General features: G+C 66.2%; 52 protein-coding genes (1 of these 52 running past the window's edge). 16 read left to right on the top strand and 36 right to left on the bottom strand.

Annotation, left to right across the window (positions count from 1 at the left end; translation table 11 throughout):
• Positions 1-139 carry the 5' portion of a PaaI family thioesterase gene (locus MF6396_RS22360; protein ID WP_052504261.1) on the bottom strand. Its footprint begins 248 nt before the window's first position, so the window shows 139 of its 387 coding nt (coding positions 1-139); it begins with the start codon at positions 137-139; its stop codon lies beyond the left edge, outside the window.
• Positions 136-2451: a Tex family protein gene (locus tag MF6396_RS22355; protein ID WP_058541685.1), complete on the bottom strand. Its 2316-nt coding sequence runs from the start codon at positions 2449-2451 to the stop codon at positions 136-138. The genes MF6396_RS22360 and MF6396_RS22355 overlap by 4 nt, the downstream gene beginning before the upstream one ends.
• Positions 2452-2693: 242 nt before the next feature.
• Between MF6396_RS22355 and ompR the strand changes: the two genes are divergently transcribed.
• Both ompR and MF6396_RS22345 read left to right on the top strand, forming a co-directional pair.
• Positions 2694-3434, top strand: a complete 741-nt coding sequence (ompR, locus tag MF6396_RS22350; RefSeq protein ID WP_043861620.1) for an osmolarity response regulator transcription factor OmpR — start codon at positions 2694-2696, stop codon at positions 3432-3434.
• 124 nt (positions 3435-3558) lie between these two features.
• On the top strand, positions 3559-4872 hold the full coding sequence (locus tag MF6396_RS22345; protein ID WP_043861621.1) for an ATP-binding protein: 1314 nt from the start codon (positions 3559-3561) through the stop codon (positions 4870-4872).
• A gap of 12 nt (positions 4873-4884) precedes the next feature.
• Here the strand turns inward: MF6396_RS22345 and rimK are convergent, their stop codons facing one another.
• Together rimK and rimB are read right to left on the bottom strand one after the other, a co-directional pair.
• Positions 4885-5790: a 30S ribosomal protein S6--L-glutamate ligase gene (rimK, locus tag MF6396_RS22340; protein WP_043861622.1), complete on the bottom strand. Its 906-nt coding sequence runs from the start codon at positions 5788-5790 to the stop codon at positions 4885-4887.
• Positions 5787-6269, bottom strand: coding sequence for a retropepsin-like aspartic endopeptidase RimB (rimB, locus tag MF6396_RS22335; protein ID WP_054915912.1), 483 nt, complete (start codon positions 6267-6269; stop codon positions 5787-5789). Before rimB ends, rimK begins: the two co-directional genes overlap by 4 nt.
• A 109-nt stretch (positions 6270-6378) precedes the next feature.
• Here rimB and MF6396_RS22330 point away from each other — a divergent pair, with 109 nt between their 5' ends.
• Complete coding sequence (locus MF6396_RS22330; protein ID WP_043861624.1) at positions 6379-6780, top strand: RNA-binding S4 domain-containing protein; 402 nt, start codon at positions 6379-6381, stop codon at positions 6778-6780.
• Here the strand turns inward: MF6396_RS22330 and MF6396_RS22325 are convergent.
• The gene (locus MF6396_RS22325) at positions 6777-7580 is read right to left on the bottom strand and encodes a phosphatase PAP2 family protein (protein ID WP_078481608.1); all 804 of its coding nucleotides are present in this window, start codon (positions 7578-7580) and stop codon (positions 6777-6779) included. The genes MF6396_RS22330 and MF6396_RS22325 overlap by 4 nt on opposite strands.
• Positions 7581-7685: 105 nt before the next feature.
• Here MF6396_RS22325 and hslO point away from each other — a divergent pair, with 105 nt between their 5' ends.
• Both hslO and MF6396_RS22315 read left to right on the top strand, forming a co-directional pair.
• Complete coding sequence (gene hslO, locus MF6396_RS22320; protein ID WP_043861626.1) at positions 7686-8588, top strand: Hsp33 family molecular chaperone HslO; 903 nt, start codon at positions 7686-7688, stop codon at positions 8586-8588.
• A gap of 179 nt (positions 8589-8767) precedes the next feature.
• Entirely contained in the window at positions 8768-10309 is a 1542-nt protein-coding gene (locus MF6396_RS22315) for a phosphoenolpyruvate carboxykinase (RefSeq protein ID WP_078481607.1), read from the top strand.
• 348 nt (positions 10310-10657) lie between these two features.
• Here the strand turns inward: MF6396_RS22315 and MF6396_RS28705 are convergent, their stop codons facing one another.
• The gene (locus tag MF6396_RS28705) at positions 10658-10795 is read right to left on the bottom strand and encodes a hypothetical protein (protein ID WP_161493044.1); all 138 of its coding nucleotides are present in this window, start codon (positions 10793-10795) and stop codon (positions 10658-10660) included.
• Here MF6396_RS28705 and MF6396_RS22310 point away from each other — a divergent pair.
• Positions 10794-11222, top strand: a complete 429-nt coding sequence (locus MF6396_RS22310) for an acyl-CoA thioesterase (RefSeq protein ID WP_078481606.1) — start codon at positions 10794-10796, stop codon at positions 11220-11222. The two genes, MF6396_RS28705 and MF6396_RS22310, sit on opposite strands and share 2 nt — an antisense overlap.
• A gap of 12 nt (positions 11223-11234) precedes the next feature.
• Here the strand turns inward: MF6396_RS22310 and MF6396_RS22305 are convergent, their stop codons facing one another.
• From MF6396_RS22305 to MF6396_RS22245, 13 genes are all read right to left on the bottom strand, one after another.
• Entirely contained in the window at positions 11235-11891 is a 657-nt protein-coding gene (locus MF6396_RS22305) for a response regulator (protein ID WP_043861630.1), read from the bottom strand.
• Positions 11892-11930: 39 nt separating this feature from the next.
• Complete coding sequence (locus MF6396_RS22300) at positions 11931-12998, bottom strand: protein-glutamate methylesterase/protein-glutamine glutaminase (protein WP_054915916.1); 1068 nt, start codon at positions 12996-12998, stop codon at positions 11931-11933.
• Positions 12995-13807, bottom strand: a complete 813-nt coding sequence (locus MF6396_RS22295; RefSeq protein ID WP_043861632.1) for a CheR family methyltransferase — start codon at positions 13805-13807, stop codon at positions 12995-12997. The genes MF6396_RS22300 and MF6396_RS22295 overlap by 4 nt, the downstream gene beginning before the upstream one ends.
• Positions 13808-14320, bottom strand: a complete 513-nt coding sequence (locus tag MF6396_RS22290; protein WP_043861633.1) for a chemotaxis protein CheW — start codon at positions 14318-14320, stop codon at positions 13808-13810.
• A 13-nt stretch (positions 14321-14333) separates the two neighbouring features.
• Complete coding sequence (locus MF6396_RS22285; protein ID WP_043861634.1) at positions 14334-15956, bottom strand: methyl-accepting chemotaxis protein; 1623 nt, start codon at positions 15954-15956, stop codon at positions 14334-14336.
• A 2-nt stretch (positions 15957-15958) separates the two neighbouring features.
• Positions 15959-17977 carry a chemotaxis protein CheA gene (locus MF6396_RS22280; protein WP_078481605.1) on the bottom strand — a complete coding sequence of 673 codons (2019 nt, stop codon included), beginning with the start codon at positions 17975-17977 and terminating at the stop codon, positions 15959-15961.
• Positions 17978-17979: 2 nt separating this feature from the next.
• A complete protein-coding gene (locus MF6396_RS22275; RefSeq protein ID WP_078481604.1) occupies positions 17980-18306 on the bottom strand; it encodes an STAS domain-containing protein in 327 nt (108 codons plus the stop codon).
• A 5-nt stretch (positions 18307-18311) separates the two neighbouring features.
• The gene (locus MF6396_RS22270) at positions 18312-18677 is read right to left on the bottom strand and encodes a response regulator (RefSeq protein ID WP_078481603.1); all 366 of its coding nucleotides are present in this window, start codon (positions 18675-18677) and stop codon (positions 18312-18314) included.
• Positions 18678-18694: 17 nt separating this feature from the next.
• Positions 18695-19765: a methyl-accepting chemotaxis protein gene (locus tag MF6396_RS22265; protein WP_238596463.1), complete on the bottom strand. Its 1071-nt coding sequence runs from the start codon at positions 19763-19765 to the stop codon at positions 18695-18697.
• A 331-nt stretch (positions 19766-20096) separates the two neighbouring features.
• Entirely contained in the window at positions 20097-20576 is a 480-nt protein-coding gene (locus tag MF6396_RS22260; protein ID WP_043861639.1) for a glycine zipper domain-containing protein, read from the bottom strand.
• A gap of 304 nt (positions 20577-20880) precedes the next feature.
• Complete coding sequence (locus MF6396_RS22255) at positions 20881-23217, bottom strand: FdhF/YdeP family oxidoreductase (protein WP_054915919.1); 2337 nt, start codon at positions 23215-23217, stop codon at positions 20881-20883.
• A complete protein-coding gene (fdhD, locus tag MF6396_RS22250; protein ID WP_054915920.1) occupies positions 23214-24050 on the bottom strand; it encodes a formate dehydrogenase accessory sulfurtransferase FdhD in 837 nt (278 codons plus the stop codon). The genes MF6396_RS22255 and fdhD overlap by 4 nt, the downstream gene beginning before the upstream one ends.
• A 94-nt stretch (positions 24051-24144) precedes the next feature.
• Complete coding sequence (locus tag MF6396_RS22245; protein WP_054915921.1) at positions 24145-25032, bottom strand: LysR family transcriptional regulator; 888 nt, start codon at positions 25030-25032, stop codon at positions 24145-24147.
• Between the two features lie 84 nt (positions 25033-25116).
• Between MF6396_RS22245 and lysM the strand changes: the two genes are divergently transcribed.
• Complete coding sequence (lysM, locus tag MF6396_RS22240) at positions 25117-25557, top strand: peptidoglycan-binding protein LysM (protein ID WP_078481601.1); 441 nt, start codon at positions 25117-25119, stop codon at positions 25555-25557.
• A gap of 83 nt (positions 25558-25640) precedes the next feature.
• Here lysM and yrfG read toward each other — a convergent pair whose 3' ends face one another.
• A complete protein-coding gene (yrfG, locus tag MF6396_RS22235; RefSeq protein ID WP_043861644.1) occupies positions 25641-26303 on the bottom strand; it encodes a GMP/IMP nucleotidase in 663 nt (220 codons plus the stop codon).
• A 73-nt stretch (positions 26304-26376) separates the two neighbouring features.
• Between yrfG and nudE the strand changes: the two genes are divergently transcribed.
• Together nudE and cysQ are read left to right on the top strand one after the other, a co-directional pair.
• Entirely contained in the window at positions 26377-26943 is a 567-nt protein-coding gene (gene nudE, locus MF6396_RS22230; protein WP_043861645.1) for an ADP compounds hydrolase NudE, read from the top strand.
• Positions 26940-27767 carry a 3'(2'),5'-bisphosphate nucleotidase CysQ gene (cysQ, locus tag MF6396_RS22225; RefSeq protein ID WP_078481599.1) on the top strand — a complete coding sequence of 276 codons (828 nt, stop codon included), beginning with the start codon at positions 26940-26942 and terminating at the stop codon, positions 27765-27767. Before nudE ends, cysQ begins: the two co-directional genes overlap by 4 nt.
• Here cysQ and MF6396_RS22220 read toward each other — a convergent pair.
• The 11 genes from MF6396_RS22220 to MF6396_RS22170 all read right to left on the bottom strand — a co-directional run bounded on the left by MF6396_RS22220 (position 27756) and on the right by MF6396_RS22170 (position 38256).
• The gene (locus MF6396_RS22220; protein WP_043861647.1) at positions 27756-28208 is read right to left on the bottom strand and encodes a YiiD C-terminal domain-containing protein; all 453 of its coding nucleotides are present in this window, start codon (positions 28206-28208) and stop codon (positions 27756-27758) included. The genes cysQ and MF6396_RS22220 overlap by 12 nt on opposite strands.
• Positions 28208-29620 (bottom strand): sigma-54-dependent transcriptional regulator, encoded by a 1413-nt coding sequence (locus MF6396_RS22215; RefSeq protein WP_043861648.1) that lies wholly within the window; start codon positions 29618-29620, stop codon positions 28208-28210. Before MF6396_RS22215 ends, MF6396_RS22220 begins: the two co-directional genes overlap by 1 nt.
• A complete protein-coding gene (locus MF6396_RS22210) occupies positions 29617-31431 on the bottom strand; it encodes a sensor histidine kinase (protein WP_078481598.1) in 1815 nt (604 codons plus the stop codon). Before MF6396_RS22210 ends, MF6396_RS22215 begins: the two co-directional genes overlap by 4 nt.
• A gap of 144 nt (positions 31432-31575) precedes the next feature.
• Complete coding sequence (gene rfbD, locus MF6396_RS22205) at positions 31576-32436, bottom strand: dTDP-4-dehydrorhamnose reductase (RefSeq protein WP_054915923.1); 861 nt, start codon at positions 32434-32436, stop codon at positions 31576-31578.
• Positions 32433-32978: a dTDP-4-dehydrorhamnose 3,5-epimerase gene (gene rfbC / locus MF6396_RS22200; RefSeq protein ID WP_043861650.1), complete on the bottom strand. Its 546-nt coding sequence runs from the start codon at positions 32976-32978 to the stop codon at positions 32433-32435. Before rfbC ends, rfbD begins: the two co-directional genes overlap by 4 nt.
• Positions 32969-33850 (bottom strand): glucose-1-phosphate thymidylyltransferase RfbA, encoded by an 882-nt coding sequence (gene rfbA, locus MF6396_RS22195; protein ID WP_078481596.1) that lies wholly within the window; start codon positions 33848-33850, stop codon positions 32969-32971. Before rfbA ends, rfbC begins: the two co-directional genes overlap by 10 nt.
• A complete protein-coding gene (rfbB, locus tag MF6396_RS22190; protein ID WP_078481595.1) occupies positions 33847-34929 on the bottom strand; it encodes a dTDP-glucose 4,6-dehydratase in 1083 nt (360 codons plus the stop codon). The genes rfbA and rfbB overlap by 4 nt, the downstream gene beginning before the upstream one ends.
• A gap of 124 nt (positions 34930-35053) precedes the next feature.
• The gene (locus tag MF6396_RS22185; RefSeq protein WP_043861653.1) at positions 35054-35731 is read right to left on the bottom strand and encodes a metallophosphoesterase family protein; all 678 of its coding nucleotides are present in this window, start codon (positions 35729-35731) and stop codon (positions 35054-35056) included.
• Positions 35712-36689, bottom strand: a complete 978-nt coding sequence (locus MF6396_RS22180) for an ATP-grasp domain-containing protein (RefSeq protein ID WP_054915926.1) — start codon at positions 36687-36689, stop codon at positions 35712-35714. The genes MF6396_RS22185 and MF6396_RS22180 overlap by 20 nt, the downstream gene beginning before the upstream one ends.
• A complete protein-coding gene (locus MF6396_RS22175; RefSeq protein WP_161493043.1) occupies positions 36686-37570 on the bottom strand; it encodes an NAD-dependent epimerase/dehydratase family protein in 885 nt (294 codons plus the stop codon). The genes MF6396_RS22180 and MF6396_RS22175 overlap by 4 nt, the downstream gene beginning before the upstream one ends.
• On the bottom strand, positions 37567-38256 hold the full coding sequence (locus tag MF6396_RS22170; RefSeq protein ID WP_078481593.1) for a WbqC family protein: 690 nt from the start codon (positions 38254-38256) through the stop codon (positions 37567-37569). The genes MF6396_RS22175 and MF6396_RS22170 overlap by 4 nt, the downstream gene beginning before the upstream one ends.
• Before the next feature lie 134 nt (positions 38257-38390).
• On the opposite strand from MF6396_RS22170, the gene MF6396_RS22165 reads away from it, so the two are divergent.
• The 4 genes from MF6396_RS22165 to MF6396_RS22150 all read left to right on the top strand — a co-directional run bounded on the left by MF6396_RS22165 (position 38391) and on the right by MF6396_RS22150 (position 43847).
• Positions 38391-41276, top strand: coding sequence for an aminotransferase (locus MF6396_RS22165; RefSeq protein ID WP_078481592.1), 2886 nt, complete (start codon positions 38391-38393; stop codon positions 41274-41276).
• A 198-nt stretch (positions 41277-41474) separates the two neighbouring features.
• Positions 41475-42353, top strand: a complete 879-nt coding sequence (gene aguB, locus MF6396_RS22160; RefSeq protein ID WP_043861659.1) for an N-carbamoylputrescine amidase — start codon at positions 41475-41477, stop codon at positions 42351-42353.
• A 2-nt stretch (positions 42354-42355) separates the two neighbouring features.
• On the top strand, positions 42356-43462 hold the full coding sequence (gene aguA, locus MF6396_RS22155; protein ID WP_078481590.1) for an agmatine deiminase: 1107 nt from the start codon (positions 42356-42358) through the stop codon (positions 43460-43462).
• A 184-nt stretch (positions 43463-43646) separates the two neighbouring features.
• Complete coding sequence (locus tag MF6396_RS22150) at positions 43647-43847, top strand: hypothetical protein (RefSeq protein ID WP_078481589.1); 201 nt, start codon at positions 43647-43649, stop codon at positions 43845-43847.
• A gap of 92 nt (positions 43848-43939) precedes the next feature.
• Here the strand turns inward: MF6396_RS22150 and MF6396_RS22145 are convergent, their stop codons facing one another.
• Positions 43940-46030, bottom strand: a complete 2091-nt coding sequence (locus MF6396_RS22145; RefSeq protein ID WP_078481587.1) for a TonB-dependent receptor — start codon at positions 46028-46030, stop codon at positions 43940-43942.
• Between the two features lie 395 nt (positions 46031-46425).
• Between MF6396_RS22145 and MF6396_RS22140 the strand changes: the two genes are divergently transcribed.
• On the top strand, positions 46426-47715 hold the full coding sequence (locus MF6396_RS22140; protein WP_043861662.1) for an OprD family porin: 1290 nt from the start codon (positions 46426-46428) through the stop codon (positions 47713-47715).
• A 27-nt stretch (positions 47716-47742) separates the two neighbouring features.
• On the opposite strand, the gene MF6396_RS22135 is transcribed toward MF6396_RS22140, so the two are convergent.
• Positions 47743-49410, bottom strand: coding sequence for an FMN-binding glutamate synthase family protein (locus MF6396_RS22135; RefSeq protein ID WP_078481585.1), 1668 nt, complete (start codon positions 49408-49410; stop codon positions 47743-47745).
• A gap of 114 nt (positions 49411-49524) precedes the next feature.
• Positions 49525-50415, bottom strand: a complete 891-nt coding sequence (locus MF6396_RS22130) for a LysR family transcriptional regulator (protein WP_078481583.1) — start codon at positions 50413-50415, stop codon at positions 49525-49527.
• A 97-nt stretch (positions 50416-50512) separates the two neighbouring features.
• On the opposite strand from MF6396_RS22130, the gene MF6396_RS22125 reads away from it, so the two are divergent.
• Positions 50513-51685, top strand: coding sequence for an MFS transporter (locus MF6396_RS22125; RefSeq protein WP_078481582.1), 1173 nt, complete (start codon positions 50513-50515; stop codon positions 51683-51685).
• A 127-nt stretch (positions 51686-51812) separates the two neighbouring features.
• Complete coding sequence (locus tag MF6396_RS22120; RefSeq protein WP_078481580.1) at positions 51813-52991, top strand: MFS transporter; 1179 nt, start codon at positions 51813-51815, stop codon at positions 52989-52991.
• Here MF6396_RS22120 and MF6396_RS22115 read toward each other — a convergent pair.
• Both MF6396_RS22115 and MF6396_RS22110 read right to left on the bottom strand, forming a co-directional pair.
• The gene (locus tag MF6396_RS22115; RefSeq protein WP_078481578.1) at positions 52985-54139 is read right to left on the bottom strand and encodes a lysozyme inhibitor LprI family protein; all 1155 of its coding nucleotides are present in this window, start codon (positions 54137-54139) and stop codon (positions 52985-52987) included. The two genes, MF6396_RS22120 and MF6396_RS22115, sit on opposite strands and share 7 nt — an antisense overlap.
• A 10-nt stretch (positions 54140-54149) precedes the next feature.
• Positions 54150-55346, bottom strand: a complete 1197-nt coding sequence (locus MF6396_RS22110) for a lysozyme inhibitor LprI family protein (RefSeq protein WP_153046107.1) — start codon at positions 55344-55346, stop codon at positions 54150-54152.
• Between the last annotated feature and the right edge of the window lie 75 nt (positions 55347-55421).

The raw sequence follows: 55421 nt of genomic DNA, 5'->3' as shown, positions 1-55421 counted from the left end.
GCAGCTTGCCGCCGCGGTTGCGCAGGTGCGGCTCAAGGGCCAGGGCCACCTCGGCAACGCCCTGGTCGAGGCGTTGCAGGCGACAGCCGAGCAGTTGGCTGAATGCGCTGCGCACCTGCTCTTCGGGCAGGTCGGTCACTTCTTCTTCAACTGCTTGGCGTTGGCGAACAGCGAGGCCATGGCGTTGTTGGCCGGGGCCGGGGTCTCCTTGGCGCGTGCCGGCTGCTGCTGGCGCGGTGCCGAGCCCGGGCGGCTGCCGCGGGCGCCGTCGATTTTCTCGCCTGGGGTGTCGCCCATGCGCATCGACAGGCCCACGCGTTTGCGCGGAATGTCCACTTCCATGACCTTGACCTTGACCACGTCGCCGGCCTTGACCGCTTCACGCGGGTCCTTGATGAACTTCTCCGACAGCGCCGAGATGTGCACCAGGCCGTCCTGGTGCACGCCGATGTCGACGAAGGCACCGAAGTTGGTCACGTTGGTGACCACGCCTTCGAGGATCATGCCCAGTTGCAGGTCCTTGAGGTCTTCGACGCCTTCCTGGAACTCGGCGGTCTTGAACTCGGGGCGCGGGTCGCGGCCGGGCTTGTCCAGCTCTTGCAGGATGTCGGTGACGGTCGGCAGGCCGAAGGTTTCGTCGGTGAATTTTTTCGGGTCCAGGCGCTTGAGAAAGCCGCTGTCGCCGATCAGCGAGCGGATGTCGCGGTCGGTGTCGGCGGCGATGCGCTGTACCAGCGGGTAGGCTTCAGGGTGCACCGCCGAGGCGTCCAGCGGGTTGTCGCCGTTCATCACGCGCAAGAAGCCTGCGGCCTGCTCGAAGGTCTTCTCGCCCAGGCGGCTGACCTTTTTCAGCGCGGCGCGGGTCTTGAAGGCACCGTTGGCATCGCGGTGTGCCACGATGTTCTGCGCCAGGGTGCTGTTGAGGCCCGAGATGCGTGCCAGCAGCGCCACCGAGGCGGTGTTGACGTCCACGCCCACGGCGTTCACGCAGTCCTCGACCACCGCATCCAGGCCACGGGCCAGCTTGAGTTGCGACACGTCGTGCTGGTACTGGCCCACACCGATGGATTTGGGGTCGATCTTGACCAGTTCGGCCAGCGGGTCCTGCAGGCGACGGGCAATCGACACCGCGCCGCGGATCGACACGTCCAGGTCGGGGAATTCCTTGGCCGCCAGCTCGGAGGCCGAATACACCGAGGCGCCGGCTTCGGAGACCATGATCTTGGTCATCTTCAAGGCTGGGTATTTCTTGATCAGCTCGGCGGCCAGCTTGTCGGTTTCACGGCTGGCGGTGCCGTTGCCGATGGCGATCAGCTCGACCTTGTGCCTGGCGCACAGGGCGGCGAGCACGGCGATGGTCTGGTCCCACTGGTTCTTGGGTACGTGCGGGTACACCGTGGCGGTGTCGAGCAGTTTGCCGGTGGCATCCACCACCGCCACCTTGCAGCCGGTGCGCAGGCCCGGGTCCAGGCCCAGGGTGGTGCGCGGGCCGGCCGGGGCGGCCAGCAGCAGGTCATGCAGGTTGTGGGCGAACACGTTGATCGCCTCGCTCTCGGCGTTGTCGCGCAGCTCGCCGAACAGGTCGGTTTCCAGGTGCGTGTAGAGCTTGACCTTCCAGGTCCAGCGCACCACTTCGCCCAGCCACTTGTCGGCTGGGCGGTTCTGGTTTTTCACGCCGAAGTGCTCGCCGATCATCATTTCGCAGGGGTGCAGGGTGCCGGGCAGCTCTTCGCCGACCTTGAGGCTGGCCGACAGCACGCCTTCGTTGCGCCCGCGGAAGATCGCCAGGGCGCGGTGCGAGGGCGCGCTCTTGAGCGGCTCGTCGTGTTCGAAGTAGTCGCGAAACTTTGCCCCTTCCTCTTCCTTGCCGGCCACCAGGCGAGCGCTGAGCACCGATTCCTGCTTGAGGAAGTTGCGCAGCTTGGCCAGCAGGCTGGCGTCTTCGGCGAAGCGCTCCATGAGGATGTACTTGGCGCCTTCGAGGGCCGCCTTGACGTCGGCCACGCCTTTTTCGGCGTCGACGAAGCGCGCCGCTTCGGTTTCCGGGTTCAGCTGCGGGTCGTTGAACAGGCCGTCGGCCAGCTCGCCCAGGCCGGCTTCCAGGGCGATCTGGCCCTTGGTGCGGCGCTTCTGCTTGTACGGCAGATAAAGGTCTTCGAGGCGGGTCTTGGTGTCGGCCAGCTTGATCTCGCGGGCCAGCTCCGGGGTCAGCTTGCCCTGCTCCTCGATGCTGGCCAGGATGCTGGCGCGGCGGTCGTCGAGTTCGCGCAGGTAGCGCAGGCGCTCTTCCAGGTTGCGCAGTTGGGTGTCGTCCAGGCTGCCGGTCACTTCTTTACGGTAACGGGCGATAAAGGGCACCGTGGAGCCTTCATCAAGTAGAGCCACGGCCGCTTCGACCTGTTGCGGGCGGACACCGAGTTCCTCGGCGATGCGGCTGTTGATGCTGTCCATAAAACCACCTGACAATTCGTGAATGCAAAGGCCGCAGGCCGGCGCCACGGGGCGCGCTCGAGCAGGGCGACGCTGGATCAAAGCGGCGCATTATACCCAGCGTTCCGGGCTTGCGGGGATCGCGGCGCGCCAGCCTGTCGGGGCATGCCGCTGGCGACTTGGGAAAAATCTGCTAACAATGCACACGGCACGCTCAAATGGCGCCTAAGCCATAATGCCCGCCGAGATTAAAGGAGCTACCCATGAGCAGCACTGCACAACCCGCCGAAGGCGAGAAAATCCTCATCGTCGATGACGACCCGGGCCTGAGCAGCCTGCTGGAGCGTTTCTTCACCAGCAAGGGCTACCGTGCCCGTGCCGTACCCAACACCGAACAGATGGACCGCCTGCTGGCGCGTGAAGTGTTCAACCTGATCGTGCTCGACCTGATGCTCCCCGGCGAAGACGGCCTGACCGCCTGCAAGCGCCTGCGCGGGGCAAACAACCAGGTGCCGATCATCATGCTCACCGCCAAGGGTGACGAGCTCAGCCGCATCAAGGGCCTGGAACTGGGCGCCGATGACTACCTGGCCAAGCCGTTCAACCCCGACGAACTGATGGCGCGGGTCAAGGCCGTGCTGCGTCGTCAGGCCCCGGTGGTACCGGGCGCACCAGGCAGCGAGGACGAAACCGTCACCTTCGGCGACTACGCGCTGTCGCTGGCCACCCGCGAACTCAAGCGCGGCGACGAAGTGCACATGCTCACCACCGGCGAATTCGCGGTGCTCAAGGCGCTGGTGATGCATGCCCGCGAGCCGCTGACCCGCGACAAGCTGATGAACCTGGCGCGCGGTCGCGAGTGGGACGCCCTGGAGCGCTCCATCGATGTGCAGATCTCGCGTTTGCGCCGCATGATCGAACCCGACCCTTCCAAGCCACGCTATATCCAGACCGTCTGGGGTGTGGGCTATGTCTTCGTGCCGGATGGCAATGCCGGCAAGTGAAGCCTTGTACAGGAGCAGGTCAGCATAGGCAGGGCGCCCCTCGGGTTGCCCTGTTTTTGCCTGTGCCGAAATCCGCAACGCCTGCGAGCCGCGCTCGCTCCTGCCAACCGTGTAGCCGTCGCCCATGAAAACGCCATTGTGGTTCCCCCAAAGCTTCTTCGCCCGCACGCTGTGGCTGGTGCTGGCCGTGGTGCTGTTCTCCAAGGCACTGACGCTGGTGTACCTGCTGATGAACGAGGACGTGCTGGTGGACCGCCAGTACAGCCACGGCGTCGCACTGACGCTGCGCGCCTACTGGGCGGCCGATGAGGAAAACCGCGAGAAGATTGCCGAAGCCGCCGGCTTGAAGCGGGTGGTCGGCACCGGTGTGCCCGAGGGTGAGCAGCACTGGCCCTACAGCGAGATCTACCAGCGCCAGATGCAGGCCGAACTGGGCGAGGACACCGAGGTGCGCCTGCGCATCCATGCGCCGCCGGCGCTGTGGGTACAGGCCCCGAGCCTGGGCGATGGCTGGCTGAAGGTGCCGCTGTACCCGCACCCGTTGCGCGGCCAGAAGATCTGGAACGTGCTGGGCTGGTTCCTGGCCATCGGCCTGTTGTCCACGGCTTCGGCCTGGATCTTCGTGCGCCAGCTCAACCAGCCGCTCAAGCGCCTGGTGTTCGCCGCCCGGCAACTGGGCCAGGGGCGCAGCGTGCGCCTGCCGATCAGCGACACGCCCAGCGAGATGACCGAGGTCTACCGGGCCTTCAACCAGATGGCAGAGGATGTCGAGCAGGCGGGGCGCGAGCGTGAGCTGATGCTGGCCGGGGTGTCCCATGACCTGCGCACGCCGCTGACGCGCCTGCGCCTGTCGCTGTCGCTGCTGGCCAACGAAAGCGACCTGACCGACGACATGGTGCGCGACATCGAGGACATGGACGCGATTCTCGACCAGTTCCTGGCGTTCATCCGCGATGGCCGCGACGAGCCGGTCGAGGAGGTGGACCTCAGCGACCTGGTACGCGAGGTGGTCGCGCCGTTCAACCAGCCCGAAGAGCAGGTGCGGCTGTGCCTGGAGCCGATACCGCCGTTTCCGCTGCGCCGGGTTTCGATCAAGCGCCTGCTCAACAACCTGATCGGCAATGCGCTGCATCACGCCGGGCAGGGCGTGGAAGTGGCGGCCTATGTCTCGGGTGACACCAGCGCGCCCTACGTGGTGCTGAGCGTGCTCGACCGCGGCGCCGGCATCGATCCGGGTGAGCTGGAGGCGATCTTCAATCCGTTCATTCGCGGTGATCGCGCCCGCAGCGGCAAGGGCACCGGCCTGGGCCTGGCTATCGTCAAGCGCATTGCCGCCCAGCACGGCGGCAATGTGGAGCTGCGCAACCGTTCCGGTGGCGGCATCGAGGCGCGGGTACGCTTGCCCCTGGGCCTGCTGCTGCCACGCGACGCGGTCTAGGGACGCAAGGGCTCAGCCCTTGCCCTTGGTGCGGGTCAGGTTCGGCCCGCCGTTCTTCTCCAGGTGTTCGATGATCATCCCGGCCACGTCCTTGCCGGTGGTGACCTCGATGCCTTCCAGGCCCGGCGAGGAGTTGACCTCCATCACCAGCGGGCCGTGATTGGAGCGCAGGATATCCACGCCGGCCACGCTCAGGCCCATGACCTTGGCAGCGCGGATGGCGGTCATGCGTTCTTCCGGGGTGACCTTGATCAGGCTGGCGGTGCCGCCCCGGTGCAGGTTGGAACGGAACTCGCCGGGCTTGGCCTGGCGCTTCATCGAGGCGATCACCTTGTCGCCCACCACAAAGCAGCGAATGTCGGCGCCACCGGCCTCCTTGATGTACTCCTGCACCATGATGTTCTGCTTCAGGCCCATGAAGGCCTCGATCACCGACTCGGCCGCCTTGGTGGTTTCGCACAGCACCACGCCGATGCCCTGGGTGCCCTCGAGCACCTTGATCACCAGGGGGGCGCCGTTGACCATCTGGATCAGGTCGGGGATGTCGTCGGGCGAATGGGCAAAGCCGGTGACCGGCAGGCCGATGCCACGGCGCGACAGCAGCTGCAGCGAGCGCAGCTTGTCCCGCGAGCGGGCGATGGCCACCGATTCGTTGAGCGGGAACACGCCCATCATCTCGAACTGGCGCAGCACCGCGCAGCCATAGAACGTCACCGACGCGCCGATGCGCGGGATGACGGCGTCGAACCCTTCCAGCGGCTTGCCGCGATAGTGGATCTGCGGCTTGTGGCTGGCGATGTTCATGTAGGCGCGCAGGGTATCGATCACAACCATTTCATGGCCTCGTTGCGTACCGGCTTCGACCAGACGACGAGTGGAATACAGACGCGGGTTCCGCGACAGCACAGCGATCTTCATGCAACACCTGTGGAGGGGGTAATGGTGGCCGGAGAGGCCGGCTTGTCCTGTACGTATTTGAGGCCCGGGTTGACCACCAGCTGGCCGTGTACCAGGGCCTTGGAGCCGAGCAGCAGGCGATAGCGCATGGCCTTGCGGCAGGCCAGGGTGAACTCCACTTCCCACACCCGGTCGCCGAGCGCCAGGGGCGTGCGGATCACGTAGCGGGTCTGGGCATGGCCATTGGAGCTCTTGATGGTCTTCATCGTCACCAGCGGCGCTTCGCAGCGCCGGTGACGCAGTTGTACCACCGAACCCAGGTGCGCGTTGAAGCGGACCCAGGTTTCACCATCGCGTTCGAAGGTTTCCACTTCGGTGGCGTGCAGGCTGGAGGTGCTGGCGCCGGTGTCGATCTTGGCGCGCAGGCCTGCCACGCCGAGGTCGGGCAAGGCCACCCACTCGCGCAGGCCGATCACGCTCAAATGGTCAAATGTCTTCAAGATGCACAACCTGGGTAAAAGTCGGTGAACTGTAAGCACGCCGCGTATTTTTTGCATCCGCCAGTTACGGTAGTACAGTTCCATGAAACAAATGAATCGGGGAAATGCCATGGCACAAAAGCCGGAAGAGGACGACAAGGTTCGCCTGGACAAATGGTTGTGGGCGGCGCGCTTCTACAAGACCCGCGCCCTGGCCAAGGCGGCGATCGAGAGCGGCAAGGTGCATTGTCGGGGCGAGCGTTGCAAGCCGGGCAAGGAGCCGCGGGTGGGTGACGAGTTCGTGCTGCGTACCGGTTTCGACGAGCGTACCGTGGTGGTCACGGCGCTGTCGGTGGTGCGCCGCGGCGCACCCGAGGCACAGGCGCTGTACGAGGAGACCGCACAGAGCCTGGCACGCCGCGAGCAGGCCGCGGCGCTGCGCAAGGCCGGCGCCCTTGGGGTAAGCACCGACGGGCGGCCCACCAAGAAGCAGCGCCGCCAGCTACATCAGTTGCACGACAGCGCCGGTTAGCCCCGCGCGCCGATCACGCTCAGGCGGCCGAGCAGCGGCAGCCGTGCCAGCCAACCGAACAAGGGCGCGGTGACACGCATCAGGCCGGCGCTGGTCCGGGCAGCAAACGGCGTATAGTAACTCCAGCCCAGCGCCAGGATGGCCATGCCCAGGCCGCCGATATAGTCGTCCTGGCCCCAGTGGGCACCCGCCACCAGGCGTGGCAGCATGAACAGCACCGCCAGTGCCCAGATCAGCACATGCTGCATCAGGCGGCGGCTGAACAGGCTCATGAACAGTGCCCACAGCAGCAGCACCGAGGCGTGGTCGCCGGGGAAGCTCTGGCTGGAACGGTCCTTGAGCTCCCAGCGCGCTTCGAGCGCCGGGTAGTAGTCGCTGAGCATGATGGCGTCACTGAACACCATCGACGGGCTATGGTGCTGCCAGCCCATCAGGCGTACCAGCTTGGAGAAAAGGGCGCGGATCACCACCAGCACCAGCAGGGTCACCAGGAAGCCGAAAAAAGCCCGGCGCACCTCGACGGCCTTGAATACCCAGTCGCCGCGAATCAGCAGCATCAGCATGATGAGCCCGACCACGATGTCGAACGGGCGCAGGCTGCCCAGGGTCCAGATGCTGCGCCACAGGGTGTTGTCGGCCAGTGGGCGATTGAGGGCGTGGAACAGCCATTCGTCGAGCGCCATGCAAAGGGCCTGGCCAACGGGCCATAACCAGAAACACAGTAGTGCAACGGGAATCAACGTAGCCAGACACAGGGGGCCCCAAGCCCACCTGGCTTGGAACAGGGGTGGATTGTCCATAAACTACCTCTTTTACAGCGCTATCGTTCGCACCATTCTGGTGCTCTAAACGGGGCTTTATAGGCCCTTGAAATTATTTTGTCATCTTTCAGAAAGCCAGAAACCATGTCCGATTTGCCAGATACCGACTTCACCCAACGCTTCATCTTCGACGAGCGCGACGTACGCGGCGAACTGGTTTCGCTCGAGCGCAGCTACGCCGAAGTCCTGGCCAAGCACCCCTACCCGCAGCCGGTGGCGCAACTGCTCGGTGAGCTGATGGCCGCGGCGGCGCTGCTGGTGGGCGCGCTCAAGTTCGACGGCCTGCTGATCCTGCAGGCACGCTCCGAAGGGCCGATCCCGCTGCTGATGATCGAGTGCTCCAGCGAGCGCGACATCCGTGGCCTGGCGCGCTACCACGCCGAGCAGATCGCCCCCGATGCCACCCTGGGCGACCTGATGCCCGATGGCCAGCTGGCGCTGACCATCGACCCGGCGCAGGGCCAGCGCTACCAGGGCATTGTCGACCTGGATGGCGAGAACCTCTCGGAGTGCTTCACCAACTACTTCGTGATGTCCCAGCAGGTGGGCACGCGCTTCTGGCTCAACGCCGATGGCCAGCGCGCCCGCGGCCTGCTGCTGCAGCAGTTGCCGGCCGACCGCCAGAAGGACGAGGACGACCGCGAAGACAGCTGGAAGCACGTCACGGCCCTGGCCAACACGCTGAAGGCCGAAGAGCAACTGGGCCTGGACAACGAGACCGTGCTGCACCGTCTGTACCACGAGGATGCCGTGCGCCTGTTCGATATCCAGCCGCTGCAGTTCCGCTGCAGTTGCTCGCGTGAGCGCTCGGGCAACGCGCTGGTGAGCCTCGGCCAGGACGATGCCCTGGCCCTGGCGGCCGAGCATGGCGGGGCGATCGAAATCGACTGCCAGTTCTGCAACCAGCGCTACCTGTTCGATGAAACCGAAATCGCACAATTGTTCGCCGGCGGGGGTGTTGACGCACCGTCAGATACTCGTCACTAAAACGTTTAAGCTCAGGTAAATCTCCTGTCGAACGCCGGAAACACGCCGTTCTGACAGGAGGGCCCTACTTTTTTTGGGCGTTTCTGGCATAATCCCGCCACTTTTTTCGCTGTAGTAGTTTTAAAAGCTCTACTACAAAACGTTCGGAGCACTCGGCCGCAGGCCGGATGGGGAATCTCATGACGCAAGCCAACAACACCGTGTACACCGACCTGAGCGTCGATGAACTGGTAAAAGAAGCGCTGAACCGCGGTGAAGGCGAGCTGGCCGATACGGGCGCGCTGGTCGTGAAAACTGGTCACCGTACCGGTCGTTCGCCGGTCGACCGTTTCATCGTCGACGAGCCGTCCACCTCGTCTGCCATCGCCTGGGGCCCGATCAACCGCAAGTTCCCGGCCGACAAGTTCGATGCCCTGTGGGACCGCGTCGAGGCGTTCAACAACGCCCAGGATCATTTCGTTTCCCACGTGCACGTAGGTGCGGCTGCCGAGCACTACCTGCCGGTACGCATGACCACCCAGACTGCCTGGCAGAACCTGTTCGGCCGTTGCCTGTTCATCAACCCGGCGCAGTACAACCCGGCCGGTCGTGATGAGTGGCAAGTGCTCAATGTCGCCAACTTCGAATGCGTGCCCGAGCGTGACGGCACCAACTCCGACGGTTGCGTGATCCTCAACTTCGCCCAGAAGAAGGTACTGATCGCTGGCATGCGTTACGCCGGCGAGATGAAGAAAGCCATGTTCTCGGTGCAGAACTTCCTGCTGCCGGCTGCCGACGTGCTGCCGATGCACTGCGCCGCCAACATCGGCGAAGCAGGCGACGTGACCCTGTTCTTCGGCCTGTCGGGCACCGGCAAGACCACCCTGTCGGCCGACGAAAGCCGTTACCTGATCGGTGACGACGAGCACGGCTGGGGCGAGGGCGTGGTGTTCAACATCGAAGGCGGTTGCTATGCCAAGTGCATCGACCTGTCGGAGAAGAACGAGCCGGTCATCTGGAAAGCCATCAAGCATGGCGCCGTGCTGGAAAACGTCGTCATCGACGACGCCAAGCACGCTGACTACTCCGATGTCAGCCTGACCCAGAACAGCCGTGCGGCCTATCCGCTCGAGCACGTTGCCAAGCGTTCCGAGAAGAACCTGGGTGGCGAGCCCAACGCAGTGATCTTCCTGACCTGCGACCTGACCGGCGTACTGCCACCAGTATCGATCCTCAGCGAAGAGCAGGCGGCCTACCACTTCCTGTCCGGTTACACCGCGCTGGTGGGCTCCACCGAAATGGGTTCGGGCAGCGGCATCAAGTCGACCTTCTCCACCTGCTTCGGCGCGCCGTTCTTCCCGCGTCCGGCTGGCGAATACGCTGAACTGCTGATCAAGCGTATCCGTGGTTTCGGTTCCAAGGTGTACCTGGTCAACACCGGCTGGACCGGTGGTGGCTACGGTGTGGGCAAGCGCTTCAACATCCCGACCACCCGTGCGGTGATCGCGGCCATCCAGAGCGGCGCACTGGTCGGTGCTGAAACCCAGCACCTTGACATCATCAACCTGGACGTGCCGAAACTGGTACCGGGTGTTGAAACCGTACTGCTCAACCCGCGCAACACCTGGGCTGACAGCGCTGCCTACGACGAAGCGGCCAAGGGCCTGGCTTCGCTGTTCATCGAGAACTTCAAGAAGTTCGACGTTTCCGACGCCATCAAGGCAGCGGGTCCGCAACTGTAAGTTGCTGCTCGCCAGCTGAGAAAAAGCCGCCCGAATGGGCGGCTTTTTCGTTTGTACCAGCAATGAAGGTTTGCAGCGCTTATCTGTCAGGCCATGGTGCGTTGCAGCAGATGTAGGAGCCGGCCTTGCCGGCGAAGCGCCGCGGGCGGCGCTCAATACCCAGTGCGCTAGAAATGCATTGCCGGGCACATAGGCGCCACCGAGATCCTCGGCCGGACCTAATTGAAGGAGATCACAGCTACTTGCCTTGAAAGTGCATCAGGGTGCTGAAAGCGCATGCCTTGATTTCACCAGTGCACTCCAGACCGAGCGCCGCCCGCGCGGCGCATCGCGGGGCAAGGCCCGCTCCTACATCTGCTGCAACGCACCACGGCCTGATAGATCGGCGTTGTCAGCCTTGTTGGCTCGACAGCAGATCGCTGTGAGCAGTTGAATCACAAGTGTGGGAAGCTTCTCTACCTTTTCCGCCCGGTACAGGCCACCCATGACCCACCTCCCCGAACGCCACCACTACCCCCACGTCCACCCCCTGCCGACCCGCTGGCAGGACAACGACGTCAACGGCCACATCGCCAGCGCCACGGTCTACGCCTTCTTCGACAGCGCCGTGCAGGCCTACCTGATCGAGCATGCCGGGCTCGACCCGCAGGATGGCGAGGTGGTGGGGTTCGTGGTCAGTTCGGGGTGCGACTTCTTCGCCTCGGCCGCCTTCCCCGAATGCCTGGAAGTCGGCCTGCGCGCGGTGCGGGTGGCCGGCAGTTCGGTGGAATACCAACTGGCCCTGTTCAAGGTCGGTGAAGCTCAGCCCTGCGCCGCCGGGCGCATGGTGCAGGTGTTCGTCGAGCGTGCCACCGGCCAGCCCGCCAGCTTGCCGACGGCCCTGCAAGGCGCCCTGGTAGCCCTGCAAGGCTGAAACCCGGCGCGGTCAGTCGTTGATGCGGATGATGCCTTCGCGCACCGCAAACAGCACCAGGCCCGGTATGTCGTGTATCTGCAGGCGGTGCATGATCTGCGAGCGGTGCGCCTCCACCGTCTTCACGCTCAGGCCCAGGCCATCGGCAATCGAGCGGGTCGACTCGCCTCGTGCAATCAGGCGCAGGATCTCCAGCTGGCGGGTGGTCAGTTGCATGGTGCTGCTGCCGGCATGGCGCTTGCGGCTGTGCTTGACCGCCTGCCCGATCACCAGCGGCAACACCGCCGACGACAGGTACTGGCCGCCGTTCTTCAACGCCTGCAACGCCAGCTCCAGTTCCAGCACGGTGGCGGTCTTGAGCAGAAAGCCGTGGGCACCCTGCTGCAGGCACTTCATCACGAACTCCAGCTCCGAGCGCGCCGACAGCATCAGCACCATGCTTGCCGGCACGCGCAGGCACAGCTCGCGCAGGATCTCTTCGCTCTCCAGCGCATCCAGCGCCATGTCCAGCATGATGATGTCCGGCTTGAGCTGTTCGGCGAGCTCGACGGCGCTCACGCCGTCACCGGTTTCACCCACCACTGCGTAATCTTGTTTTTGTTCGAGCAGCGCGCGCAGCCCCGCTCTGAACAGGGGCGACTCGTCTGCAAGGAGTATTCGGCAAAGCATAGGTAGGCCTGTGTCGCAAGGTAAGGGGCGGTGTATGGCTCAGCTGGCACGTGGGTTGTCGCTGAACTGGGCGATCAGCGCCGGCAACCGTGTCAGCGGTTCCACCGCCTGGGCCGCACCCAGCCGTATGGCTTCCTTGGGCATGCCGAACACGATGCAACTGGCCTCGTCCTGTGCCACGGTGGCGGCGCCTTGCTCACGCATGCTCAGCAGGCCTCGGGCACCGTCATCGCCCATCCCGGTCATGATGATGCCAAGGGCATTGCCCCCGGCATGCCGGGCGGCGGAGCGAAACAGGACATCGACCGAGGGTTTGTGCCGATTGACGGCGGGACCGTCGAGCACCTCCACCAGGTAGTGCGCACCACTGCGTTTGAGCTGCATGTGCAGGCCCCCCGGGGCCAGCAGTGCCAGGCCGCTGTGGACACGGTCCAGATGCCTGGCCTCGCGCACCTCGATCTGACAGAGGCTGTTCAGGCGCCTGGCGAAGTCGGCAGTGAACCTGGCCGGCATGTGCTGCACGATCACGATGCCCGGGCAATCGCGCGGCAGCTGACGCAGGATGAACTCCAGCGCCTGGGTGCCGCCGGTCGAGCAGCCAAGTGTAACGATTCGCTCGGTGGTTTTGCTTGGGGTTGCAGGCAGTGCACTGGTTTTTTCTTTCGCCTGCGACAGAGGTAACAATACCGGGCGGGTGCGGGCCGCTTCCTCGATGCTGCGGATCAGCCCGCTGGCGAGGTTTTCCAGGCTCTGGCGCAGGCCCAGCCGGGCCTTGGTGAACACGCCGACCGCCCCGGCGGCCAGGGCCTGGAGATTGAGGTCGGTGCCGGCTTCGGTGAGGGTCGAGCAGATGATGGTCGGCGTGGGGCGCTCGGCCATGATCTGGCGCAGAAAGGTCAGGCCGTCCATGCGCGGCATCTCGATGTCCAGCACCAGCACATCGGGCCAGTCCCGGCGCATCTTCTCGATGGCATACAGCGGGTCGGCGGCCATGCCGATCACGCGGATGCGCGGGTGGTCGTTCAGGCACTGGTTGAGCACCTGGCGCACCAGCGCCGAGTCGTCGACGATGAACACCCGCACCGGCGCCGCCGCACGCTCGGTCATACGCGCTCGAACACCGAGGGGTGCACCAGCCTGAGCGGCAGCTCGAAGCCGTGGATGCTTTCGGCGTGCCCGATGAACAGCAGCCCGCCGGGGCGCAGCTGGTTGACCAGGCGCTGCACGATCAGCTGTTTCTGCGGGGTGTCGAAGTAGATCAGGATGTTGCGCAGGAATATCACGTCGAAGGGCCCCAGGCCCTCGGGCAGCGGCTGCACCAGGTTGATCTCGCGCAGGCTCACCCGCGCTCGCAGGTGCGCCTGCACGCGCAGGCGCCCGTGCATGTCGCCAACCCCGCACAGGCAGTGGCGCTGCATCCAGCCATCGGGAAAGTAGCGCGCCTGGGCGATGTCGTAGATGCCTTGCTCGGCCAGCGTCAGCATGCTCTGGCTGAGGTCGCTGGCCAGGATCGACCAGTCGCTGCCGGTGGCGTGCTCGGCCACGGTCATGGCCAGGCTGTAGGGCTCCTCGCCCGACGAGCAGGCCGCGCTCCACAGCCGCAGCGGCCCCTTGCGCCGGCCCAGCCACTGGCCAAGGAATTCGAAGTGCGGGAACTCGCGAAAGAAGTAGGTCTCGTTGGTGGTCAGCAGGTCGATCACCAGGCGCCGCTCGCGGCTGTGGGTCGGGCGCTCGATCAGGTGCAGGTAGTCGCGGTAGTTGTCCAGGTGGTAGTGACGCAGGCGTTTCATCAGGCGCCCGGCCACCAGCGAGCGCTTGTTGCTGGCCAGGTGGATGCCCGAGGCGCTGCTCATCAGCGTCTGCAGGCGGCTGAACTCCTGTTCGCCCAGCACCGGCAGTTTGAAGGTCGAGGGCATTCAGGAGCCCTTCGCCGCCTGGCTGAGGTAGCGGATATCTTCCAGCGACAGCACCTGGGGCATGTTCAGGATGATCAAAAAGCCCTGCTCCTGCTGGGCCATGCCGGCAATGAAGTCGGCACGGATGCCGGTGCCGAACGGCGGCGCCGGCACCACCCCGTGCGGGTCGATGTCGAGTACCGCGTCCACCGCATCCACCACCAGGCCGATGCGCTGCACGCCGTCCTCGAGGGGCAGTGCGATGATCACGATGCAGGTGCGCTTGCCGGCCTCGGTCAGTTCCATGCCGAAGCGTGCTGCCAGGTCCAGTACCGGCACCACGTTGCCGCGCAGGTTGAGCACGCCGTGAATGTAGGCGGGCATCATCGGCACGCGGGTGATCTCGGCGTACTCGATGATCTCGCGCACCAGTTCGATGGGCAGTGCATAGCCGGCCTCGCGCACGCGAAAGGTCAGGTGCTGGACACTGGTGGGCAGGTGCGGCGCGGGCGCCGCAGACTCTAGGGTGTGCATGGGTACGCCTCGGTCAAGTGAAGCTGACGAACTGGCCTTCATCGATCAGCGCCTTGTGGGTGGGCTTGTAGGCGCCGACTTGCGGTTCGCCCACCCGGGGCAGGGCACGCGCAGTGCTGCCGGCCTCGAAGCGGAAGAAGCCGATCAGCTCCTGCAACTGGCCGGCCTGGGCGTTCATCTCTTCGGCGGTGGCGGCCAGCTCTTCGGAAGCCGAGGCGTTCTGCTGGGTGATCTGGTTCATCTGGCCCATGGCGATGTTGATCTGCCCGGCGGCGCTGCTCTGCTCCTGCGAGGCGGCGGTGATTTCCTGCACCAGGTCCGAGGTCTTCTGGATGTTGGGCACGATCTCGCTGAGCAGGCTGCCGGCCTGTTCGGCCAGTTGCACGCTGCTGGAGGCCACCTGGCCGATTTCCTGCGCCGCCACCTGGCTGCGTTCGGCCAGCTTGCGCACCTCGGCGGCCACCACGGCAAAGCCCTTGCCGTGATCGCCGGCACGGGCGGCCTCGATGGCGGCGTTGAGCGCCAGCAGGTTGGTCTGGTAGGCAATGTCGTCGATGATGCCGATCTTCTCGGCGATCTGCTTCATCGCCAGCACCGTGTCGCCCACTGCGCCGCCGCCCTGCACCGCGTCGTTGGCCGCCTTGCCGGCGATGCCGTCGGTGACCTTGGCGCTTTCGGTGTTCTGCGCGATCGAGGCCGACATCTGCTCGACCGAAGCGCTGGTCTGCTCGACGCTGGCGGCTTGCTCGTTGGCCGCCTGGCTCAGCGATTGCGAGGTCGAACTGACCTGTTCGGAGGCCGACGACAGCGCATCGGCGGCGCTGCGTACATCGCCCAGGATGCTGCGCAGGCGCAGGGTCATGTTCTGCATCGAGCCCAGCAACTGCCCGGTCTCGTCCTTGTGGGTCACTACCAGGTCCTGGCTCAGATCGCCGGCGGCCATGCGGTCGGCGGCCTGCACTGCGCCTGCCAGCGGCCGGGTGATGCTGCGGGTGACCAGCACGCCGATCAGCATGCCGATCAGGGTTGCGGCGGCGACCAGGGCGATCATCTGCACCCGCGAGCGTTCGTAGATGACGCTGATCTCGGCGTTCGCCTCGCCGGCGCGCGCCTGCTTGGCAGCGCTGGCCTCACCCAGCAACTGGTCGACCACGTTGGCCGCCGCGACGTTCTGCGGCATCAACGCCAGCGCTTCGGAAGCAATCTGCAGGTCGCCCGACTGCTGGTGCACCCCCAGCAACTGGTTGGCCACGCTGATGTAGGCCTGCAGCGGCGCGTCGATTCTTTCCACCTGGGCGCGGCCTTCCTTGGTGATGAAGTGCTCGCGCGCCTTGATCAGCAGTTCGCGGGTCTTTTCCATCGCCGCGCGGGCGGTGGCGGCCGACTGGTCGCGCTCCTGGGCGGTGGTGGAGAGCAGGCTCTGGCGCACGGCGCGGTTGGCCATCAGCAGCTGGATGTTGGCTTGCTGCAAGGTGCTCAGGCCGGCCACGTCCAACTCGTACATGCGGTCCGACAGGCCGTTGACCTGCTCCAGGTTGCGCAGGCCGATGACTCCGATGAGCGCGGTCAGCGCCACCACCAGCAGAAAGCCCAGGGTCAGGCGCACGCCTATCTTCATATTGCTGATCAACTGCATGTCTATTCTCCGGAAGGGCTTGGCAACAGGTGCGGCGTCTCGCCTTCGGCGCGTTGCTGCGACTGGCGGAACAGGCTGGGGATATCGAGTATCAGCGCCACCTGGCCAGAGCCGAGGATGGTCGAGCCGCTGATGCCACTGAGGTGTTGGAACAGTTGCCCCAAGGGCTTGATCACGGTCTGCAGTTCGCCGTGCAACTGGTCGACGATCAGCCCGGCATGCTGCCGGCCCTGGCTGACCACCACGATGTTGCGGCGCACGCAGGCGCTGCGCGGCAGGCCGAAATGCGGTTGCAGGTCGATGCACGGCAGCGGCCGCCCGCGCAGGTTCAGGTGGCCCTGCTCGGCCTGGTTGGCGGGCGCCTCCATGCATTCGGTGACCATGTCCAGCGGGATCACGAAGTGCTCCTCGCCCACGCTCACCAGAAACCCGTCGATGATCGCCAGGGTCAGCGGCAGGCGGATGCGGAAGGTGCAGCCATGGCCGGCCCTGGAGTCGATCTCGATGACCCCGCGCAACTGGTCGATGGCGCTGCGCACCACGTCCATGCCCACCCCGCGTCCGGACAGGTTGGACACCTGCTCGGCGGTGGAAAAACCCGCTTCGAAGATCAGCAGGTGGATGTCCTGTTCGCTCATCGGCGAATCGCTGTCGAGCATGCCGCGGGCGATGGCCTTTTCGCGGATCTTCGCGGTGTTCAGGCCGCGCCCGTCATCCTGGATCTCGAGCACGATCATGCCCGAGTCGTGGTAGGCGTTCAGGCGCAACTGACCCTGCTCGGGCTTGCCGGCGGCGCGGCGCTCGGCAGGGGCCTCGATGCCGTGGTCGATGGCGTTGCGCACCAGGTGCACCAGCGGGTCGGCGATGCGGTCGATCAGGGTCTTGTCCAGCTCGGTGTCGCCGCCGCTGATGGTCAGCGCGATCTGCTTGTCCAGCGCCTGACTCACATCGCGCACCACGCGGTGGAAGCGGTTGAAGGTCTCGCCCACTTCGACCATGCGCAGTTTCAGCGCCCGCTCGCGGATCTGCTCCACATGTTGCTGCACCGCCTGCACGCTTTCGATGCAGGCGGCGTGGGCACTGCGCAGGGCCTGCATCTGGGCGCCGGCGGTGGCGATGACCAGCTCGCCGACCAGGTTGATCAGCTCGTCGAGCTTTTGCGCAGCCACCTTGACCTGGCTGCTGGAGGCAGTGCGCGGCTCGCCGGCGGGCATCGATGGCAAGGGTGTGGCGGTTGCAGGCGCCAACGTTTGCGCCGGTGCGCGGGGTTCGGCCGGCAAGGCGGTATCGGTCGGCTCCTGGGCCTGCAGGCGCAGGGTGCAGAAGTCCTGCACCAGGGCGAACACGTCTTCGAGCTGCTCGCGGCTGGCGTCGCTGTGCAGGCTCACTTCGAAGCCCAGGTAGCAGGCCTCCGGGTCGAGGCTGTCGAGCTCCGGCACGGCCCAGGTGAGGGTCTGCAGGCTGAGGATGTCGCCCAGCCGCGCCAGGTAGCGGATGAACGCCGCCGGGTCGAAGCCGTTGCTCAGCAGCTCGCTGGCAAAGCGGATCGACAGGTGCCAGGTACGCAAGCGGGGCGCACCGTGCGGGGCTGCCAGCGGGTTGTCCACAGACGCGGGCAGCTCGCCCTGATGTGCCTGCAATGCCGTCAGCAGGGCGGCGTGGCGTGGCGTGTGCGCTGGCATGCTGACCTGCTGCGGGTCGATGCTGTCGAGCATCACCCCCAGTTCGTCCATGCACTGCAGCATCAACGAGGTGAGCGGAGCGTCCAGCACCCGCGCACCGTCGCGTACCCCCATCAGCAGGTTTTCCAGCTGGTGCGCCAGCGCCACCAGTGGGTCGAGGGAGAAGATCCCCGCCGAGCCCTTGAGCGTGTGCACGGCGCGAAACAGCGCGTTGATCGCCGCGTCGTCATCGGGGCGGGCTTCCAGGCGCAGCAGGCTGTCTTCGGCTTCCTTGAGCAGGTCGCGGGCCTCTTCGAGAAAGCCCTGCAGCAGCTGGCTCCATTGCTCGGCGTCGAACATGCTCACTCCTCGCACGGCACGGGGCTACCGGCCGGGCACAATGCGGGCAGGCGCAGCAGCTCCAGCAACGCCCGGGCGTTGCCCGGCAGGGCGATCACCTCGGCCTCGTGGCCATTTGCGCAGAGGGTCTTGTGCAGGCTCAGCAGCAGTTGCACGCCGGCACTGTCGAGCTCGCCCAGGCCGCCCAGGTCCAGTTGCCAGGGCACTGGCTGAGCGGGCAACAGGGCCAGCAGCTGCTCGCGTGCGGCGCGCACCTCATAGATGGTCAGGTCGCCGTCCAGGCGTAGCCGTGCGGGGATGTCGGCGGTGGCTGCGGCGAGTGTGAACATGCGCGTCAGCCAATCAGCTTTTCGACAGCCGCCAGCAACTGCTGGGGCTGGAACGGCTTGACGATCCAGGCCCGCGCTCCGGCGGCCTGGCCCTCGGCCTTCTTGGCCTGCTCGCTTTCGGTGGTGAGCATCATGATCGGGGTGAAGCGGTATTCGTTGCGCGCCTTGAGCGCCTTGACCAGGCCGATGCCGTCCAGGTTGGGCATGTTCACGTGGCTGATCACCAGGTTGATCTTCTGCCCGGTGAGCTTGTTCAGCGCGTCGCGCCCGTCACAGGCTTCGATCACCTGGTGGCCGGCGCTGGCCAGGCTGATTTTCACGAGTTGGCGCATCGAGGCGGAGTCGTCCACGATCAGGATGGTCTTGGCCATGTTCAGGGCTTCCGGAGTTAGAAAAAGGTCACGTCGCTGCTGGATGCCGACTGGCTGTGGCCAGCCCGTTCCTCGCTGGTGGTGAAGCGCTGGCGCAATTGCTGCAGCCAGCCTTGCGGGTCGTGCAGGCGCGGGTCGTCGTGCGCCAGGGCATCGAGCAGTTGCAGCAGGTCGGCCTGCAGGTGGTCGAGCATCTGGTCGGCGCGATCCTGGAACTGCAGGCTGACCATGATCGCGTGGATATCTGCCTGGGTGGCGCGGGCATCCTGTTGCAGCGCCCGCGAGGCGCCGTCGAGGGCGTCGAGGTTGCCGCCCAGGTCGCTGATCACCTCGTCGAGCACCTGCTCCAGCTCGCGCAGGTTGGCCTGTTCTTCGCTGCCCAGCACGGTGGCGGCATCGATGCTGGACTGGATCGACTGGTTGATCTCGCCCACCTTGGCGTCCATCGACTGGCCGGTCTCGGCCGACAGGCTGGAGAGCTTGCGCACCTCGTCGGCGACCACCGAGAAGCCGCGGCCGAACTCGCCGGCGCGGGCAGCCTCGATGGCGGCATTGAGCGCCAGCAGGTTGGTCTGGCTGGCAACTTCCTGCACGCGCTTGGCCATCTGCTGGAGCTGGCCGGCGTAGCTGCCCAGATGATTGATGGTGGTCAGAAATTCATGCTGGCGCTGGCTGCTGGCAGCGAAGCTTTCGGTGACCCGGCGCAGGCGCTGGTTGGCCTCGCGCAGGTTCTCGCCCACGCCGCCATTGGCCAGCACGTTGTCGGCGTCGTTGAGGCTGTGTTCCAGGCGCTGGTTGATGGCGCCGAAGCGTTCGAGCAACTGGCTGATGTTGTCGCCCAGCAGGGTTCGGCTCTGTTGGAGGCTGTCGATCCAGCTGGGCGCCACCACCGGCAGCAGGGTGTGCAGTGGCGGCTGTTCGAGCACGATGGGCGCGTCGCTGACCGCAGCCACCTGTGCCACGGGGCGCGGGCGCAGCAAGGTGCTGGCAAGCAGTACCAGCGACAGCCCGGCCAGGCCCAGGGGCAGCAGGTCGAGCAGCAGGCCGCAGGCGCCGAGGGCCGTGCCGATCCATATTCCCAGGTACATCCGCATTCCGTGCGCCCACTGCGTCGCTTAAGGTGGGGCGGATCATAGCGATTGCTATTTGACGTCAAAATCGGGACGCCCCTTAAGCCGACCCGTCAGTCACAAAACAGCCGACGCAAACAGGCCCCTGCCGATGTTGATCGGACAGTCAATATAAAAGGCTGGAAAGCTGGCCGAACAACAGGCTCGAAGGTTTTCGCGCAGGGGGCGGGGCGGGGAAAGGCTTAGGTGAATGGCTTAAGCCAATGGCGTGATGGCACATGGCTTGATTGCTACGTTTGCGGGTACAACTGCGGCGCTGCCGGCGCGGGGCCGGCAGCGTCGATGGAATTCAGCGGTGACGCCAGCGTTTGTCGTGCTTGCGATGGCCGTAGTGGTGGCCGCGATCGCGGTAGTGGCGGCGGTCGTCGTAGCCGCGGCCGCGGTTGTTGTAGCGGCGGTCTTCGTCGTCGCTCTTGTTGCCCATGTAGTTGCCCAGTGCACCGCCCGCACCGCCGCCGGCTGCGGCGCCGATCAGGCTGCCGGTGTTGCCGCCCACGCTGCGGCCCACCACGTTGCCGCCGGCCGCACCCAGTGCGCCACCGATGGCCGCCTCGCCGCGGCTGCGCTTGTCGGCACCTACCGCGCTACCGGCTGCACCGCCCAGGCCGGCGCCGATGGCCGAACCGGTGCTGCCACCGATCGACTGGCCAACCACCGAACCCAATACCCCGCCCAATGCGCCGCCGATACCGGCTTCGGTGGAGCCACCTGCCGAGGCAACGCCACTGAGCAGGCCGAGAGACAACAGCAGAATCGAGGAGTACTTCATAAGGGAGCCTCAAAGGGATGACGAGGCGATCCTGAGGCTCTGCAACACGCGCTGGCAACGCAAATCCGACGATTGGCACGACGTGTATACAATTTTATAAGTTACTGTTTTTACAGTGAAACTTAATGCGTTTTTGCGGGTCTGAGCTTACTTGGGACGAAGGCCCTGGCAGTGATGCCAGGGCCTTTTTCTTGCCCGTAGTTATGCGCTGAACGAACTGGCCTCTTCGCTGGCAAGCCAGCTCCCACAGCGTTCTGCATGCGCCGCAAGACCCTGTGGGAGCCGGCGTTGCCGGCGAAGGGGCCTAGATGATCCTGGCCGTGGCGCTGGCCGCCTCGATCCTGATCGCCACGAACTTCGACGTCGGCGTATGGCTGCCATCGCCCACGCTTTCCAGCGGCACCAGCGGGTTCACCTCGGGGTAGTACGCTGCCGCCTGCCCCGCCGGAATGTCGAACGCCAGCAAGGTGAAGCCCTTGACCCGGCGCTCGCGGCCATCGCCCCACAACGACACGATATCGGCCTTGTCACCGGGGTTGAAACCCAGCCGGATGATATCCGCCTCGTTGGCGAACAGCACGTCGCGCTGCCCCTTGACCCCACGGTAACGGTCATCCAACCCGTAGATGGTGGTGTTGTACTGATCGTGGGAACGCATCGACTGCATGATCAGGTCCGGCACCTGGCCGCTGGCGCGCACGCTCTCGTGCAGCAGGTCGTCGGGCAACGCATTGGCCTTGAAGTTGGCCCGCCCGCTGGGCGTCTTCCACTGGCGCTGGCCGGCGCTGTTGCCCAGGTAGAAGCCACCGGGGTGCTGCAGGCGCTGGTTGAACCCCTCGAACCCTGGAATGGTGTCGGCGATCAGTTCGCGAATGCGCCCATAGTCGGCCACCAGCCAATGCCAGTCCACCGGTTTGCTGCCCAGGGTGGCGGCAGCGATTCCGGCGATCACCGCCGGCTCCGAGCGCATCTGGCGCGACAGCGGTTTGAGCTGGCCGTTGGAGGCATGCACCATGCTGAACGAGTCCTCCACCGTCACTGCCTGCGGGCCTTCGCCCTGCAGGTCGATATCGGTGCGTCCCAGGCACGGCAGAATCAGCGCCTGCTGCCCGTGGATCAGGTGGCTGCGGTTGAGCTTGGTGCTGATCTGCACCGTCAGCTCGCAGTTGCGCAGCGCCTGCGCAGTGCGCTCGGTGTCGGGGGTGGCCTGGGCGAAGTTGCCGCCCAGCCCGATGAACACCCGCGCCTTGCCATCGAGCATGGCGCGAATCGCCTCCACCGTGTTGTGGCCGTTGTGGCGCGGCACGGCAAAGCCGAAGCGGCGCTCCAGTGCATCCAGCAGCGCCACCGGCGGGCGTTCGTTGATGCCCATGGTACGGTCGCCCTGCACGTTGCTGTGGCCGCGCACGGGGCATAGCCCGGCCCCTGGCACCCCAAGGTTGCCGCGCAGCAGCATCAGGTTGGCGATTTCCTGGATGGTCGGCACCGAGTGACGGTGCTGGGTGATGCCCATGGCCCAGCACATGATGACTTTTTCGGCCCGCGCATACATGCGTGCGGCCTGCTCGATATCGGCCAGGCCCAGGCCCGACTGTTGCACGATCTGCTCCCAGCTGCTGGCCTCGACCACTTCAAGGTAGGCCTCCACGGCCGCAGTGTGCTCGGCGATGAAGGCATGGTCGAACACCGCTGGCGCACCTGTTGCCTGCGCCTCGCGCTCCCACTGCAGGAGGAACTTGGCCATGCCGCGCAGCAGCGCCATGTCGCCGCCCAGGGCGGGGCGAAAATAGGCGGTGTTGGTCGGACGATCACCGTTGGTGAGCATCTCCAGCGGGTGCTGCGGGTGCTGGAAGCGCTCCAGGCCGCGCTCCTTGAGCGGGTTCACGCACACCACCTGGGCACCGCGCTTGACCGCCTCGCGCAGCGGTTCAAGCATGCGCGGGTGGTTGGTACCAGGGTTCTGGCCCCACACGAAGATCGCGTCGGCGTGCTCGAAATCGTCGAAGGTCACCGTACCCTTGCCGACCCCGACGCTCTGGCCCAGGGCCACGCCGCTGGCCTCGTGGCACATGTTCGAACAGTCCGGGAAGTTGTTGGTGCCGTAGGCGCGCACGAACAGCTGGTACAGGTAGGCCGCCTCGTTGCTGGCCCGGCCCGAGGTATAGAACTCCGCCTGGTCGGGGCTGGTCAGGCCGTTGAGGTGGCGCGCGATCAGGGCGAAGGCGTTGTCCCAGCTGATCGGCTGGTAACGGTCGTTGGAGGGGTTGTACACCATCGGCTCGGTGAGCCGGCCCTGGTACTCCAGCCAGTAGTCGCTCTGGCCCAGCAGCGAGGTGACGCTGTGGCGGGCGAAGAAGGCCGCATCGACCCGGCGCTTGGTGGCCTCCCAGTTGACCGCCTTGGCGCCATTCTCGCAGAACTTGACCATGCCGCTTTCCGGCGAGTCGCCCCAGGCGCAGCCCGGGCAGTCGAAGCCGCCGTTCTGGTTGGTCTTGAGCAGGGCGCGGATGTTCTTCAGCGCGTTGTCGCTGCCGATCCAGGCCTGCGCCACACTGCGCAGCGCGCCCCAGCCGCCGGCGGCGCCGTGGTAGGGCTTGTAGCGGGGGACCGGCTTCTGGTCGGCTTGATGATGCAGGCTCACGGGCGACTCTCCTGCGCCGGGCTGTAGACCCTTGGCGCACTGTGGTGCGGCAGGTGGATAAGGTTGAGCTGGTGGCGGCGCGCCCATTGCAGCGCCAGGCCGGTGGGCGCAGACAGGCTCACCAGGGTCTGGATGCCGGCGCGCAGCACCTTCTGGATCAGCTCCAGGCTGCAGCGGCTGGTGACTACCGCCAGGCCGCCGTCGAGGGCGATGTGCTGACGCACCAGGGCGCCGATCAGCTTGTCCAGGGCGTTGTGCCGGCCGATGTCTTCGCGGCCCAGCAGCAGTTCGCCCTGATCGTTCATGAACAGTGCCGCGTGCACCGCGCCGCAGTGCTGGCCCAGTGGCTGGAAGGCGCTGATGCGCTGGCGCAGGCCGTCCAGCCAGTGCGGCGGCGGCAGGGGCGCGCCGGGCAGCACCTGCAGATCGGGCAGCGCCTGCTCCACCGCCTCGACGCCACACAGGCCGCAGCCGCTGGTGCCGGCCAGTTGGCGGCGCTGGTTCTTGAGGTTCCAGAAGGCGCGGCTGGCTATCTGCACCTCGGCATGGATGGCCGAGCCGCTGGCCGTGAAGCTCACGTCATAGATGTCGTCGGGGGAGGCGATGATGCCGCTGCCGATGCTGAAACCGACGATGAAGTCGTGCAGATCGGTAGGGCTCACCAGCATCACCGCCTGGCTGATGCCGTTGTAGGCGATCGCCAGGGCCACCTCTTCGGCGAGGTCGGCGCCACCCTGGCTGTTGTCGTCAAGCTGGCGGTAGTCGTAGCGGTTGCTGGCAGCGGGCGCGGCCAGGGGCGTGGACGCCCCGCAGGCCGGGGGTTTGATGGTCATCGGCAGGTACCGGCAGGCAGGTCAGCCTTAAGCCTAGGCCTGCACTCGGGTATCGTCTAATCGCTACTGCCGATGCATTGATAGAGCGCGTCGATCACGCCGGGTCGAGCGACAGGCGGTACTCGGCGATGCAGGCCTCGGCCAGGGCCGAGCGCGGCGCGCTGCGGCGCATGATCAGCCCCAGGGGCGCCAGCGTGGTGGCCTGGTCTATCGGTTGCAGGCGCAGGTGGCCGGTGAGTGCTTCGAGCCCGGCGTTCAGCGGCATCACCGCGCAGCACAGGCCACCCTCCACCGCTTGCACCAGCTGATGAACGGCGTCGGTCTGCAACAGCAACTGCGGGGCCAGGCCGCGGGTATGGAAGGCGTGGTCGATGGACTGGCGAAAGTGCATGCCGGCGGTCAGCAGGCCCAGCGGCAGCTCGGCCACGGCCTCCCAGCTCAACGGCTGTTCGGCGAATGCGAAGTGACGTGGGTCGAACAGCAGGCCCATGCGTGTGTCGCCCAGGGGCAGGGCCTCGAAGCGCTCGCTGTCGAGACGCTCCAGGTACGACACGCCCAGGTCCAGGCGGTTGCTCGCCAGCTGGTCGAGAATCTGTTCGGAGCTCAACGCGCTCAGCTCGAAACGCAGCTCGGGGTGCTGGCGGTGCAGGCGCTGCAGCAGCGGCAGCGGGTCGAAGCTCGACAGCGGCACCACCCCCAGGCGCAGCGTGCCGGCCAGGTGCCCGCGACAGGCGGCGGCCTCGGCGTACAGGCCGTCGTAGGCCGAGAGTACCGAGCGCGCCCAGGCCAGCACGCGCTCGCCCTGGGCGGTGAAGCCCTCGAAACGCTGGCCGCGGTTGACCAGCGGCAGGCCCAGTTCGCGCTCCAGGTTGCGCAGGCGCATCGACAGCGTGGGCTGGGTCACGTGGCAGCGCGCGGCGGCCTGGCCGAAGTGGCGGGTTTCATCCAGGGCGATGAGGAATTTGAGTTGTTTGATATCCATCGTCGTTCCGGGGCATTGGCAGGCGAAGCATTCTATCTTGTCCTAGACTGCCTGCTCCGGTCATTGATACCTAAGGAGCACAGGATGAGCATTTTTAGTTTCGTGAAAGAAGCGGGTGAAAAACTGATCGACCTGCTCACCCCCGGCAACGCCAAGGCTGACGACCAGTTGAAGGAGCACGTGCAGAAGGTCGGCCTGGGCAACCCGAACATCCAGACCACCGTCGACGGCGACAAGGTCACGGTCACGGGCGAGGTAGGCAGCCAGGAAGAGAAGGAGAAGATCCTGCTGGCGCTGGGCAACATTGCCGGCGTGGCGTCGGTGGACGACCAGCTCACCGTGACCGGCCCGGTCGTGGCAGCGGCGCGTTTCGTGGTGGTGAAGAAGGGCGACACGCTGAGTGCGATTTCGTTGGCGGTGTATGGCAATGCCAACCAGTACAACAAGATCTTCGAGGCCAACAAGCCGTTGCTGAGCCATCCCGACAAGATCTACCCGGGGCAGACGCTGCGTCTTCCGGAGTAAGGCTCCAGCTTGGTGGTGCGGCCTTCGCCGGCAACGCCGGCTCCTACAGGTAAGGTGCCTTGTGTAGGAGCCGGCGAAGCGGCCTACAGCCCCTGCAACAAGTCCCGATAATCTTCCTGCGCCGCAAACTCCGCCGTATCCCGCGGCCCCTTGCGGCTGTCCGGCTGGCGCACTGCCAGCAGGTGCGCCACGCCAAAGTCGCGCGCGCTGCGCAGTATCGCCAGGGTGTCGTCGATGAACAGGCTGCGTGCCGGGTCGAACCCGGTATCCGCGTGCAATGCGCTCCAGAACTGCTGGTCTTCCTTGGGGAAGCCATAGTCATGGGAGCTGATCAGCCGCTCGAAATAGGGCGCCAGCGCCACCCGTTCCAGCTTCAACGACAACGAATCGCGATGAGCATTGGTGATCAGGATCACCCGCTTGCCGGCCTGGCGGATCGCCTGCAGAAAGGTGTCGGCGTCCGGGCGCAGCGCGATCAGGTCGGCCGTTTCCAGTTTCAGCTCGCGCACCGGCAGCTTCAGCTCGGCACTCCAGAAATCCAGGCAGTACCAGTTCAGCGAGCCGGCGTGGCGTTCGAACAGCGGCTGCATTTCCAGCTCGGCCATCGCACGGCTGATGCCATGCAGCTCGGCGTAGCGTTGGGGCAGGTGCTCCAACCAGAAGTGGTTGTCGTAGTGCAGGTCCAGCAGGGTGCCGTCCATATCCAGCAATACGGTATCGATGTCGTGCCAGGCCAGGGAGGGCATGTGAAATATTCTCGTTCGATCCAGACTCGGTGGACGGTATAGTACCCCGTTACCGCCAAGGAGCCGCCCCCTCATGCGCCAGAAACCCACTGTCCTCAGTCGCGAAATTGTTGCAAGCAGCCGCCTGTTCCGTGTCGAAGCGGTCGAGCTGCGCTTCAGCAACGGCACCGAACGTACCTATGAACGCCTGGTCGGGCGCGGCAACGGCTATGGCGCGGTGATGATCGTGGCGATGCTCGATGCCGAGCACGCGGTGCTGGTGGAGGAATACTGCGGCGGCACCGACGAGTACGAGCTGTCGCTGCCCAAGGGCCTGATCGAGCCCGGTGAAGACGTGCTGGCGGCGGCCAACCGTGAACTCAAGGAAGAGGCCGGCTTCGGCGCCCGGCAGCTGGAACACCTGACCGAGCTGTCGCTGTCGCCCGGCTACATGAGCCAGAAGATCCAGGTGGTGCTGGCCACCGACCTGTTCGAAGAGCGCCTGGAGGGCGACGAGCCCGAGCCGATGCGTGTCGACAAGGTCAACCTGCGCGAGCTATCGGCCCTGGCCCAGCATCCGCAGTTCTCCGAAGGGCGGGCGCTGGCGGCGCTGTACCTGGTGCGTGACCTGCTGACCCAGCGCGGCGTGTTCGGCGCATGAACGACCGCGAACTGATGCAGCAGGTGGTGCAGCTGACCCGGCAGGCGGGCGCTGCCATCCTGCCGTTCTGGCGTGCGGACGTGGCCGTGCAGACCAAGCTCGATGCCTCGCCGGTGACCGCAGCCGATATCGCCGCCCACGACGTGATCGCCGCTGGCCTGCAGCGGCTGGCGCCCCATATCCCGGTGCTGTCCGAGGAAGACTGCGACATCGGCCTGGCCGAGCGCCAACAGTGGCAGCGCTGGTGGCTGGTGGACCCGCTGGACGGCACCAAGGAGTTCATCGCCGGCAGCGAAGAGTTCACCGTCAACATCGCCCTGGTCGAACAGGGTCGGGTGGTATTCGGCGTGGTCGGGGTGCCCACCACGGGGCGTTGCTACTACGGTGGCCAGGGCCTTGGCGCCTGGCACGAAGACCCGCACGCGCCGGCAGCGCCGATCAGCGTGCGTGCGGCGCCGCCTGCCGGCACCCCGTTCACCGTGGTCGCCAGCCGCCGCCACAGCAGCCCCGAGCAGGAGCGCCTGCTGGCCGGCCTGAGTGCGGCGGTGGGTGAGCTGGAGCTGACCTCCGTGGGCAGCTCGCTCAAGTTCTGTCTGCTCGCCGAAGGCGCCGCCGACTGCTACCCGCGCCTGGCGCCGACCTCGCAGTGGGACACCGCCGCCGCCCAGGGCGTGCTCGAAGGCGCCGGCGGCGAAGTGCTGGGCCTGGACGGCCAGCCGTTCGCCTACCCATCCCGCGAAAGCCTGCTCAATCCTTTCTTCCTTGCCCTGCCAGCCGCAGCGCCGTGGCGCGCCAGCCTGCTCGCGCTCGCCTCAGCGGTGTAGCACGTACTGCCCGCCGAACTGCACGGCGGGCGTTTCACTGCCTTCGTTGAACACCTGGGTGTGCAGGGTCAGGCGCGCGCGGCCGTAGCGCTGGTAGGTGGCCACGAAGCGCTCCCAGACCTTGGCCTCGGGCGCCGCGCACACCGCCACGCCGGCGCCGGTGACCGGCAGCGGGTAGCTGATCTGGCCTTCCTGGATGACGATATGCCCGTCGCCGATGCCCGCCTCGCGCAGGCGCAGGTGCAGCCAGCCCCAGCCTGCCAGCACGGCCGCGCAATACAGGCTGCCGCCGAACATGGTGCTCTTGTGGTTGACGTTGGCCGCCAGCGGCAATTGCAGGCGCAGCCGCTGGTGCTGCCAGTCGAGCACCTGCAGGCCCATCTCGCGGGTCAGCGGGATGTCGGCGTGCAGCACGTCCTGCAGGTAATGGCTCGGGTTCATCAGCGGTTGTCCTCGGTGTCGTCGGTGCCACTGGCATTGCTGTCGGCAAAGCTCAGGCCGTGTTTGCGCAGCTTGTCGTGCAGGGTCTTGCGCGGCACGCCGAGGGCTTCGGCCAGGCTGCGCATCGAGCTGTGCGGGCGGGTCAGTTCGGCGGCGATCAGCGAGCGTTCGAACTGCTCGACCTGGTCGCTGAGGTTGCCGCTGCCCGGCGCTGCCTGCGCCTGATCGACCGGGCCAGGGCTGTCGCCGTCCAGGGCCAGCTCCAGGCCCAGGGCGAAGCGCTCGGCGGCGTTCTGCAGCTCGCGCACGTTGCCCGGCCACGCATGGCGCAGCAGCGTCGCACGTTGCGCCGGTTGCAGCACGTGGGGGGGCAGGCCGTGGCGTTCGCTGGCGGCGTCGGCAAAATGCTGGAACAGCATCAGCACATCGTCGCCGCGCTCGCGCAGGGGGGGGATGCGCAGCGGCGCGACGTTTAGGCGGTAATACAGGTCGGCGCGAAAACGCCCCTGGTCGGCAGCCTGGCGCAGGTCTTCCTTGGTGGCGGCGATGATGCGGATATCCAGCGGGATCAGCTGGTTGCCGCCCAGGCGCTCGACCACCCGCTCCTGCAGCAGGCGCAGCAGCTTGACCTGTACATCCAGGCTCATGCTCTCGATTTCATCGAGAAACAGCGTGCCGCCATTGGCGAATTCGAACTTGCCGATGCGCCGCTTCTGCGCCCCGGTAAAGGCCCCCGGCTCGTGGCCGAACAGCTCGCTCTCGACCACCGATTCGGCCAGGGCACCGGCGTTGATCGCCACGAACGGGCCGTCGCGCCGGCTCGACAGGTCGTGCAGCGCGCGCGCCACCACCTCCTTGCCGGCGCCGGTCTCGCCCAGTATCAGCACATCGGCGCGGGTGCCGGCCAGCGCGCCGATCTGCTCGCGCAGTCGGGCCATCGGGGTCGACTGGCCCACCAGGCGCGTGCTCAGTTGCTGGCGATCGCTCAGGGCCAGGCGCAGGCTGCGGTTGTCCAGCACCAGGCGGCGCAGCGCCAGGCCGCGGCGCACGCTGTCGAGCAGGGCGTCGCTGGCGAAGGGCTTTTCGAGAAAGTCGTAGGCCCCGGCGCGCATCGCCTGCACCGCCAGCGGCACGTCGCCGTGGCCAGTGATCAGCAGCACCGGCAGGTCCGGGTCCTGGGCATGCAGTTGTTCGAGCAGTTGCAGGCCGTCGATGCCGGGCATGCGGATATCGCTCACCACCACCCCGGGCCAGTCGCTTTCCAGGCGCGCGGCCAGGCCCTGGGCGTCGCTCAGGGGCAGCACGCGCAGGCCGGCGAGGTCCAGGGTCTGGCTCAGGGCCTGACGCAGGTGCGGGTCGTCATCGACCAGGACGACCTGGGTGCGGCTGTCGATCAGTGTGTCGGTCGTCATGCCGAGGAGTCCTCCGAGGTTTGAAGCGCGGCGCCGGGGGTGGCCACGCGCAGTTGCAGGGTCAGCAGCGCACCGCCTTCCGGGTGGTTGGCCAGCACCAGCTCACCGCCCAGCGCGTTGATCAGCGTATCGCAGATCGCCAGGCCCAGGCCCAGGCCCTGGGTGCGCGTCTTGGTGGTGAAGAACGGCTCGCGTGCGCGCAGCAGGGCCTGGCTGCTGAAGCCCGGGCCGTTGTCGCGAATGGTCAGGTAGACGCTGCCTTCGCGGCGTTCGGCACTTAGCCAGAGCTTGCGCGGGTTGGCCTTTTCGGTCAGTGCGTCGAGGGCGTTGGCCAGCAGGTTGCCCAGTACCTGGCGCAGGCGGGTTTCGCCGGCCTGCACCCACAGGGTGGCCTCGGGCAGGTCGCGCACCAGCTCCACCGCCATCGCCCGGCGCCGCTTGGCCAGCAGGGCCAGGGCGTCGTCCAGTGCCGGCTGCAGCGCCACGCTTTCCGGCGCATGCCGGTCACGCCGGGCGAAGGCGCGCAGGTGGGCGATGAGCGAGGCCATGCGCCCGGTCAGTTCGCTGATCAGCTTGAGGTTGCTGCGCGCATCGTCGGTGCGCTGGTGGTCGAGCAGGATCTCGGCGTTCTCGGCGTAGCTGCGGATCGCCGCCAGCGGCTGGTTGAGCTCATGGCTGATGCTTGCCGACATGGTGCCCAGCACCGACAGCTTGCCGGCCTGCACCAGCTCGTCCTGGGCACGCACCAGTTCCTGCTGGGCCTGCTCGCGCTCAAGCACTTCGGTCTTGAGGCGGCTGTTGAGGCCTTCGAGGGCGGCGGTGCGTTCGGCCACGCGCAGCTCCAGCTCCTGGCGGGCGCGGGCCTCGAAGTCGAGGCGGTCCATGTAGTTGCGCCGGCGCTGCATCACCAGCCCGAGCAGCAGCATCACCACCAGCAGGGTGGCGGCGCCGATGAACAGCACCGTGCTCACCGAGCGGTCGACCAGGGTGCGCGGGGCCAGGATGCTGACCTGCCAGCCGGTCTCGGGGATGGCCTGGGTCTGGGTCAGCCAGGCATCGGGGTTGAGCCTGAGGGGCTTGGGCGTGGTGGTGGGGTAGGGCTGGATCGCCACGATCGCGTCGCGCTCGGCCTCGCTGAGCGGGCGCGTGGCGCGAAAGCGCCAGTCGGGGCGCGAGGTGAGGATCACCACGCCGTTGTGGTCGGTCACCAGCAGTTGCTCGGGGGTTTTGCCCCACAGGGTTTCGGTGTGATCCAGGTCGATCTTGGCCACCAGTACGCCGATCACCTGGTCGCCGTCGCGCACTGCTGCGGCGAAGAAGTAGCCGCGCTTGGCCGAGGTGGTGCCCTGGCCGAAGAAACGCCCCAGCCGGCCCTGCATGGCTTCGCTGAAGTAGGGGCGGAACGAGAAGTTGCGCCCGGCAAAGTTGTCGTGCTTGTTCCAGTTGGAGGCCGCCAGGGTGTTGCCGTTGACGTCCATCAGGTACATCACCTCGGCGCCGGTCTGCGCGCAGATGTCGTCGAGCAGGCGGTTGGCGTTGGTCAGGGTCTCGAGGCGTATCGGGTCGGCCAGCACCGCGCGCAATGCCGGCAGGTCACCGAGGATCTGCGGCAGGGTCTCGTAGCGGTGCAGGGTGCCCAGCAGGTTGGCCACGTACAGGTCCAGGGTCTGGCGGTTCTGGCTGGCCAGTTCCTCCTGGTAGTAGTGCTCGGCCAGACGTTGCAGCGGCCACAGCAGCGGCGCCAGGCACAGCGCCAGGAGGGCCAGGCTGCGCCAGCGCGGACGGCGGGGGAGGGTCGGGGTCATGGTCATCGCAAACCGGGCTTTGGTGGGGGGCCGCGTTGCAGCCCATCGCGGGTCAAGCCCGCTCCCACAAGGCCACTGATTATCCCGTGGGAGCGGGCTTGACCCGCGATGGCGTCGCAAAGGGCGCAGAAACGTTGGCCGCATTATGCGCTACTTCAGGCACTCGATCAGCGCTTGACGCCAGTCTGGCTGCTCCACCTGCCACTGCTGGCGCAGGCGGCTGCAGTCCAGGCGCGAGTTCAGTGGGCGCTGCGCCGGGGTCGGGTATTCGCTGGACGGGATCGGCAGCAGCTGCGCGCAGGGCCTGCCCTGAGCCTTCAGATGCTCGCCGATGGCCTGGGCGAAACCGAACCAGGAGGTCTGGCCCTGCGCGGTCATGTGGTAGGTGCCCCACGCACCCGCCTGCCCGGCCTGCCAGCGCTGGATCAACGCCAGGGTGCTGGCGGCCAGGCTACCGGCCCAGGTCGGTGCACCGATCTGGTCGGCGACCACGCGCAGCTGCGGTTTTTCCTGCAGCAGACGCTGCATGGTCAGCAGAAAATTGCGCCCGTGCAACGAGTACACCCAACTGGTGCGCAGTGTCAGGTGCGCGCCGCCCACGGCATGGATGGCCTGCTCGCCAGCCAGCTTGCTGCGTCCGTACACGCTCAGGGGGTTGGGCGCGTCGTCTTCGGTGTAGGGCGTGGCCTTGCTGCCGTCGAACACGTAGTCGGTGGAGTAGTGCAGCAGCGGTACGCCCAGCCGTGCGGCCTCCTCGGCAAGTACACCGGGTGCAGTGGCGTTGATGGCGAAGGCCAGCGCAGGTTCGTTTTCGGCCTGGTCGACTGCGGTATAGGCGGCGGCGTTCACCAGCAGGTCGGGGCTCAGCTCGCGTACTACCTGGCGGATGCGTTCGGGCTCGGCCAGGTCGAGCTGTTCGCGGCCCAGTACATGCACCTGGCCCAACCCGGCCAGGCGCTGCTGCAGGGCCTGGGCGAGCTGGCCATTGCGCCCGGTGATGAGGATTTTCATGGGAACAGGTCGGCGTCCTTGAGCAACTGGCCGACCTGATCCTTGGCCGACAGCTGCGGCGGTGCGTCCAGTTGCCAGTCGATGGCCAGCTGCGGGTCGTCCCAGCGAATGCAGCGCTCGGCGCTCGGGTTGTAGTAGTCGGTGGTCTTGTACAGGAACTCGGCGCTGTCGCTGAGCACCCGGAAACCGTGGGCAAACCCCTGGGGGATCCACACCTGCCGGTGGTTGGCGGCCGACAGGTGTACCGCCACCCATTGCCCGAAGGTCGGCGAGCTGCGGCGGATATCCACCGCCACGTCCAGCACCTCGCCCTGGGTCACGCGCACCAGCTTGCCCTGGGGGTTGTGCACCTGATAGTGCAGGCCGCGCAGCACGCCGCGCAGCGAGCGTGAATGATTGTCCTGCACGAACTGTGCATCGATGCCGGTTGCGGCCCTGAAGGCCTGGGCGTTGAAGCTCTCGTAGAAGAACCCGCGGTCATCGCCGAACACCCTGGGTTCGAGGATCAGCACGTCCGGTAGCGCGGTGGCGATCACTTCCATTGCTGGTCTCCGGTCAGGCCGTACAGGTACTGGCCGTAGCCGGTCTTGCCGAAGGCCTTGGCCCGTTCCAGCAGACGCTCCTGGCAGATCCAGTCCTGCTGGAAGGCGATCTCTTCAAGGCAGGCGACCTTCAGGCCCTGGCGATGCTCGATGGTCTGCACGTACTGCGAGGCCTCCAGCAGGCTGTCGTGGGTGCCGGTGTCGAGCCAGGCGAAGCCACGCCCGAAGCGCTCCACGCGCAGGTCGCCACGGCGCAGGTAGGCATTGTTGACATCGGTGATCTCAAGCTCCCCACGCGGCGAAGGCTTGATGTCGCGGGCGATGCGCACCACGTCGTTGTCGTAGAAGTACAGGCCGGTGACCGCGTAGCTGGACCTGGGCTGCGCGGGCTTTTCTTCGATCGACAAGGCGTTGCCTGCCGCGTCGAACTCGATCACGCCGAAACGCTCCGGGTCCTTGACCCAATAGCCGAACACCGTTGCGCCGCTGGAGTGGGCGGCGGCGCGCAGCAGTTGCTCGGTGAAACGCTGGCCGTGGAACACGTTGTCGCCCAGGATCAGGCACACCGAGTCGTCACCGATGAACGATTCGCCGATCAGGAACGCCTGGGCCAGGCCGTCGGGCGAGGGCTGCTCTGCATACTCGAAGTGCACCCCGAACTGGCTGCCGTCGCCCAGCAGCTGGCGAAAGTGTGGCAGGTCGTGAGGGGTGGAGATGATCAGGATCTCGCGGATGCCGGCCAGCATCAGCACCGAGATCGGGTAGTAGATCATCGGCTTGTCGTAAACCGGCAGCAGCTGTTTGGAAATGCCCAGGGTGATGGGGTGCAGGCGCGTGCCGGAGCCGCCTGCCAGTACGATGCCTTTGGTCATGCAATCAGGTCCTTGAAATCGCTGTTGCCCAGGCGCTGGCCCTGGTAGCTGCCGTCCTGCACATGGCGGCACCATTCCAGGTTATCCAGGTACCACTGCACGGTCTTGCGCAGGCCGGTGGCGAAGGTTTCTTCAGGGCGCCAGCCCAGCTCGCGCTCGATCTTGCCGGCGTCGATGGCGTAGCGCAGGTCGTGGCCGGGGCGGTCCTGCACGAAGGTGATCAGGTCGGCATAGCGCGCCACGCCCGCCGGGTGTGCGGGGGCCAGCTCTTCGAGCAGTGCGCAGATGGCGTGCACCACCCCGAGGTTGGTCTGCTCGTTGTGCCCGCCGATGTTGTAGGTCTGGCCTACCTCACCTGCGGTGACCACCTTGAGCAGGGCGCGGGCATGGTCCTCGACGAACAGCCAGTCGCGCACCTGCTGGCCGTTGCCGTACACCGGCAGCGGCTTGCCCGCCAGGGCGTTGAGGATCACCAGCGGGATGAGTTTTTCCGGGAAGTGGTACGGCCCGTAGTTGTTCGAGCAGTTGGTCAGCAGCACCGGCAGCCCGTAGGTGCGCTGCCAGGCGCGCACCAGGTGGTCGGACGCGGCCTTGCTCGCCGAGTAGGGCGAACTGGGTGCGTAGGGGGTGGTTTCGGTGAACAGGTCGTCGACCCCATGCAGGTCGCCATACACCTCGTCGGTGGACACGTGATGGAAGCGAAACGCCTCGCGCTCGGCGGCCGGCAGCGTGCCCCAATAGGCGCGGGTGGCTTCGAGCAGGCTGTAGGTGCCGACGATGTTGGTCTGGATGAACGCCGCTGGCCCGTCGATGGAGCGGTCGACATGCGACTCGGCTGCCAGGTGCATGATCGCCTGGGGCCGGAAGCGCTCCAGCACCGCGCTCACCGTGGCCTGGTCGACGATATCGGCCTGCACGAACTCGTAGCGGGTGTTGCTGGCGATGCTGTGCAGCGACTCCAGGTTGCCGGCGTAGGTCAGCTTGTCCAGGTTGAGCACGTGGTGGTCGGTGTGCTCGATCAGGTGGCGGACCAGCGCCGAACCGATGAAGCCGGCACCGCCGGTGATGAGTATGCGCATGTCGAATGGCCTTTGGTGCAGCGGGTGGTGTTCAGGTGGCTCGTAGCTTGTCGCCAGGCGCCGGCCGGTGCAAGGGCAACGCAGCGCTGGCCGACGTCAGGCTATCGGCCGAATGCCCGCGTAGTTAATAGTGGCTGATCCTGCCGCCGATCTGCGCGCCGAGGGGCAGGTTGTCGGAAAAGTACGCGGTGAACCCGGCGTCGCTCATCGCCTGCTGCATGCGCGGGATGTCGTAGGCCACACGGTGCAGGGTGAACTGGCCGGCGTGCCAGGTGGCGAAGGCCGCACGCGGGTCGCCGTCGCGTGGCTGGCCGACCGAGCCGGGGTTGCAGTAGACCTTGCCGCGGCCCTGCCAGAGCATCTGCACATGGGTGTGGCCCGAGGCGAAGTGCGTGCCGGGCAGCGCCTCGAAATACGCCTGCGAGGGGCGCAGGTACTCTTCGATGGGGTCGTTCCAGCCGCCGTGCACCAGCTCGATGCCGTGTTGCCGGCCGCGTGCGGGCAATGCCGCGAGCCATGCCGCGTTGGCGGCCGTGAGGATGCCCTTCTGGTAGTCCAGGCAGGCGTTGGCACTGTTGGAGCGTGGGCAGGGCGTGTTGCTCGACAGGTACCAGTCGTGGTTGCCCATCAGGCTGAAGATGCCGCGTTCGCGCAGCGCGTCGCAGCACTCGTTGATCTGGCAGTAGTACCCGGCCGTGTCGCCCAGGCAGATGATCTGCGACACGCCCAGGCGCTCCAGCTCGTCGAGCACCGCCGAGAGTGCGACGAAGTTGCCGTGGATATCAGAAATGATCCCGATCATGGACCACGAGCTCCTCGATGTAGCGCACCGCGAACCCCGGTCGGATCTCGGGGGTGGGGGGCGCCTTGCGGTTCAGGAAGAAGTCCAGGCACATGGCCGCCTCGTTGTAGCCGAAGGCCCGGCGCATGGAGCTGGTGGAGGAGATACGCGGGTTGATCTCCAGCAGTTTCCAGCTGCCGTCGGCATCGCGGCGAAACTGCAGGTTGGTCGGGCCCACGGGCCTGAAGTGTGCACACAGGCGCGCCACCACTTCATCCAGCGAAGCCTCCTGGCGCACCCAGGCCTTGGCGGTGGAACCGTCGGCGGCCAGCTTGCGCTGCAGGGTGATCGACCCGAAGCTGCCGCCTTCGCCATCGCCGAACACCGCCACGGTGAACTCCTGCTCGGCGCTGCCGATGATCGGTTGGGCCATCAGCACCTCGCCCAGCAGGTGCGCATGGGGTTCGAAGTCGCTGGCGCTTTGTACCCACACCAGGCCCTTGGAGGCATAACTGCGACGTGGCTTGAGCAGGAAGGGCAGGCCCAGGGTCCGGACCAGCTCGGCGAAACTGCCCGACAGGTAGCTGGGGATTCGCGCCGGCTCGTCGGCGGCGGCCAGCGCCTGGTCCATCGCCCACTTGTCGCGGGACAGATCGATCAGCGCTCGGCTGTTGAGCACCACGCCACAGCCCAGTTGCGCCACCTGTTCACGGTGGTCCGAGAACCAGTGCAGGTCCTGCTCGATGCCAGGTATCACCAGGTCGACCGCGTGCTGCCTGACCACCCGTTCGAGCCACGCCGGGTAGTCGGCGCTGGCGGTCAGGGGCGCCTGCGCGAAGGCGTCGCACCAGGCCCTGCCGGCAGCATCGTCGTAGATATCGGTGCCTACCAGCACCACGGCCGGGTCGCTGGCACGCAACGACTTGAGCAGGCCGTAGCCCATGATGGCGCCCACGCCGGTAACCATGACCGTGCTCATGCCGTGCGCTCCCGATGCTGTCGGATCATTTCGAAACCCTGGTGGATATTCACCTGCGGCATGAAGTCGATGGCGGCGTGCAACGCCGGGTCGAGCAGCTGCGCTGGCAGGTCGGGCACATCCGGCTTGTCGCGCAGAAAGCGCACCTGGCCCTGCTGGCCGAAGGCGGACAACGCGGCCTGGGCGATTTCGCTCAGTGCAGGGCTGTCGGGGTGGACACAGTTGAACAGCCCGGTGGTCGTGGTGGCGGCCACACGGGTGCAGATCTGCACCAGGTCGTCCAGGTGCAGGTAGTTGCGCCGCGCGTCGTTGTTGCCGAACAGGCTGATGTCGTTGCCGGCCTGGGCCTGGTCGGCGAAGGCATACAGCAGCGGCTGATGGGTGCGGCAGGCACCGGCGGCGTCATACACCTGGCTGGGGCGCAGGATGGTCAGGGCGATGCCGTGCGCGCTGCAGAACAGGCTGGCGAGCTCCTCGGAGTGGCGTTTGGACAGCGAGTAGATGCTGTAGTGAGGGTCGCCCGGGACGTGGCTGGCAAACACCGACGAAATCAGTATCAGGTGCCTGGCCTCGCTGCGTTGTGCCAGTTGGCAGGCGGCCAGCGTGCCGACCGCGTTGACCTGCTCGGCGCGGATCAGGTCGTCGATGCCGGGGCCGCCAAAGTCGGCGGCGGCCAGTACCACCACGTCGAACGGCGGCACGCTGGCGGGTACGCGGTCGGGCTGGCTCAGGTCGAAGAACACGTCGGCATCACGCCGCCCTGCGGTCTGCACCGGGCCCAGTTGCGCCAGGCCGTGGGCGATGGCCTGGCCGATCACGGAGGTGCTGCCGATGACCAGGCTGCCGAGAGGTGGACGTGGGGTGGAAATGTCGCGAGTCATCGTGGGGCATACCTCATGTAGTGCGCGGCGCGGGGCCCGCAGTTGAACAGCAGGTCGAGAATGCTGACCGCGTGACTGAATTCGCCCCATTGCTGTGGATAGGTCGGATAGCCGTCATAGTCGAACCAGCTGAGCTCGATGGCGCTGTCGGCGAACTGTTGTTCATCAAGGTAGTCCCTGGCTGCCGGCCCGGACACATAGTGCGTGGCTCCGGCCTGCTGGCACAGATCGACCAGACGTTCGGTCTTGCCTTCGCCCAGGGTGTAGTCCCACGAGCGGGTGATGCGCGTGGTGATGCCCAGGTAGTCGCACACGGCCTGTATCAGCAGCACGTTGAGCTCGCTCAGGTTGCGGTGCTGGCAGTCCAGGTACAGCGGTTGCAGCCATGCGGCCACTTCGTGCCAGCAAGGCGCCTTGGCGTAGTTGGCCACCAGGCTCTTCCAGTGCTTGGCCTGCCAGTTGCCCGGGGCCAGCTCGACGTCGCGGATGCGCCGGTTGATGTTCTGCCCGGTCGGGATGGTCAGCCACTCCAGGCCGTTGGGGGTCTTGATGCGGTTGCGGTTGCGCCAGTCGTTCTTGGTGTACTGCATGTCGTCGTAGACGATGAACTCGTCCACGGCCGCAATCAGGTCGAAGTACCCCTTCCAGGGAATGTAGTTGGATTGGAGGATGGCAACCTGCTTCAAGCGTCTGTCCCGGGGTTGGAGGGCGAAATCGACGGCGGGTCAGAATACGTTCAATTCTTTCTCTTCGTCACTCCCCTTGCTTATCGGCAGCAGCGGTGGCGATATAAGCGACAAAAAAAATCGAGGCCTTCTCCATGTCGCTGAACACCCTCATTCACCGCGCCAGCCTGCCATGCCCCGATCTCGACCCGGCCCAGGCGGCGCAGCTGCTGCAGGCGCATTACGGGCTTCAAGGCACGCTGCAGCCGCTGGGCAGCCAGCAGGACCTGAACTTTCGCGTCGATACGCCCCACGGGCGCTTCGTGCTCAAGGTCTGCCATGGCGACTATGCGCAGCAGGAGCTTGAAGCCCAGCATGCGGCGCTGGAGCACCTGCACCGTCAGGGTGTGCCGGTACCGGCCGTTCGTCGTGCCAACGGTGGCGAGCCGTTGCTGGCACTGACGATCGACGGCCAGCCGGTGCGCGCCCGGGTGCTCACCTACATCGAGGGCCAGACCCTGACCCGCCTGCCGTACATGGCGCCGCGCCTGATGCACGAGCTGGGGGCGCTGTGTGCACGGGTCGACCTGGCGCTGGCGGACTTCACCCACCCCGGGCTGGAGCGCACCCTGCAATGGGACCCGCGCCATGCCCAGGCGGTGATCGCCCACCTGCTCCCGGTGCTGGCCGACGGGCCGCGCAAGGTGCGGGTGCAGGCCATTGCCGAGCAGGCCCGCGTGGCGCTAGAGCCGTTGCTGGCGCAGCTGCCGATGCAGGCGGTGCACCTGGACATTACCGATGACAACGCCGTGTGGCAGCGCGATGGCGCACGCGAGTGGCAGTTGCAGGGGGTGATCGATTTCGGCGACCTGCTGCACACCTGGCGCATCGCCGACCTGTCGGTGACCTGCGCGGCGCTGCTGCATCATGTCGACGGCGACCCGCTGCGCATCCTGCCGGCCATCGCTGCCTACCATGCGCTCAACCCGCTGCACGAGGCCGAGCTGCGAGCGCTATGGCCGATGATCGTGGCGCGAGCGGCGGTGCTGGTGCTCAGTGGCGAGCAGCAGGTGGGCGTCGACCCCGGCAACAGCTACAGCCGCGACAACCTGGCCCATGAGTGGGAGATCTTCGAGGTGGCAGCCGGTGTGCCGTTTGCATTGATGGAGGCGGCGATCATGCAACTGGCCGGCCTTGCGCCCGCGCCGCTGCCGGCCACGGGCACGCTGCTGCCGGGGTTGCGCGACCAGACTGTGGTGCGGGTCGATCTTGGCGTGCTGAGCGACCACTTCAGCGCCGGCAACTGGGAGCAGCCCGGCATCGACCAGCACCTGCTGCGTACCTATGCGGCCCCGGCCAGCACGTTGTATGCCCAGTACCGCCTGTCGCAGACCCATATCGACAACCCGCTGGAACCGCACACCTGTGCGCTGCACGTGGAGCTGCACCTGCCCGTGGACAGTGCGCTGGTGGCGCCGTTTGCCGGCACCTGGCGCCACGGCGAGCAGGGCTGGGCGTGCCTTGAAGGTGACGCCTCCAGCCTGTGGCTGCGCGGGGTGGTGCAAAGCCCCGCATCGGGCGCGGTCATCGCCCAGGGCGAGCCGCTGGGGCACGCCACCGAGCTCGAGGTGCAGCTGTGCCGCGTGGCCGGCCTGCAACCGCCGAACTTCGTCGCGCCTTCGCGCGCGCTGGCGTGGCAGGCGCTGTGCCCTTCGCCGGCTGCGCTGCTGGGCTTTGACTGCGACGCCGCGCCACTGCCCGACCCGCATGCCCTGCTGGCGCGTCGCGACGCCAGCTTCGCGCGCTCGCAGAAGCACTACTACCAGCAGCCGCCACATATCGAGCGCGGCTGGCGCAACTACCTGATCGACATGCAGGGGCGCTCGTACCTGGACATGCTCAACAACGTCGCGGTGCTGGGCCATGGGCACCCGCGCATGGTGAGCGAGTCGGCGCGCCAGTGGTCGCTGCTCAACACCAACTCGCGCTTTCACTATGCGGCCATCGCCGAGTTTTCCGAGCGCCTGCTGGCGCTGGCGCCGCCGGAAATGGACCGGGTGTTCCTGGTCAACAGCGGCACCGAGGCCAACGACCTGGCGATCCGCCTGGCGTGGGCGGCCAGCGGTGGGCGCGACATGCTCAGCGTGCTGGAGGCGTACCACGGCTGGTCGGTGGCCACCGATGCCATCTCGACCTCCATCGCCGACAACCCGCAGGCATTGAGCACCCGGCCCGACTGGGTGCACCCGGTGACCGCACCGAACACCTACCGCGGCAAGTACCGTGGGCAGGACACCACCGCCGACTATGTGCGCGATGTCGACGAACGCCTGGCCGAGATCGGTGAGCGTCAGCTGGCGGGGTTCATCTGCGAGCCGGTGTACGGCAATGCCGGTGGCATCCCGTTGCCGGCGGGGTATCTGCAGCAGGTGTATGCCAGGGTGCGCGCGCGGGGCGGGGTATGCATCGCCGACGAGGTGCAGGTGGGCTATGGGCGGCTGGGCGAGTACTTCTGGGGCTTCGAGCAGCAGGGTGTGGTGCCGGACATCATCACCATGGCCAAGGGCATGGGCAACGGCCAGCCGCTGGGCGCGGTGATCACCCGGCGCGAGATCGCCGAGGCGCTGGAGGCCGAGGGTTACTTCTTCTCGTCGGCCGGTGGCAGCCCGGTGAGCTGCCGTATCGGCATGGCAGTGCTGGACGTGATGGAAGAGGAGGGCCTGTGGGACAACGCGCGCGAGGTGGGTGGGTACTTCAAGGCGCGTCTGCAGGCGCTTGTCGATAAGTATCCGCTGGCGGGTGCGGTGCATGGGTCGGGGTTCTACCTGGGCCTGGAGCTGGTGCGCAATGCCGTCAGCCTGGAGCCGGCCACCGAAGAGACGGCGGCGTTGTGCGAGCGTCTGCGCGAGCTGGGCATCTTCATGCAGCCGACCGGTGACTACCTGAACATCCTCAAGATCAAGCCGCCCATGTGCACTACGCGGACGAGCGTGGATTTCTTTGTGGACAGTGTGGAGCGGGTGTTGACGCAGGGGGTGTAGCGGCGGAGTCGGGAGGGCGCTGTCCTGCATTCGCTGGCTTGCCAGCGAAGCAGTCAACGAACCCTCCCTTGCGTCGATTAATATCGATTAATAATCGGGCGAACCTGAGAGATTTAATTATTTTTGGCTTTTAAAGCCGATATTTATCGGCTATAAAGTGCTCATCGTCTTCCCTTGTACCTTCCCAAGGAGGTTCCCATGAGCCGTACCGTCACCGTCGCCGCCACCCAGATGGCTTGTTCCTGGGACCGCCAGGCAAATCTCGCCACCGCCGAAAAACTGGTGCGCGAAGCCGCCGCCAAGGGCGCGCAGATCATCCTGATCCAGGAACTGTTCGAAACCCCGTACTTCTGCCAGAAGCCCAACGCCGACTACCTGCAACTGGCTACGCCCACCGAAACCAACGCCGCCATCGCGCACTTCCAGACGCTCGCCAGGGAGCTGCAGGTGGTGCTGCCCATCAGCTACTACGAGCTGGCCGGCCGCGCCCGCTTCAACAGCATCGCGATCATCGACGCCGACGGCAGCAACCTGGGCGTGTACCGCAAGAGCCACATCCCCGACGGCCCCGGCTACCACGAGAAGTACTACTTCAACCCCGGCGACACCGGCTTCAAGGTGTGGCAGACCCGCTACGCCAAGATCGGCGTGGGCATCTGCTGGGACCAGTGGTTCCCCGAGTGCGCCCGCAGCATGGCGCTGCTGGGCGCGGAGATTTTGTTCTACCCCACCGCCATCGGCAGCGAACCGCACGATGCCAATATCCTCTCCCGCGAGCACTGGCAGCGTGTGCAGCAGGGGCACGCCGGCGCCAACCTGATGCCGCTGGTGGCCAGCAACCGCATCGGCCGCGAAGAACAGGACGGCTACGCCATCACCTTCTACGGCTCGTCGTTCATCGCCAACCAGTTCGGCGAAAAGGTCGAGGAACTGGACCAGACCGAAGAGGGCGTGCTGGTGCACAGCTTTGACCTGGACAAACTGGAACACGTGCGCAGCGCCTGGGGCACCTTCCGTGACCGCCGTCCGAACCTGTATGGTGCGATCAAAACCCTCGACGGTTCACTGGAATCCTGACCATGAAGACCCTGAACACTACCCCGCGCGCCGACGGCTTCCACATGCCTGCCGAGTGGGCACCGCAAACCCAGGTATGGATGCTGTGGCCCGAGCGCCCGGACAACTGGCGCCTGGGCGGCAAGCCGGCCCAGGCCGCCCACGTGGCGGTGGCCAAGGCCATCGCGGGTTTCGAGCCGGTCACCGTGGGTGTGTCGGCCGGCCAGTACGAAAACGCCAGTGCGCAACTGGACATGCCCAACATCCGTGTGGTGGAAATCAGCAACGACGATGCCTGGGTGCGTGACACCGGCCCGACCTTCGTGATCAACGACAGCGGCGAAGTGCGCGGCGTGCACTGGGGCTTCAACAGCTGGGGCGGCTTCGAGGGCGGCCTGTACGCGCCGTGGAACCGCGACGAACAGGTGGCGGCCAAGGTGCTGGAAATGGAGCGCTGCCAGCGTTACCGCACCGAGGGCTTCGTGCTCGAAGGCGGCTCGATTCACGTGGATGGGGAAGGCACCCTGATCACCACCGAGGAGTGTCTGCTCAACCACAACCGCAACCCGCACCTGAATCGCGAGCAGATCGAGGCGATCCTGCGCGATCAACTGGCGGTGGACACCATCGTGTGGCTGCCCGAGGGCCTGTACAACGACGAAACCGACGGGCATGTGGACAACTTCTGTTGTTACGTTCGCCCGGGCGAAGTGTTACTGGCCTGGACCGATGATTCGCAAGACCCCAACTACGCACGCTGCCGCGCCGCCCTGGCGGTGCTGCAAAGCCAGCGCGATGCCAAGGGCCGTGAATTCGTGGTGCACAAGATGCCGATCCCGGGCCCGTTGTACGCTACCGAAGAGGAGTGCGCCGGGGTCGATCTGGTGGCCGGCAGCCAGGAGCGCAACCCGTCGGTACGCCTGGCCGGTTCCTACGTGAACTTCCTGATCGTCAACGGCGGGATCATCGCGCCGAGCTTCGACGACCCCGCCGATGCCGAGGCCAGAGCGGTCCTGGCGCGTCTGTTCCCCGATCACGAAGTGGTCATGGTGCCGGGCCGCGAGCTGTTGCTGGGCGGTGGCAACATCCATTGCCTGACCCAGCAGCAACCCGCCCCTGCCAAGCGCTGAGAGCGGCCTGGCAAATCAAGCCCGTCATCGACGGGCTTTTTTTTGCCTGCGCGATGGCCGGCGACGCAACTGGCACACCTCTTGTATTCGTTTTGCCTTGTATTTCAAGCAAGTACGACGGCGCAGTTCTGTCACAAAGTTTGATTAAGGTAGCCGCTCACACTTCTGGGGAGTACGTGTGGAAATGAATGCGACAAGTGAACCGGTTTCGCACCCGTCGGTGGTGAACCTCGAGGCGCTTGAGGCAGTGGCGCAGTGGTTGAAACACCATGGAACCCTCCGGGTCAGGAAGACCGATCCACGACGTGCACTGGTGGAACGTTATCCACAGGGGTTGATCACCGAGGCAGAGCTCGATGCGCTGCTGGGGGTGTGCTACCGCTGAAACACAAAAGGCCATGTTGGGCCCTTCGCCGGCAAGGCCGGCTCCTACAGGCCACTTGCACCCTGTAGGAGCCGGCCTTGCCGGCGAAGCACTTAGAAGTTGTAGGTACCCGTCACCACCAGGCTGCGCGGATCACCGAACTGGATCTGCCCGGCACTGGTCGCCGAACTGTAGTAGGTCTTGTCGGCAATGTTGCTCAGCGCCGCGCGCACATCCCAATCCTGCGTGCGCCAGCCGACCAGCGCGTCCCAGCTGCCATACCCCGGCAGCACGATGGTGTTCCTGGTATCGGCATAACGCTGCCCCACCAGTGTCACACCCGTTTCGGCGTACCAGCCCATTTCCGGTTTCCAGGTGACGAACAGGCTGGCGTTGCGCCGCGCCACGTCGTTGATGCGGTTGCCGGCATTGCCTTCGGTGTCCTCGACGATGGTGGCGTCCTGCAGGCCGATGCCCCCGCGCACATACCAGTTGCCTCCCAGCTTGCCGGTGGCGGTCAGTTCGACCCCGCGCGAGCGCTGCAGGCCGGTGAGGATGTAGCGGTCGGCGTTGTCCGGGTCGCGGCTGCGGCGGTCGTACAGCTCCAGCTCGTACACCGCCAGGGTGGTGCTCAGGCGCTCGTCCAGCCACTCGCTCTTGACCCCGATCTCCTTCTGCCGGGTATGTTCAGGCCCGGTTTCGTTGGCGTTGCCCGCCGCCCCCGGGGTGATGCCGATCAGGCCGCCGCCCACCGGCGAAAAGGTCTTGCTCCACGAGGCATAGAAAGCGTGGTCCCTGAGCGGCGTCCACACCACGCCCAGGCGCGGGCTGGTGCTGTTGCTCTGCTGCTTTTCGCTCAGGCCGCTGACCTTGCTGGTGGTGTCCACCTCGAACCGGTCATGGCGCAGGCCCACGAGCAGTTGCCACTGATCGTTCAGGCGGACCTGGTCCTGCACATACAGGCCACGGCTGTGCACGTCTGTATGGTTGTTGCTGGACACCGCCAGCACGCCATTGTGTTGCTGGCCGCGGTCCGGGTTGAACAGGTCGACGCCCGGCACGCCCTTGCCGCTGCGCAGCAGCGAGTGACGGCGCTGCTCGCCCAGTTCGAGCCCCGTGAGCAGGGTGTGCTCCAGGCCGAAGGTCGACACGTTGCCTTCGATTTCCACGGTGTTGAACAGGTTGCGCGTGTTCAGGTCCTGCTGCCAGCGCTGGCGCCCGACCAGGCCGGTGCTGGCGTTGTAGCCGGTGAGGTAGGTGTTGTCGAAGTCGCTGTCGAGCTGGAACAGGCCCAGGGTATGGCGCAGTTGCCAGGCATCGTTGAGCTGGTAGTTCAGGCGCGAGCGCAGCGACTGCGCGGTGTCGTCGATGTAGTCGCGCTGCGGGTCGCCATAGGTGGTGCTGCGGCTGACATCCACCGGGCGACCGGTGCGCGGATCGCCGGGGATACCGCGGTCGGGCGTGCGGTTGTAGCGGCTGTATTCGTACTGCACCAGCCAGTTCAGGTCCGGGCTGAGCTGCCAGCTCATCGAAGGCGCGAACAGCTGGCGGCTGCCGTCGATGCCGTGGCGGAAGCTGTTGTTGTCGCGGTTGCCCATGTTCAGGCGCAGGCTGAGGGTGTCGCTGGGGTCGGCACTGAGGTCGGCATACAGGCTGCGCAGGTCGTCGCTGCCGCCCTGGGCCTCGATGCTGGAGCGTCGGCCGGCTTCGGGCGCCTTGCTCACGCGGTTGATGATACCGCCCTGGCTGCCGCGGCCGTACAGCACCGCCGCCGGCCCCTTGAGCACCTCGATCCGTTCGATGTTGTACAGGTCGCGCACGTACTGGCTGTCGTCGCGGATGCCGTCCAGGTAGAAGTCGTTGCTGGCGTCGAAGCCTCGGATGCGCAGGCTGTCGAAGCGGGTGTCGGCGCTGTTGCTGACGTTGGGGATGCCGCTCAGGGCCTTGCCCAGGTCATGGGTGCCGTAGTCGTGCACGCTGGCAGTCTTGATCGAATCGATGGCCTGGGGCACGTAGCGCGCCGGGGTGGAGGTGCGGGTGGCGGTGGTCACTTCCTTGACCCGGGGGTCATCCCGGTCGCTGTCGGCGGTTACCGACAGCTCGGGCAACGTGGTGCTGGCAGCACACGCCAGGCTGGAGCTGAACAGGGCGCAAAGCCCCAGAGACACAGGGGAAAGACGGCAAGGGACAGGCGTGGCACGCATCGGCAAAGCTACTTGGTGATGAAAAGGGTGCGAATGGTAATGCTTTGCATTCCCAAATGTTAGCGCTATTTACGCACCTTTGTGGTGCGGTCGTATCCAGGTATTTCCACCCGGGCGCAACCGATTGCGGGTTGCCTTGTCTGCGCCGCTGAAGACGGCGTAATGGCCATATGACTTGTCGTTTTCACGAATTTTTGACATGGCCTTGTACGCACGGCTAGGATCGGACCCAACGCCTGTAGGCCCATCGGCCAAGAGTCCCAAGAAAAGGCCCGCTGCACCCTTGTTGCAGGCGGGCTTTTTGTTTGCAGACCCGTGAGCGTCAACCCACGCAGGGGGCGTGGTTCCTGGCGTTGGTCGCAGAGCGTAAAACACTCCGAAATAAGGAAAATAACATGTTGAAAACACGGATCAGTCTGATCGCGCTGGGGCTTATGGCGGCGACTCAGGCAATGGCCAACGACCAGGCCGCGTCGAACGGTTTCCAGGAAGACAGCAAGGCCAGCGTTCTGCTGCGCAACGCGTTCATCAATCGTGACAAGAAGCATGGCAGCAGTGACCAGTCCGAGTGGGGCCAGGCCTTCATCGGCAAGTTCTCGTCGGGCTTCACCCAGGGCACCGTGGGCGTGGGCGTCGATGCCTTCGGCCTGTACGCCATCCGTCTGGACGGCGGCAAGGGTCGTAACGGCGGCGCCGGTATCGACTTCTTCAAGCCAAGCGATACCGAACCGAGCAACTCCCCGCACAACCTGGCGCGTGCCGGTGCTGCGATCAAGTTCCGCGTCTCCAATACCGTACTGGCATACGGCGACCAGATGCCGACCCTGCCAGTGCTGAACTATGACGACGGCCGCCTGCTGCCAGAGAGCTTCACTGGCACATCGATCACCTCCAAGGAGATCAAGGGCCTGGAACTGAACGCCGGTCGCTACACCCAGGAAGCGCGCAAGAGCGCCGAAGGTCGCGATAGCGGTGGTCTGAAGTCGATCAACGTGTTCGGCGGCAAGTACCAGTTCACCGAGAATTTCACCGGTGCGCTGTACACCTCCGACGTCGAAGACGTACTGAAGAAGCACTACCTGGGCCTGAACTACGTCCACGCCATCTCCGACGACCAGTCGCTGACCCTGGATTTCAACGGCTACAAGTCGGACATCGACAAGAAGTACGTCAACCGTGCAGGCTTGACCGGTGACCGCAACACCATCTGGAGCCTGGCGGCCACCTACGCCTTTGGCCCGCACTCGATCACCCTGGCGCACCAGCGCAACACCGGCGACACCGGCTACCAGTACGGCTGGTACCAGAACCGCCGCGGCGTGGGTGACGGTGGTTCGACCATCTTCCTGGCCAACTCCTACTGGTCCGACTTCAACGCCGAAGACGAGCGTTCGTGGCAGATCGGCTACGGCCTGGACTTCAGCGCCTTCGGCGTACCGGGTCTGACCTACAACTTTGCATACGTAGCGGGTGACAACATCAACACCCACGGCTTCGGCGAAGGCAAAGAGCGCGAAATCTTCAACCAGTTCAAGTACGTGGTTCAGGAAGGCCCTGCCAAGGACCTGTCCGTCAAACTGCGTAGCTCGTTCCTGCGTGGCACCAACAACCTCAACGCTATCGACTACACCGCAGACGGCAACGAAGTCCGCGTGTTCGTCGAGTACCCGATCAGCATCCTCTGATCGATTCGACCTTCAAACAACCCCGGCCTAGGCCGGGGTTGTTTGTTTTCGGCGTACCGCATTCGCCGGCGCCACGGGCGCATCCTGCAATTGCGGCGCGAAGCTGTCGCTGCGGGCCATCCGCCACATCCGTGCATAGAATTCGCTGTCGATCGAGCCGCTGAGCAATTCGCCGGGCTTGAGGAACACGTGCAACTGCGAAAACAGCCGGATCTCGCTGGCGCTGACGCGGCGCACCAGGTGCTTGGGCTTGAGTTCGCTTGGGTGCTCGAGGCCGGCGGCCGCGAGCATCTCGGCCAGCGCATGCAGGGTATTGCGATGAAAGCTGAACACCCGTTCGGCCTTGTCGGGCACCACCAGTGCACGCTGGCGCAACGGGTCCTGGGTGGCCACGCCGGTGGGGCACTGGTTGGTGTGGCAGCTTTGCGACTGGATGCAGCCGATGGCGAACATGAAGCCGCGCGCCGAGTTCACCCAGTCGGCGCCCAGGGCCAGCACGCCGGCGATGTCGAACGCGCTGACGATCTTGCCGGCGGCGCCGATGCGCACCTTGTGGCGCAGGTTCAGGCCCACCAGGGTGTTGTGCACGAACATCAGGCCCTCGCGCATGGGCACGCCGATGTTGTCGCTGAATTCGCGTGGCGCAGCACCGGTGCCTCCTTCCTTGCCGTCGACCACGATGAAGTCGGGCACGATCTGGGTGGCCAGCATGGCCTTGGCGATGCCCATGAACTCCCAGGGGTGGCCCAGGCAGAACTTGAAGCCCACCGGTTTGCCGCCGGACAGCTCGCGCAACTGCGCCACGAACTCGAGCAACCCTACCGGCGTGCTGAAGGCGCTGTGGGCGGCGGGCGAGATGCAGTCTTCGCCGGGCGCCACACCGCGCGTGGCGGCGATCTCGGCGCGCACCTTGTGCCCCGGCAGGATGCCGCCGTGGCCGGGCTTGGCGCCCTGGCTGAGCTTGATCTCGATCATCTTCACCTGCGGGTCGCGGGCCTGTTCGGCGAAGCGCTGCGGGTTGAAGCGGCCGTGGGCGTCGCGGCAGCCGAAATAGCCGCTGCCGATTTCCCAGATCAGGTCGCCGCCATGTTCGCGGTGGTAGGGGCTGATGCTGCCCTCGCCGGTGTCGTGGGCAAAACGGCCGAGGCTGGCGCCCTTGTTCAGCGCGCCGATGGCGTTGGCGCTGAGGGCGCCGAAGCTCATGGCCGAAATGTTGAAGATCGACGCCGAGTAAGGCTGGCGGCATTGCGGGCCGCCGATGGCGATGCGAAACGAGGCCGGGTCGGGGGTGTTGACCGGCAGCATCGAATGGCTGATGAACTCGAAGCCCGGGCGGTACACGTCATTGAGCGTGCCGAAGGCTTTCTCGGCGCTTTCGTTCTTGGCCCGTGCGTACACCAGCGAGCGCTGCGCGCGGGAGAAGGGCAGCTTGTCGTCGTCGCCTTCGAGCAGGTACTGGCGGATCTCGGGTCGGATGGTCTCGATCAGGTAGCGCAGGTTGCCCAGGATCGGGTAGTTGCGCCGCACTGCGTGCTGGCGCTGGCGCAGGTCGTTCAGGCCCACCAGCGAGAGCAGCGTGCCGATCAGGGTCAATGGCCAGAGCCAGGCGTGAGTGGCAAGAAACGGCAGGCTGGCCAGGCTGAACGTGAGGCACGCCGCCAGGCAGGCATAACGGCTGGGAAACGAGAGGCGCATGAATCTTCCGCTGATGATGTTTGTCGCGCCTAGGATAGGCAAAGCACCGCGGCGGAAAACCCGCGGTTTCGGTAAAACAGTTTTATCCGCGCCGTGCTTGCCAGGCGCCGGGGCTCATGGGCCCGGCTGGTTGATGATCGCCAGGAACGCCTCGGCCGCCCGCGAACGGCCGTGCCGGCGGCTGATGGCATGCAGCGCGATGTGTGCATCGGCATCGCTCAGCGGGCGGTAGCACACGCCCTTGCGTTCCAGCGCGCTGGTGCAGGCCGGCACCACCGCCACGCCCTGGCCGGCGGCGACCAGGGCGATGATGGTGGTGGTCTGCTGGCCGCTGGGGCCGCGGTGCAGCGCCAGGCCAGCGTTGGCGAACAGGGTCTCGATGGCCAGGTTGAGGCCGGTGCCGTGCTGCTCGGGGTAGAGGATCACCGGGCGCTGCTGCAACTGCGCCAGGCTGACCTGCGCCTGGTCACTGAGCGGGTCGCTGACCGGCAGCGCCAGCAGCAGGGGTTCGTGCTCCAGGGTGTCGGTGTGCAGGTTGTGCTCGGCGGGGGGCGGCAGGCGGCTCAGGCCGATGTCCAGGGTGCCGTCGCGCAGCTGCGCCCACTGGTTCATCGACGCCTGTTCGATCAGGTTCAACTGCACCTCGGGGAAGGCCTGGGCGAAGCGCTGGATGGCCTGGGTAAAGCGGTCGCTCAGGGCTACGGAGCTGGCATAGCCCAGGCTCAGGTGGCCGGCCATGCCGCTGGCGAGCCTGGCGGCCATGGTTTCGGCCAGCGCCAGTTGCTCGATCACGTTGCGTGCATAGGGCACGAAGGCCTGGCCCTGCACGGTGAGGCTGACGTTACGGCTGCTGCGCTCGAACAGGCTGAACCCCAGCTGGGCTTCCAGCGCCGAGATCTGCCGGGTCAGCGCGGGCTGGGCCAGGTGCAGGGCCTGGGCGGCGCGGCCGAAATGCAGGGCCTGGGCCACGGCCAGGAAATAGCGCAGTTTGCGGAGGTCGAGCATGGTGCACCTTGAGGTATCGATCGGTCCGAAATCGGTATTGGCCCGGGGCGAGTGGGGCGCCGTATAAAGGGCGCCACACACTTTAACGAGTTTTGCCATGCAGGCGCCTTCTTCGGCTGCGCGGGTCGCGATGTTGTTGTGCGGCTGCGCGGCGTTCCTCCCCTTGTACGCCACCCAGGGCATCCTCGCGCAACTGGCCCGGCAGTTTGCCGTGGACATTGGCCAGGTGAGCTGGAGCCTGACCATCACCACCCTGATGGTGGCGTTGACTGCGCCCTGGGTCGGCTGGCTGGCGCGGCGCTGGTCGCCGGTGACGCTGATCGTGGCGGCGGCGTTGCTGCTGGCCACCCCGGTGCTGCTGATGGCCACGGTGGGCAGCTTTGCCGAGCTGCTGCTGTGGCGGGCGGTGCAGGGCTTGCTGATACCGGTGATCTTCGCCTGCAGCGTGGCGCTGATTGGTGAGCGGTGGCAGGGCGCGAGCGTGACCGAGGTCACCAGCCTGTACGTGACCGGCACCATCCTGGGCGGCTTTGCCGGGCGCTTCGTGGTGGCGTGGGTGACCGAGTACTGGGGCTGGCGCGAAGCGTTCGAGGTGCTGGCGCTGGTGGTGCTGCTGATGGGGCTGGGGATTCGCTGGCTGCTGGTGCTCGAACCGATGCCGGCGAGCACGCGCAGGGCCAGTGCGCCACCACGGTTTGGCTGGCCATTGTGGTCGGCGTGCGCGGTGGGGTTCTGCGTGCTGTTTTCACAGGTGGCGTCGTTCACCTATGTGGGGCTGCACCTGAGCCGGGCGCCGTTCGGGCTGGGGGCGGCGGCGCTGGGGTCGATCTATGCGGTGTTTCTGCTGGCGCTGGTGGTCACGCCGATTGCCGGTCGCCTGGCCAGGGCTCGCCCGCCGTTGCACCTGCTGATGGTGGCGGGCGTTGTCGGCGCGGTGGGCATCGGCCTGACGCTTGTGCCCACGCTGTGGGTGATCGTGCTGGGGCTGGCGTTGAGCTCGACGGGGGTGTTCCTGGCGCAGGCGGCGGCCAACACTTTCATTGCGACCACGGCCGGCGCGAACAAGGCCGGGGCGATCGGGCGCTACCTGACCTGCTATTACCTGGGCGGGAGTGCCGGCGCGCTGTTGCCGGCGGTGCTGTGGCAGCAGTGGGGCTGGACCGGGTGCGTGGTGCTGATTCTGGGGTTTCAGGCGGTGTTCATGTTGATCGGGCGGGTGGGCTGGCGGGCCTCTTCGCCGGCAACGCCGGCTCCTACAGGGCCGCGCTGACCCTGTAGGAGCCGGCGTTGCCGGCGAAGGCGTTTGTCCAGCCGCTGCAGATCCCAACTCCGGTATATCCACAACTGCCACCGCCAATCCCCATGCTAAAACAGCCATACCCATCGGCGGACCCACCATGACAAAAACGACCACCCCGCATTTCGGCCTGCTGTGCCTGGCCGGCTACCTGCTGTCGCTGTCCTACGGCTCGACCTTTCTGCTCTCGCTGCTGGTCACTTCCCGAGGTGGCAATGAACAGGACGCCGGCAGCATCATCGCCATCGCCATGCTCAGCACCGTGATCGCCGTGCTCGGCAGCGGCCATCTCGCCGACTGGCTCGGCACCGCCCGCGCCATCGCGCAGTCGGCGCTGTGCCTGATCGGCGCCTGCCTGGGCTTTGCCCTGGTACCTGGCGTCGACTTCAGCCTGTGGCTGTGCGGCCTGCTGCTGGGCCTGGGCTGGGGCGCGTTCTACACCCTGGGCCCGATCCTGGTTGCCGCGCTGGTCGAGCCGGCCCGACGCACCCACTGCTTCGCGCTGCTGTCAGGCAGCATGATGAGTGGCATCGGCTCCGGCCCGCTGGCCGGCAAGCTCGCCTCGCTGCTGCACCTGCCACTGGAAACCGCGTTCTACACCGCCGCCCTGGCCGCCGCTGTGGGGATGCTGGTCTTCGCCTGGCTGGCCCGCCAGCACCCGGCACAGGCAGCCAGCGCCCGCATCAGCCGCCACGCCGGCATCCAGGTGCTGCGCTCGTCGGCGCGCTGGCCGATCCTGATGGTGGGCCTGGGCGGCGCGGTGTTCGGCGGGCTGGGCAGCTTTCAGACCACCTACGCGGCCAGTCGCGGGCTGGACTATTCGCTGTTCTTCGTCGGCTTCATGCTTGCCGCCATCGGCTGCCGGCTGCTGATCGCCGGCTGGGTGGTGCGGCATGACGCCTACCGCACCTCGTGCCTGCTGACCGGGCTGATGGTGCTGGCCGTCATCGCACTGGGCTGGTGGGTGCAGGACGCCCTCAGCTACCTGCTGGCGGCGGCGTTGCTGGGGGTGGGCTACGGGCTCAACTATTCGGTGATCAACGGCCTGGCGGCCAACGAAGCGCCCACCGGCTACACGCCGCAGGCACTGCTGCTGTTCAGCCTGGGGTACTTCATCGGCGTGTTCGGCTTCCCGCTGCTGGCCGGCACCCTGATCGTGCAGGGCGGCCCGCATGCGCTGCTGCTCAGCGTGCTGTGCGTGGCGCTGCTCAACTGGCTGGTGAGCGTAGGCCGGCTGCTCGGGCGTTGGCGGGCCCGAGCGTTGCCACAGGGTTACTGATCCGGGGCGATGGCGAACATCAGCTGGTTCTCCTGCACATACACCAGCGCTTCGCGGCCATTGATGTCCACCGGGCGGGCCGACACCGCCTCGTGCTCGGGCACGACCTTGGACAGCACCTTGTTCACCAGGTCGACCCGCCAGACGCAGGCCATGCCGCCACTGTTGTCGAAGTACAGCACCGGGCGGTGTTCGCTCCAGGTCGGGTTGACCAGGCTCCAGCCACTGGAGTCGGGCGCCATCACGCTCTCGTAGCCGCGCGAGTTGCCGTCGCTTTCGTAGGCCAGGCGCAACTGGTCGTTGGCCACGTTGAGGTCTTCGAGCACACGCGCCTTGGCAAAGCGCACGGTGTTGGAGCCGGCGTGATAGCCCTGGGTGGTCGGTTGCGGCGGCTGCTGGCTGCCCACGGCATACACCATCGACTGCTCCAGCTCGCCGTTGCTGCGCTGGCGGTAGTAGAACGCGCCGTCCTGCACCCCGGCGTAGCGCTCGCGCTGGTCGTTGAAGCCGCTGTGGGACCAGCCGGCAAAGCGTACGTTGCGCGCGATCACATACCAGCCGGGGTGATCGTCGGCGTATTCGAGCAGGGTACCGGAGGTGGCCCGCATCACGTGTTTGTCCTGCACGTAGGTGGGCCCGTCAGGGTCGCCGGAGACGTACACGAACGCGTGCAGTACGCCGTCCTTGACGGTCACATCGATCAGTTGCGCCACCGAGTCCTCGCTCATGCCGATGAACGGGGCCAAGGCAAAGCGCTGCCACGGCGCGTCCTCGACCTTTGCGTACACCTCGCCCTTGGGCAGAGGTGCGAGGCTGTCGGAGGCAACCGGCGCCGGTGCCGGTAAGGCGGTCAGCCGGCGGATCTGGCGGTCGTAGGCGCTCTCCAGGCACTCGGGGGTCTTGCACTGGTTACGCACGTTCTTCAGCCAGTCGGTTTCCAGCTCGCGGAATATCTTCTGCGCCTTGAGCGGGGTGTACAGCGCATTCAGCTGGTCGTCCTTGGCCGACAGCGAGGGCGTGTTGCAAATCGCGGTTTCCAGAATAGTGTTGGCCCTGCTGCAATCGAAACCGGCGGCCGAGGCCACCGGCGCGTGCAGGGCCAGGGCCAGCAAGGCGGGCAGGGTGAGCAGGCGGGTCACGGTGTGCATGGGGGTGTCCTTACAGGTCGGGCGACAGGGCGAACATCAACTGGTCGTGCTCGACGTACACGATCGCCTCACGGCCGTCGAGCTCCACCGCCAGCGGTTGCCCGGCCGTGTGTTCGGGCACGATCTTGGACAGCACCTTGCCGCTCAGGTCGACCCGCCAGATGCAGGCCATGGCGCCGCTGTTCTCGAAGTACAGCACCTGGCGGCGCTCGCTCCAGGCCAGGTTGGACAGGCTCCAGCCGCCGCTCTCGGGGTCGAGCACGGTTTCGCTGGCGGGGCGCGGCAGGGCGTGTTCGTAGTTCAGGCGCAGGTCGCTGTTCTCGTCGTTCATGTTGCCCAGCACCCTTGCCTTGGCAAAGCGCAGCGTGCGCGACTGGGCGTGGAACACCGTGGTGGTGGCCTGCGGCGGCTGGCGGCTGCCCAGGGTGTAGACCATGGCCTGCTGCAGCTCGCCCTCGGTGCGCTGGCGGTAGTAGAACGCGCCGTCCTGGATGCCGGCATAGCGTTCACCCTGGTCCATCAGCTCGCTGATGCGCCAGCCGGCAAAGCGCACGTCGCGGTCGATCACATGCAGGCCGGGGCGGTTGTCGGCGTATTCGAGCAGCACGCCCGAAGACGGCTGCACCGACCAGTTGTCCTGGTTGTAGCCGGGGCCGTCGGACGAATTTGCCACGTAGAGCAGTGCGAACAGCACGCCGTCCTTGATGCCCACATCGATCAGCTGGGCCAGCGAATCGGGGTACATGTCCGGGATAGCCGCCAGCGCAAAGCGCGGCCACGGCTCGTCCTGCAGGGTACGGTAGGCGCTGCCCTGGGGCAGCGGCACCGCGTCGCGCAGGCCGGGCACGGGCGGTGGCGGCAGCGCGGTCAGGTTGCGGATCTGCAGGTCGTAGGCGCGCTCAAGGCAGGTGGCGGTCTGGCAGCGGTCGCGCACCTCGTTTACCCAACGGGTTTCCAGTTCGCGATAGATGCGCCGGGTCATCAGTGGCTTGTACAGCGCGTTGAGCTGGTCGTCCTTGGCCGACAGCGTTGGCGTGTCGCACACCGACTTTTCAATGAGGGTGCGTGCCTTGCTGCAATCGAAGCCGGCGGCGACGGCGGCCGGAGTGTGCAGGGCAAGGGCGAGCAGGGTGCTGGAAGCCAGCAGGGTGAACAGGCGGGCGGCGGGGGTCCTGTCTCTTATTCTCCTCTTCCCCTCCCCTCTCATTCCCTCCTTTTTCTCTCTCTTCTCTCCTTTCTTTCTCACTCTACCCACCTCCTACCTTCCACCTCCCCCTCTCTC

Source organism: Pseudomonas sp. MF6396 (assembly GCF_002018915.1).
Lineage (GTDB): Bacteria > Pseudomonadota > Gammaproteobacteria > Pseudomonadales > Pseudomonadaceae > Aquipseudomonas > Aquipseudomonas palmensis.
The sequence above is the reverse complement of the archived record's forward strand: the minus strand, read 5'-3'. Positions and strand labels throughout refer to the sequence as shown.

Bases quoted from the DNA above. Each gene is read 5' to 3' on its own strand.
- MF6396_RS22330 (WP_043861624.1), top strand. From the start codon at position 6,379: ATGGCACAAAAGCCGGAAGAGGACGACAAGGTTCGCCTGGACAAATGG.
- rfbD (WP_054915923.1), bottom strand. From the start codon at position 32,436: ATGAAAATCCTCATCACCGGGCGCAATGGCCAGCTCGCCCAGGCCCTG.
- ompR (WP_043861620.1), top strand. From the start codon at position 2,694: ATGAGCAGCACTGCACAACCCGCCGAAGGCGAGAAAATCCTCATCGTC.
- MF6396_RS22310 (WP_078481606.1), top strand. From the start codon at position 10,794: ATGACCCACCTCCCCGAACGCCACCACTACCCCCACGTCCACCCCCTG.
- MF6396_RS22110 (WP_153046107.1), bottom strand. From the start codon at position 55,346: ATGAGAGGGGAGGGGAAGAGGAGAATAAGAGACAGGACCCCCGCCGCC.
- rfbC (WP_043861650.1), bottom strand. From the start codon at position 32,978: ATGGAAGTGATCGCCACCGCGCTACCGGACGTGCTGATCCTCGAACCC.
- MF6396_RS22130 (WP_078481583.1), bottom strand. From the start codon at position 50,415: ATGCTCGACCTCCGCAAACTGCGCTATTTCCTGGCCGTGGCCCAGGCC.
- MF6396_RS22280 (WP_078481605.1), bottom strand. From the start codon at position 17,977: ATGTTCGACGCCGAGCAATGGAGCCAGCTGCTGCAGGGCTTTCTCGAA.
- MF6396_RS22305 (WP_043861630.1), bottom strand. From the start codon at position 11,891: ATGCTTTGCCGAATACTCCTTGCAGACGAGTCGCCCCTGTTCAGAGCG.
- MF6396_RS22290 (WP_043861633.1), bottom strand. From the start codon at position 14,320: ATGCACACCCTAGAGTCTGCGGCGCCCGCGCCGCACCTGCCCACCAGT.
- MF6396_RS22265 (WP_238596463.1), bottom strand. From the start codon at position 19,765: ATGTACCTGGGAATATGGATCGGCACGGCCCTCGGCGCCTGCGGCCTG.
- MF6396_RS22300 (WP_054915916.1), bottom strand. From the start codon at position 12,998: ATGACCGAGCGTGCGGCGGCGCCGGTGCGGGTGTTCATCGTCGACGAC.
- MF6396_RS22315 (WP_078481607.1), top strand. From the start codon at position 8,768: ATGACGCAAGCCAACAACACCGTGTACACCGACCTGAGCGTCGATGAA.
- MF6396_RS22135 (WP_078481585.1), bottom strand. From the start codon at position 49,410: ATGCGCCTCTCGTTTCCCAGCCGTTATGCCTGCCTGGCGGCGTGCCTC.
- lysM (WP_078481601.1), top strand. From the start codon at position 25,117: ATGAGCATTTTTAGTTTCGTGAAAGAAGCGGGTGAAAAACTGATCGAC.
- MF6396_RS22165 (WP_078481592.1), top strand. From the start codon at position 38,391: ATGTCGCTGAACACCCTCATTCACCGCGCCAGCCTGCCATGCCCCGAT.
- MF6396_RS22140 (WP_043861662.1), top strand. From the start codon at position 46,426: ATGTTGAAAACACGGATCAGTCTGATCGCGCTGGGGCTTATGGCGGCG.
- hslO (WP_043861626.1), top strand. From the start codon at position 7,686: ATGTCCGATTTGCCAGATACCGACTTCACCCAACGCTTCATCTTCGAC.
- rimK (WP_043861622.1), bottom strand. From the start codon at position 5,790: ATGAAGATCGCTGTGCTGTCGCGGAACCCGCGTCTGTATTCCACTCGT.
- MF6396_RS22325 (WP_078481608.1), bottom strand. From the start codon at position 7,580: ATGGACAATCCACCCCTGTTCCAAGCCAGGTGGGCTTGGGGCCCCCTG.
- MF6396_RS22260 (WP_043861639.1), bottom strand. From the start codon at position 20,576: ATGAAGTACTCCTCGATTCTGCTGTTGTCTCTCGGCCTGCTCAGTGGC.
- MF6396_RS22275 (WP_078481604.1), bottom strand. From the start codon at position 18,306: ATGTTCACACTCGCCGCAGCCACCGCCGACATCCCCGCACGGCTACGC.
- cysQ (WP_078481599.1), top strand. From the start codon at position 26,940: ATGAACGACCGCGAACTGATGCAGCAGGTGGTGCAGCTGACCCGGCAG.
- MF6396_RS22150 (WP_078481589.1), top strand. From the start codon at position 43,647: ATGAATGCGACAAGTGAACCGGTTTCGCACCCGTCGGTGGTGAACCTC.
- MF6396_RS22115 (WP_078481578.1), bottom strand. From the start codon at position 54,139: ATGCACACCGTGACCCGCCTGCTCACCCTGCCCGCCTTGCTGGCCCTG.
- MF6396_RS22215 (WP_043861648.1), bottom strand. From the start codon at position 29,620: ATGACGACCGACACACTGATCGACAGCCGCACCCAGGTCGTCCTGGTC.
- fdhD (WP_054915920.1), bottom strand. From the start codon at position 24,050: ATGACCATCAAACCCCCGGCCTGCGGGGCGTCCACGCCCCTGGCCGCG.
- rfbB (WP_078481595.1), bottom strand. From the start codon at position 34,929: ATGCGCATACTCATCACCGGCGGTGCCGGCTTCATCGGTTCGGCGCTG.
- MF6396_RS22180 (WP_054915926.1), bottom strand. From the start codon at position 36,689: ATGAGCACGGTCATGGTTACCGGCGTGGGCGCCATCATGGGCTACGGC.
- aguB (WP_043861659.1), top strand. From the start codon at position 41,475: ATGAGCCGTACCGTCACCGTCGCCGCCACCCAGATGGCTTGTTCCTGG.
- MF6396_RS22145 (WP_078481587.1), bottom strand. From the start codon at position 46,030: ATGCGTGCCACGCCTGTCCCTTGCCGTCTTTCCCCTGTGTCTCTGGGG.
- MF6396_RS22185 (WP_043861653.1), bottom strand. From the start codon at position 35,731: ATGATCGGGATCATTTCTGATATCCACGGCAACTTCGTCGCACTCTCG.
- MF6396_RS22220 (WP_043861647.1), bottom strand. From the start codon at position 28,208: ATGAACCCGAGCCATTACCTGCAGGACGTGCTGCACGCCGACATCCCG.
- yrfG (WP_043861644.1), bottom strand. From the start codon at position 26,303: ATGCCCTCCCTGGCCTGGCACGACATCGATACCGTATTGCTGGATATG.
- aguA (WP_078481590.1), top strand. From the start codon at position 42,356: ATGAAGACCCTGAACACTACCCCGCGCGCCGACGGCTTCCACATGCCT.
- MF6396_RS22175 (WP_161493043.1), bottom strand. From the start codon at position 37,570: ATGACTCGCGACATTTCCACCCCACGTCCACCTCTCGGCAGCCTGGTC.
- MF6396_RS22345 (WP_043861621.1), top strand. From the start codon at position 3,559: ATGAAAACGCCATTGTGGTTCCCCCAAAGCTTCTTCGCCCGCACGCTG.
- MF6396_RS22120 (WP_078481580.1), top strand. From the start codon at position 51,813: ATGACAAAAACGACCACCCCGCATTTCGGCCTGCTGTGCCTGGCCGGC.
- MF6396_RS22210 (WP_078481598.1), bottom strand. From the start codon at position 31,431: ATGACCATGACCCCGACCCTCCCCCGCCGTCCGCGCTGGCGCAGCCTG.
- MF6396_RS22245 (WP_054915921.1), bottom strand. From the start codon at position 25,032: ATGGATATCAAACAACTCAAATTCCTCATCGCCCTGGATGAAACCCGC.
- MF6396_RS28705 (WP_161493044.1), bottom strand. From the start codon at position 10,795: ATGGGTGGCCTGTACCGGGCGGAAAAGGTAGAGAAGCTTCCCACACTT.
- rfbA (WP_078481596.1), bottom strand. From the start codon at position 33,850: ATGACCAAAGGCATCGTACTGGCAGGCGGCTCCGGCACGCGCCTGCAC.
- MF6396_RS22285 (WP_043861634.1), bottom strand. From the start codon at position 15,956: ATGCAGTTGATCAGCAATATGAAGATAGGCGTGCGCCTGACCCTGGGC.
- nudE (WP_043861645.1), top strand. From the start codon at position 26,377: ATGCGCCAGAAACCCACTGTCCTCAGTCGCGAAATTGTTGCAAGCAGC.
- MF6396_RS22125 (WP_078481582.1), top strand. From the start codon at position 50,513: ATGCAGGCGCCTTCTTCGGCTGCGCGGGTCGCGATGTTGTTGTGCGGC.
- MF6396_RS22355 (WP_058541685.1), bottom strand. From the start codon at position 2,451: ATGGACAGCATCAACAGCCGCATCGCCGAGGAACTCGGTGTCCGCCCG.
- MF6396_RS22270 (WP_078481603.1), bottom strand. From the start codon at position 18,677: ATGGCCAAGACCATCCTGATCGTGGACGACTCCGCCTCGATGCGCCAA.
- MF6396_RS22295 (WP_043861632.1), bottom strand. From the start codon at position 13,807: ATGCCCTCGACCTTCAAACTGCCGGTGCTGGGCGAACAGGAGTTCAGC.